This is a genomic window from Streptosporangium sp. NPDC002721 (assembly GCF_042888905.1).
GTDB lineage: Bacteria > Actinomycetota > Actinomycetes > Streptosporangiales > Streptosporangiaceae > Streptosporangium.
Window position 1 is genome coordinate 1 of sequence record NZ_JBIAQI010000044.1, and the last position, 56,332, is coordinate 56,332.

Below are 56,332 nucleotides of genomic sequence, written 5' to 3' on the forward strand. Positions count from 1 at the left end.
CGCTCCAGCCGGGGGCGGGGTCGAAGGTCCGGGGAAGGACGGGGCCCAGTTCGTCGGCGGCCACGACCGTCACTCCCGGCGGCGGGCAGGTGTAGAGGGCAACAACGCGGGTTCTTTCGGGGTGAAATCCGGGTCGTGGCTGGTGGCCCAGGAGCGGGTGCGGCGCCAGCGCACTCCCTCGGCCAGCAGGATCCGCCGCACCTGCGAGCGCGCCACCACAATGCCCAACTCGTGGACGGCCTGGGTCAGGGTGTCCAGCGTCCAAGCCCCTGGCCCGGTCCCATCAGCCGCGGCCGGCTCACCGGTCGCCTGATCGCGCACCGGCCGGCCCGGCGGCGAGGTACGGGCCAGCGCGATGATCTGCGAGCGCTCGGCTTCGCTGATCCGCCGTTTGCGGCCGACACCAGGGCGATCTCCCAGCCCGTCCAGGCCCTGATCGTTAAAGCGCGCCAGTCGGTAGCGCACCGTCTTCTCCACACACCCCAGCTCGCGGGCGATCTGCGGTACCCGCAGCCGCTCCCAGCTCAACGCGATGATCTGAGCTCTACGGATCCAGTCGGCCGGAGCGTGCCGGGCACCGGCCAGTTTGCGGATCTTGCGTTCCTCGATCGCATCCTTCGGCGCTCGCGCGAACAAGAGCTTCGGCACTGCCTCACCGCCCATCAAGACCTACTGGGCCCTGATAGTACGTCTAATCTTGCCGCCCAAAAAGGAACAAAGCGTTAGCGGGGACCGTTCGGCACCCTCGCCGATCCGGTCGCGACGGTACGGGGGACACCGGCCGCCGAGGCCGCTCTGAGGCCACTGGGATCGCAGGGGGTGCGCCCCGGGGGTCAGCCGCAGCCGTCCGTGATGCCCTTGGGAGCGGCGGGGTCCGGCGTCCGGGGGCTCGCGGTGGTCTTGGGGGTCGTCTTGGGGGTGGCCTTCGGCGTGGCACCGGGGGCCGCGGTGGCGGTGAGGGGGCGCCGGGTGAGGGACGAGGCACGCAGGGCCTTGGCGGTGACCGTGCGGATCTTGGCCCAGTCGGGGTAGCCGGTGTTGATCAGCGGTGGGACGAACTGGACGCTGGTCACCTTCGCGTTCTTGACCTTCACCGCCAGCGGGACCAGGTGCTCCAGCATCGGGCGCGGGATGTCGGTCCGCAGCAGTTCCTTGGTGGCCAGCGCGACCTGGTTGAACCGCGACAGCACGGTCGCCGGGTCCGACTGGGACAGCAGGGCGCCCAGCACGCAGCGCTGGCGTCCCATCCGGGTGTAGTCGTCGCTGTTGGTGCGCGAGCGGGCGAACCACATCGCGTCGGCGCCGCGCAGCTTGCGGGTCCCCGCCTTGACCAGGCCCTCGTTGTACTTGCCGAAGACCACGTCCTGGGGAACCGTCAGCGTCACGCCCCCGATCGCGTCGATCAGCCGGGCGAAGCCCCACATGTTGACCAGGGCGTACCAGTCGATCTTCAGGCCCAGCGTGTAGCCGACCGTGTCGATGAGCGTCTTGGTGCCCTGGTTCTTGCGGCCCCCGAAGATCTCCGGGTGCGAGTCGGCGTACTCCCAGACCGCGAAGAGCAGGTCCTCGCGCGAGCCGTCGGGGTTGGCCGGGAGCCGGAACCCGTTGGGGAAGCGTTTCGCCATGGGGGAGCCCGGGACGAAGCGGACGTTCTCCAGGTTGCGCGGCAGGCTCAGCAGCACGGTGTTGCCGGTCTTGACGTCCACGCTGGCCACGTTGATGCTGTCGGTCCGCACGCCCACCCGGTGGGTGTCGGCGTCGCCGCCGAGCAGCAGGATGTTCACCCGGGAGTGGCCCGCCCACGGGTCCTCCTCGCCGTCGCCCCCGACGGTCGCGGGCCGCGGGGTGGACGGGGCGCTGAAGATGTCGTCCACCGCCGACTGCGAGACCGCCACGTACTGCCCGACCAGGCCGAACGGCAGGAGCGAGGCCACCGCGAGCGTTCCCGCCACGCCTCCGGCGACCGCCTGCTTCACGCTGGGCAGCGTGCCGGGGTTCATCACCACGAACGAGTGCACGACCAGCGCGAACCAGGCGGCGCCGAGCGCGAGGGAGACCCCCACCGTGAGGCTGGTCAGCCCGGAGGAGGCGACCAGTTGCCCGGCGAGGCCGGCGAGGAGGCCGGAGAGGTCGGAGGAGGTGAGCACGACCCAGAGCAGGGCCAGCAGCAGCGCCGTGTACGTGCACAGGATCGCCAGCCCCGTCCTGCGCCATCCGGCGCGCAGGTGCGCGGCGCCCGGGACGATGGCGGCCAGTGCCGTCCAGCCGATGACCGCACCGACGCCGGGCGGCTTTGATCTGTCCCGCAACTGCTCCCCGTTTCCTCGCGCTTGACCGGCCGCAGGGAGATGGTAGGGGGGCGAAACCGGGTCGCGGGCGACAAGTTGGTGAACAACTCGGGAAGCTAATACGCCTATATCGCGTCATTTCTACAGCAATAGGAATCGATCATGGTTTCCACTGGGATCGAATCGCGGCGTCGTCACCGGCTCGCCTCTCGTGGGGTCGTCGCGATCCTTCCGGGGTGTGGACCCTCTGATAAGCGGACAATCCGTACGAACTACCCTGGCCGTCATGCCCGACGTTCTCGGCCCCGACTACGAGCTCACGGTCCTGCCGATGGCCGATGACGACGAGGGCCCGGTGGTGGCCTCGCTGGTACGGCGACGGGCCACCGCGCCCGCCCGCGGTGCGGTGCTCTACGTGCACGGCTTCACCGACTACTTCTTCCAGACCCACCTCGCCGACCACTTCGTGGCCAGGGGCTTCGACTTCTACGGGCTCGACCTGCGCAAGTACGGCCGCTCGCTGCTGCCGCACCAGACCCGCGGGTTCGTGCGCAGCGTCACCGAGTACTTCCCGGAGATCGACGAGGCGGTACGGGTCATCCGCGAGCGCGACGGGCACGAGCACGTCGTCCTCAACGCCCACTCCACCGGTGGCCTGATCGCCCCGCTCTGGGCCGACCGGGTCCGGGGCCGGGGGCTGGTCCAGGCGCTGGTGCTCAACAGCCCCTTCCTCGACCTCAACGTCCCCGCCCCCGTACGGGTCGCCGCCGACCTGCTGAGGCGGCCGCTGTACAGGCTGCCCGCCCGCGCCGTCCTGCCCATGGTGACCGCCACCGCGTACGGCACGAGCCTGCACCGCAGCCACCACGGCGAGTGGGACTTCGACCTGGAGTGGAAGCCGATCGGCGGGTTCGCGGTGCACGCGGCCTGGGTGGGGGCGATCCGCCGGGCACAGCGCAGGCTGCACGACGGCCTCCGGGTGGACGTGCCGGTGCTGGTGCTGTGCGCCGAGAGGGGCCTGCGGCTGCGCGCCTTCATGCCCGAGGCCCGGGAGGCGGACGTCGTGCTCGACCCCGGGCGGATCGCCCGCTGGTCGACGAGCATCGGCGCGCACGTGACGTGCGTACGGGTACCGGGCGGCATGCACGACCTGGTGTTGTCCCCCGAGCCGGTCCGCGAGCGCGTCTTCGCCGAGATGGACCGCTGGCTCGACAGCTGCCCGTGACGCTCGCACTCGCCGGGCCGCTTCGATGGCGCGGTCCGCGAAGGGCCGCCCCGGCGGTGAGCCCTACCAGGGGAACGAGAACAGGCCGTAGTAGGCCGCGGCCACCAGCAGCAGGCCGGTGCTGCCCAGCACCCCGGCGATCGCGAAGCTCTGCGGCCGGGAGGGCTCCCACCCTTCCCGCAGTCCCGACACGACGGCCGCCACGCCCGTGACCTCCTGCAGCAGCATCAGCAGCGCCAGGATCCTGATGACCAGCCATCCGGCGAGCACCGCGGGCCACGCCCCGGCCTGGTTGACCGAGAACAGCACGAGCAGCGTGATGAACGCCACCACCGACAGGAGCAGCCCGACCCCGGTCCACGCCATCCGGCGGAACCGCCGCCGGATCGGTGGCCAGACCAGGGCGCCGGCCTCCGCGGCCGTCGCCCGCCCGCGCAGCCGCGCGGCCATCTCCGCCACCGGCCCGACCACGTAGCCGACCACGGCCAGGCAGAGCGTCAGGCCGATCACCGTACCCCCGGCGTACCAGGGAGCGGCGGGGACGTCGCTCGCCTCCAGCCGCTGGACCGGCGTGGCCCCGGCGATGTGCACCGACGGCGTGGCCGTGCCCGGCAGGCCGAGCACCCAGTTGGCCAGCGTCCGCAGGTAGTCGGGGACGAGGGGGCCGCCGTGGAAGCGCATGCCGTGGTCGGCGCGGTCGAGGTAGCGGATCGTGTAGAAGTCGTTACCGCCCTCGGTGAGCGCGCCGGTCAGCGCCTTGCTGCTCTCCACGAACGGGATCGAGGGATCGCGCGTGCCGTACAGCGCCAGGACCGGCTGGCGCATCTCGCGCAGCGCGGGCAGGCCGTCGTAGCGCAGGAAGTCGGCGTCCACGGCGCCGATCGCGCGGATGAGCAGCTCGCGCACCCCGCTGGGCGCGTACAGCCGCTGCAGCTGCTCGCCCAGCGCCCACGTCACCTGCCGCATGGGGGAGACGTTGGGGGCCGACACCAGCACGGTGAACCCGACGGCGGTGCTCTCGTTCGCGGCGAGGGGCACCACCCAGCTGCCCTCGCTCACCCCCCAGAGCCCCACCCTGGCCGGGTCGACGTCGTCGCGCGAGCGCAGCTCGTTCACGACGCGCAGGGCGTCGCGGGCGAGGAGGCCGAAGTCGCGCTTGAAGAAGTCGTAGCCCACGGTCCGCTTGTCGTAGACGAGGGTGACGATCCCGGTCCTGGCCAGCCACTCGGCCTGGGTCGTGAACTCGCCCCGCACCCCGGGACCCGCCCCCTGGACGAAGACCAGCGCCGGGTGCCGCCCCGGGGCCACCGGCGCGCGGATCGTCGCCCCCAGCGGCGTGCCGTCCTCGGCCGTGACGGTGATGTTCCGCGTGGTGATCTGATTGTTCGAGGCGACGTACCGGAGCTCGGACGGCGGCTGGGGGGGAAGGGTCTGGAAGACCGGATCGGCGTGCAGAGGGGTCGGGTCGAACGGCGGCGGCAGGGTGTATCCCACCGTCGCGAGAACCACCAGGATCAGGCCGGAGGCGACACTCAGGACACCGCGGCCCACCTGGACACCGACGCGATCCCCGATGGTCACTCGCCTCCGTGGTCGTCGTTGGTCCGGTATCGTTCCCTACGATCTTCAAGCGTACTCACCGGCGGAAGCCCCGAACAGTGTGGGGGATCCGCGTGACGCGAGTGGCCACATTTGTCGCTGAGTCCTGTTAGCTTCGTGCGACATGCGGGTGCTGCACACATCGGACTGGCACCTGGGCCGCTCGTTCCACCGGGAGAGTCTCCTGGCCGCCCAGGGCGTCTTCGTCGACCACCTGATCGAGACGGTCAGGTCGGAGCGGATCGACGTGGTCGCGGTCTCCGGTGACGTCTACGACCGGGCGCTGCCCTCGGTCGACGCCGTCGACCTGTGCAACCAGGCGCTGCGCCGCCTGGTCGACGCCAGGGTGCGCACCGTGCTGATCAGCGGCAACCACGACTCGGCCCGCCGCCTCGGCTTCGGCGCCGACCTCATCGACGCGGCGGGCGTCCACCTGCGCACCGACCCCGAGCGGGTCGGCGAGCCGGTCGTCGTCGGCGACGTCGCCTTCTACGGCATCCCCTACCTGGAGCCCGAGCTGGTACGCGTCCCCTGGCAGCTGCCCGAGCGCACCCACACCGCCGCGATCGAGCACGCCATGTCCCTGGTCCGCGCGGACCTCGGGCGGCGCGGTCCCCGGTCGGTGGTCCTGGCCCACGCGTTCGTGACCGGGGGACAGGGCAGCGACAGCGAGCGCGACATCAGCGTGGGGGGCGTCGCGCACGTCCCGGTTCGCGCCTTCGACGGCGTCGACTACGTGGCGCTCGGCCACCTGCACGGCCGCCAGCGGATGAGCGAGACCGCCCGCTACTCCGGCTCCCCGATCGCCTACTCCTTCTCCGAGGCCGGCCAGACGAAGGGCTCCTGGGTGGTCGACATCGGCCCCGGCGGGTACGAACGCGCCGAGTTCGTCGAGGCCCCGGTGCCCCGGCCGGTCAGCCGCCTCACCGGCCGCATCGACGACCTGCTGGCCGCACCCGAGCACACCCGCCTGGAAGACCACTGGCTCCAGGTGACGCTCGTCGACCGGATCCGGCCCAAGGGCGCGATGGAGCGGCTCCGGTCCCGCTTCCCGCACACGCTCGCCCTGTCCTTCGAGCCCGAGGGCGGGGTCCACGAGACCGTGACCCGCGCCAGGGCGGCCGGGCGCCCCGAGATCGACGTCGCCCTCGACTTCGTCCGCGAGGTGCGCGGCGAGGCCGCCGACCCCGACGAGACCCGGCTGCTGCGGGAGGCCGTGGAGTTCTCCCGCATGAAGGAGGCGAAGGCGTAGATGCGCCCGCACCGTCTGTGGATCACCGCCTTCGGTTCCTTCCCCGGTGAGGAGCAGGTCGACTTCGACGCCCTCGCCGAGGCGGGGCTGTTCCTGATCCACGGCCCCACCGGCGCGGGCAAGACCACCGTGCTCGACGCGCTCTGCTACGCCCTGTACGGCAGGGTGCCCGGCAGGCGCGACAGCGCCAAGAGCCTGCGCTGCGACCACGCGCCCCCGGGCCGGGGGCCCAGCGTGGCGCTGGAGGTCACGGTCAGGGGCCGCCGGTTGAAGATCACCCGGTCACCGGCCTGGCAGCGCCCCAAGCTCAGGGGCACCGGCACGACCAGGGAGAACGAGAAGGCCCTGCTCCAGGAGCTCACCCCCTCCGGCGAGTGGGTGGGGCTGACGACCAGGGTCGACGAGGCAGGGGAGTTCGTCGGCACCCTGCTCGGCATGAACGCCGAGCAGTTCCTCCAGGTGGCGATGCTGCCCCAGGGAGACTTCGCCAAGTTCCTGCGCGCCGACGGCGAGGATCGCCGCAGGGTCCTGGAACGCCTGTTCTCGGTGAAGATCTACGCCGCCGCCGAGTCCTGGCTCGCCGAGCAGCGCACCGAGGCGTACCGCGAGCAGCAGACCCTCCGCAAGGAGGTCGACTTCGCCGTCAAGCGCCTGGAGGAGGCCGCGGGGCCCGCCCTCCTGACCGCGCCGGCCGATCCCCCCGGGTCGCGGACCTCCACGGATCTCCTGGGGTCGGTGGAGTCGGTGGAGTCCGTTCTGTCCCCGGAGGACGACCCGCTGGGGTGGGCTCGCGCCCTTGAGGAGCTCGCGCGCCTGGAGGCCACGCGGCTGGGCGGCCAGGGAGCCGAGGGCGAGGCCGCCGTACGACGGGCGCGCGAGAGCCTGGAACGCGGTGCCGCGCTGGCCGACCGGCGACGGCGCCACGCGGAGGCGCTGACCAGGAGCCGGGCGCTGGAGGAGACGGCCGAGGAACGGGCCGACCTGGAGGCCGTACTGGAGGAGGCGGCGGCCGCCGACCGGGTGCTGCCGCTGATCCAGGGCGCCGAGCAGCGCGCCGAGGCCGCGTCCAAGGCCCACCACCTGGCCGCCGACGCCGTCGCCCGCGCCCTCCCCCTTCTCCCCGTCCGGTGGAACGCCACCGGCGACCCCACCGGCACCGCTCGCGGCAGTGGCGGTGGCAGTGGCACTGACGGTGGCGGTACGGCGGGCGCGGCCCACGGCGGCGACGCTCGTGACCACGCGGATGACGACGCCCACGGCGACGCTCGTGACCGTGTGGGTGGCGGCGCTTACGACGATGCTCGCGATCGTGTGGGTGGTGGCGCTTACGACGATATCCGTGGCCGCGCGTCCGGTGGTGGCGCCGATGACGACGCCCGCGACCCCACGGACGCCGGCGCGGACCGTCGTCACGCCGTGCTCGGCCACCTGGTCGCGCTGGAGCGCGACCGCCGGAGCGAGATCACCCGCCTGGGCGAGCTGCGCGCGGAGGAGTCGCGCCTGGCCGGGATCGTCCGGGAGCGGGAGAGGACCGCTCGCGAGATCGTCGAGCTGGCCGCCGCGCAGGCCGAGGCCGACGCCCGCCTGGAGGTCCTGCCCGGTCTGCGCCGGGAGCTGGACGAGCGTCTCACCGCCGCCCGCCTGGACGCCGCCCGCGTCCCCGCCGCCGAGTCGGCGGTGGAGGGCGCCGCCACCCGCCTCCGGGCGGCCGAGCACCGCGACCGCCTCGCCGCCGACCTGTCCGCCGCCCGCGCCGCCCTCGCCGCCGGCCTGTCCGCCCTGCCTCCGGAGGTCCGTGAGGACCTGGCAGCCCTGTCCCCGGAGATCCGCGAGGGGCTGGACCCCGAGGAGATCCGCGAACCCCTCGACCTCGATGGGCTCCGCGAGATCCCCGGACCCGACGGGCTCCGCGAGACCCCCCGCCCCCGCCCCGAGGAGATCCGCGAGATCCTCACCGCCAGGGAGAGGGAGTGCGGGCGGGAGCTGGCCGGGCTGGAGGGGCTGCGGGTCGAGGAGGACCGGCTGGCCGAGCTCGACGGGCTGATCGCCGCGCTCGACGCCGAGCTCCCCGAGGTGGTCCGGGAGGAGGCCGAGGTCCGCGAGACCCTGGAAGGGCTGCCCGCCGCGTCGGCGGAGGCTTCCGCCCGGCTGGCCGAGGCCAGGGCCGCGGCGGCGGGCATCCCCGCCGCGCGGTCGAGTGCCGAGACCGCCACCGCGGTGCTCGCCGCGGCACGGCGCCGCGAGATACTCCGCGCCGAGCTGGAGTCCGCGCGCGCCGCGCAGACCGAGGCCGTCGACCTCGCCCAGACGCTCCGCGACCGGCACCTGGACATCCGGCGGTCCAGGATCGACGGCATGGCCGCCGAGCTCGCCGCCAAGCTCGCTCCCGGCCACCCCTGCGTGGTCTGCGGATCACCTGACCACCCCGCCCCCGCCGCACCGGCCGACCGGGCGCCCACCGCCGACGACGAGCGCGCCGCCCAGGGCGCCTACGAGACGGCCCTGGAACGACGCCAGACCGCGGGAAACACCGTCACGGCACTGCTCTCCCGCCTCGACGAGGCCCTCGCCGTCGCGGGAGAGGTGACCGGGGAGGAGGCGGGGCAGGCCCTGGCGGAGGCTGGCCGGAGACTGGAGACGCTGACCTCCGCCGCGAGCGCCGAGGACGACCTCGCCGCCGAGCTGGAGCGGATCGCCGCCGAGCTGGACGGCGCGAGGAACCGGGCCGCGGAGATCGCCCGGCGGCTCGCCGAGGGCCACGCCCGCCGTACGGGCTGGCAGGCCGAGCGCGAGCGCCTCACCGCCCGCCTGGACGCCGCCCGGGGTGCCGACCCCACGGTGCGGGCCCGCCGCGACCGCCTGGCCCGGGAGGCCGCGCACCTGTCCTCCGCGCTCGCCGCCGCGACCCGCGCCATCGAGATCGCCGCGGCCCACCGCGAGGCGAGCGACAGGACCGACCTGGCCGTACGGGACGCCGCGGGCGAGCTCAGCGGGGCCGAGCGGGCACTGGCCGCGCTCCGCGAGTCGGCGGGGGCCGAGCCGGTGCTGGCGGCCGAGGCCGGGCGGGTCGCCGCCGAGTCCGAGCGGCTCGGGGAGCGTTCGCGAGAGCTCGCCGTCGGGCTCGCCTCCCGCCGTACGGACGCGGAAAGGCTCGGCGCCGACGCAGAGCGGCTGGCCGGGCGTCTCGACGAGGCACGCGGCCAGGACCCGACGCTGGCCGCGAGGCTGGAGCGGCTGGCCGACGAGGCGGAGCTGCTGCGCGAGGCCGTCGAGGCGGTCAGGGACGAGCGGGTCACCGCCACCGAACTCGTGACGGCCCGCGACCGGGCGCTGGGCGCCGTGGCCGAGGCGGGCTTCCTCGGGCTCGACGACGCCCGCGCCGCCGTCCGCTCTCCCGCCGAACGGGAGGAGAAGTCCGCCCGGCTCCGCGAGCTCGCCCAGGAGGGCGCCGCGGTCGCCGCGATGCTCGCCGACCCCGAGCTGGTCGCCGCCGCGGCCGAGCCCGAACCCGACCTCGCGGGGCTGCGCGACGCGCGCGACGCGGCCGACGCCGCCCACGCCCGCCTGCTGTCCGAACGTGACCGGAGCGAGGCCCGCCTGGCCCGGCTGGCCGCGCTCCGCACCGAGCTCGCCACCTGCCTGCGACGCTGGGAGCCCGCCGCCGAGCGGCACCGGCTGACCGAAGGGCTCGCCGCCCTGACCGGCGGAAACTCCACCGACAACCGGTGGAAGATGCGGCTGTCGTCCTACGTGCTCGGCGAGCGTCTCAGCCAGGTGGTCGAGTCGGCCAACGAGCGGCTCGACCACATGTCGGGCGGGCGTTACCTCCTGGAGCACAACCGCGACCGCTCCGCCGGAGACCGGAGCAGGTCCGGCGGCGGGCTCGGCCTGCACATCCTGGACAGCTGGACCGGCGTGGGCCGCGACCCGGCGACCCTCTCCGGCGGCGAGAGCTTCATCACCTCGCTGGCCCTCGCCCTCGGCCTGGCCGACGTGGTCAGCGCCGAGGCCGGGGGAGTGGACATCGGCACGCTCTTCGTCGACGAGGGCTTCGGCACCCTGGACGAGGACACCCTCGACGGGGTGCTCGACATCCTCGACGGCCTGCGCGACGGCGGCCGGGCGGTCGGCATCGTCAGCCACGTCGCCGAGCTGCGCACCCGGGTGCCCGCGCAGCTGCACATCCGCAAGGAGCGCCGGGGTTCGACCGTCCGCCAGTGACCCGCCCGCCGTCGCCCGGGGCGATCCGCTGACCGGCTCCGCTTCTCCTCCGGCCGCTTCTCCTCGGGCCGGTGGCTCTTCCGGCCGGTGGCGAAGCGTCGGGCCAGGGTGACGTGGTGGCGGAACGGTGCGAAGCCGGCGCGGCCGTGCATCCGGCGCGTGACGCGTCCGGTCCTCGTGCTGCGGCCCTTCGACCTCGTCGGAATCGCCGGGCGTCCGATGAACCTCCCGTCGGACGCCGTTGACGGCTCTCATCCCCGGCGGGGACGGGGGCGGGTCGCGGTGCCGTGGCGGGCGAGGGCTTCGGCGAGGTCGTCGAGGTGCCGGGAGACCGGTCCCAGGGTGAGCAGGCCGCTGCCCGCCCCGGCCAGCTCGGCCGCCGCGGGAGCGAGCTCGCCGTGCGCGCGTTCCATCGTCTCCCGGTCGCCGACGGCGATCGCGGCCCGCCCGGCGAGGCACCACAGGGCCTCGAACAGCAGGTCGCGGGGCGGGTCGGGGACCTCGCGCAGCGCCGCGGCGGCCTCGGCGGGGCGATCCCGGGCCAGCAGGACCAGGGAACGGGCCCACGGCTCGTAGGGGCCCCAGTCGACGCGCTCGTCGGTGGGGGCGGGCAACCCGTACCGCAGGCGCAGACACAGCAGCGCGAGCGGCGGCAGGCCGTGCTCCAGTCCGGGCATGCCGGCGCCGTCCAGCCTCGCGGCGGCGTCACGGTAGGCGGCCTCGACCTCGGCCAAGGATGCCGGCCCGGCTCCGGCCTCGGGTGCCCGCCCGGCTTCGGCCAAGGGGGCCCGCCCGGTCTCGGTGAGCCGCAGTGCCCGGTACCACCGGGTGAACACGCTCGCCAGTGGCCGCTCGTGGCGTTCGGCCAGCAGGTCCGCGGCGGCCGCGTGCCGGTCGGCCTCGGTGAAGTCGGCGAGCGCGGCACGGGCCTGGAGGCGGATGAGATGCCCGAGTATCTGGAAGGCCACCAGGCCGTGCCGGGTGGACAGGGCGACCAGCTCGGCGCCGATCTCGTCCCGGCGCGGAGCCAGGCCCGCGCGGTGGAAGGTCTGCATGAACACGCCGTTGAGAGCGAACGCCAGCAGCGCGGGGTCGTCCAGGCGGCGGGCGATCTCCTCGGCCTCGCGGGCGGCCCGGGGCCCGCGCGCCGAACGGATGCCACGCGACTCCACGGCGATCGTGGCCAGCAGGCCGGCCCGCGCCGCCTCGTGCGCGCCGGGCGGGATGTCCGCCAGGGTGCGTTCGGCCGCCGCGACGACGCGCGCCGCCTGCTCGGGGTCGTCCGAACGGGTCCAGATCGCCGGGACGTCGTAGGTGCCGATCACCCGGGCCGTCAGTTCCGCGTCGCCCAGCTCCTCGGCGGCGGCGATGGCCTCCAGGCGGTGCCGGCAGGCGGCCTCCAGGCCGGCGCCCCCGGTCATCGCGAGGCTGCGCAGCAGGCCCACCGTCGACTCCAGCCGGGCCCGGGCACCGGAGGTCACGGCGCGGTCGTAGACGGCGGCGGTCTGCGCCCACACCCGGGCCGCCGCCCCGCCGGGGCCGGGGGCGAGGTCGAGATGGCCGGCCTGGTGGAGGATGTCGGCCTCCAGGCGACGGAGGGGCGGGCCCGGATCCACCCCCAGCTGCCGGACCAGCGTCGTTCGTGCCCGGCGCAGCACGGCGAGCGCGTCGCCCTGGCGGCCGGTGCGGTACAGCGCGAGCGCCAGCAGCCGCCAGGCGTCCTCGCGCCAGGGGTGCTCGGCCACGTGAGCGTCCAGGTCCGGCACCGCCTCGGCGGCCAGGCCGAGGGCGAGCCGGAGCTCGGCCCGGCGCTCGACGGCGTGCAGCCGGAGCTCGGCCAGACGGGAGCGTTCCGTACGGGCCCAGGTCTGGTCGGCGAACTCGGCGTAGGCGGGCCCGCGCCACCACCCCAGCGCCTCGGCCAGCAGGGTGAGCCCGTCCCGGGGAGGCAGCGTCGCGGCGGCCGAGACCGCCCGTTCGAAGCGCCAGGCGTCCACCTCGTCCGGCTCCGCACGCAGCGCGTACCCCGGCCCCTCGGTGACCAGCAGCCGGGGCGGGGTCCGGGGCGGGCGCCCGGGTTCCAGCGCGCGGCGCAGCGCGGCGACGAAGGTCCGTACCGCGCTCACGGCGCCGGGGGGCGGATCGTCCCACAGGTCCTCGACCAGGCCGGTGATCGGGACGACGCGGCGGCGGGCGACGATCAGCCGGGCCAGCACCTCGCGATGCCGCGGCCCCCTGAGGAAGATCGCACCTCCGGCAGCGCTCCCGGCAGCGTCCCCAGCGATGTCCCAGGCAGCGTTCCAGGCCGTCACCGGCCCCAGCACCCCGAACACGACCCGCACCCCTCGACCGTCCTTTCCCGGGGCGTCATTTTTGGCCACGGTAGCGCGCTGACCGGATGCTCATTCACGCCCGGCAGGCTGGAGACATCCAACCACCTGCGGAAAAGAGCGCGACCATGGCACCTGTCATCACCGGATTCGACTACCGGCGCGTCCCCGTCGCCGACGGCGTGTCCCTGAACGTGGCCGTCGCGGGGACCGGCAGCCCGATCGTGCTGCTGCACGGCTTCCCCCAGACCCACCTGATGTGGCGGCACGTCGCCGCCGACCTGGCGGCCGACCACACCGTGATCTGCCCCGACCTGCGCGGCTACGGCGCCAGCGACAAACCCGCCGAGACCGACGACGCCACCTACTCCAAGCGCACCATGGCCGCCGACATCGTCGCCCTGGCCCGCGCGCTGGGACACGAGCGCTTCGCGCTGGCCGGGCACGACCGCGGCGCCCTGGTCGCCATCCGGGCCGGTCTTGACCACCCCGGGACGATCACCCACCTGGCCGGCCTCGACGTGCTGCCCACGCTGGACATGTGGGAGGTGATGCACGGCACCACCGCCGCCGTCGGCTTCCACCTCTATCTGATGGCCCAGCCTCCCGGCCTGCCCGAGAAGATGATCGCCGCCAGCTCCGACGCCTTCTTCGGGTACTTCCTGGACATCTGGACCAATGATCCGCGGGCGATCCCCGCCGACGTCCGCGCCGCCTACCTGGACGCCTCCCGCGCGGCCGTCCCCTCGATCGTGGCCGACTACCGCGCGTCCGCCGGTGTCGACGTCGCCCACGACCGGGCCGACCGCGACGCCGGCAACCGGCTGCGGATGCCGGTCACCGTACTCCAGCAGGACTGGGGCGCCGCCCTCGGCTTCGACGCGGCGGCGCTGTGGAGCGCCTGGGCGCCCGACCTGCGGCACATCCCCGTCACCTTCGGCCACTTCATGGCGGAAGAGGCCCCCGCCGAGGTCGCCAAGGCCCTGCGGGACCTGCTCTCGCGCTGAAAGGACCAATTCCGGCCACTCGTCGTCCGGTACGTCGAAAGCCCCCCGCGCACCGATGAGCGCGAACGGATCCACCGGGGCACCGCCGACGTCACCTCGATCGGGATCCGGCTACGTGGCCCGGTTCAGTGATCCGCGGTGCCGGACGTTCCGGTGGGACGACGAGTGGCCACGAGCGCGGCCAGATCCGGTGCGAGCCGGAGTTCCGCCGCGTCCAGTCCGGGGTGGGCGAGCCAGTGCATCCGCGCCCGGTCGACAGCGCCGCCGAATCGCGGCGGCCAGTGCAGGGCCGGGGTCAGGTCGTCGACGACCAGCGTGCCTCCCGGCCTGAGCAGCCTGTGCGGATCGGCCGGCTCCTCGCCGCTCTTGCCCTGACCCCCTCCGTCGAGCACGAGCAGGTCGTACGGCCCGTCCCGGTGGATCTCCCGCCAGTCACCACAGATCACCGAGACCTGCGGATGATCGAGGAAGACCCGGGCCGCCAGGGAGGCTCGATGCGCGTCCTGTTCGACGCTGACCAGGCGGGTCTCCGGCCGGGCGCCCGAGGCCAGCCACGCCAGGCCCACCCCGCACCCGGTGCCGGTCTCCCCGATCACCTCGGCGCCGGCCGCCAGGGCGTACAGCAGCCGTCCCTGCTCAGGACGGCAGGAGGGGGCGAAGCCCGCCTGCCGGGCCGCCTGGAGCGCACGTCTGACCAACGGGGGTAATCCCGTGAGACCGGCGTACGCCGCCGTACCTCCGACCGACATCGCTCCAGGCTAAGGCGATCGACGGCATGGATCCACAGAGTGGCCCCCGGTCTCCGCCGGCCCGATGTGCCTTCACGGGCTCGTTGACGACAGGCCGGTCGAAAGGAGGTCCGTCACGTCGGCTCGGGCGGGGGCGGTTCGGTCACCGGCTCGGGCGGTGTCTCGATGACGGGTTCGGGCGGTGCTTCCACCTGAACCGAAGCCACCGGTTCGGGAGAGGGGGAGACGGCCGGGGTGTCGGGCAGGGCGATGAGGATGAGGGTCAGGAGACCGAGGAGCACCAGGCCGACCCCGACGCCTCCGGCCACCACGGCCTTCCTGCCGCGGGATCTTCGGTAGTGACCGGCTACCGCGATCAGTCTGCCGTCACGCAACCTGCGCACGTAAGGTCTGACCCAGTGTTCTTCGCCCACTCCCGGACGGTACACAGCCGCCGTGGCGGCGGCTAGCCCGGCCGGACCTCGTCGCCGACTCTCAGCTCGCCGAGGGTCCTGGGCACCAGACGGACGCCGAACCAGGTGTTCCCGTCCCAGCGGCGGTGTTTGGACAGGGTTCTCATGGGTTCCTTGCCGCCGTCCTGGGTGGCCGGGTCCCAGGTGGTGACGGCGCAGCGGTCGCACAACGTCGAGACGCGGAAGTCGACCTCGCCGATGCGGACCGACGTCCAGGCGTCCTCCGCGAAGGGCTCCGCGCCGTCGATGACGGCATTGGGCCGGAAGCGGGCGAGTTCGAGGGGGTCCGGGGGGTGCTCCTGGCGTTCCAGGGCACCTTCGGCGATCCAGTCGTCCAGGCGCCGGAGCGAGCTCCTGGAGACGAGCAGAAGGGGGCCGTCCCAGAGGCCGCCCTGCTTCTCGGTGACGGTCCGGCGTCCGGGGTCGTCCACCCAGACGAGGCGGGCGGGCTTGCCGAGCAGGCGGGTGAACCATTCGTGGGCGTCGGCGTGGGCGAGCACGGCTCGGTCGAGGTTGGAGAAACCCAGCGCGAGCATGTCGCCGGTGGCCGGGGGGACCTTGAGCTCGCCCATGCCCCTCGCCGACAGGCGGAGGCCGCCTTCGGGTGTCTCCGCGGCCGAGACCGAGAGGAGCCGGGGGTGTTCGCCCACCCAGATCAGGTCTCCCAGCGGGTCCACCACGGCCCAGCGGCGGTCGCCTTCCAGCCCCCAGGGGAGGACTCGGGCGGACGAGCAGGGGAGGCCTTTGACGGACTTGATGGGGTAGGTATGGATCTCCGCTAGTTCCATGGGAAGAGAATAGGAAAAAGCGCTCTTCTGGGATATGGGAGCGTGTCCACGGGAGCGTCCGGAGCGAGGTGCCGGGCCCCTCCGGGGTGTGCGTTTCGCGTGCTCCTCGACGTTTCGCGTGCTCCTCGACGAGGCGGCGGGGGCCGTTCGTCGAAAGCCATGTCGCGGTTTCCGGTGAAACACTCATCGCCGGGTTCTCGCCGGGCCCCAGGTGGCCTGGCGCCAGAGCCATTCCAGCGGGCCCTGGCGGTGGCGGCGCAGCCAGAGCGTGGACACCAGCCACTGGGGGACGAGAACGGCTCCGGCGATCAGGAGCACCGTCGCCGACGACCAGCCGTCCGGCGGGCTGCCGACGAGGCGGGCGGCCAGCAGGACGAGGAGCGTGGCCGACAGGTAGTTGGTCAGCGCCATCCGGCCCAGTGGCGCGAAGACCCCCCGCAGCACCGGCCGGAGCGGCGTTCTGAGCAGGAGCAGCAGGACGCACACGTAGACGCCCGCCATCAGCAACCCGGCGAGACCGAACCAGGTGTTGAAGTACGGCTCGCCGGCCTCCGTCCCGACCTGCAGCCACACGGCGGGCACCGCCCCCGCCGCGAAGAGCAGGCCCAGCACGGCCGGGACGCGGACGGAGTGCTCCATCCGGCCGACCACGCCGTACCGGGTCAGCGCCGAGCCCAGCAGGAACAGTCCGGGCACCAGCGGAACGCCGTTGCTGTCGAGGACGAGCGGCGTCACGACGAGGACGGCGGCGAGGACCGCGACGGCCCGGCGCGGCAGCCAGGTCGAGGGCAGCAGCACCACCAGGCCGACGACGGCGTAGATGGTGAGGATGTCCCCCCGCCACAGCAAGAACATGTGGGCCAGGCCCACCGCGAGCAGGACCAGCAGGCGGCGCAGCAGGAGCACCCGCGGCCTGGGGACGCGTCCCGTGGCGGAGTCCAGCAGCAGCGAGAACCCGACGCCGAACAGCAGGGAGAAGATCGGGAAGAAGCGCTGGTCGACGAAGAGCCCCAGCCCCAGCCAGGAGTCGTCCTGCCCCGCCACCCCCACCACGGCCTGGTCGACCTGTGCGGTGTGGAGCATGTGGGCGATCGGCTTCACGTTGGCGAGCAGGATCCCGCACAGGGCGAACCCGCGCAGCACGTCGAGCGCGGCGACCCGCGGCCGGCCGGAGGAGGTCGTCGCGAGCCGCCCGGGTCCCGTGGCTTCCGGTCCCGTGGTTTCCGGTGTCGGGGGGAGCGTTTCATGTGGCATGGGACCTCATCCTGCGGACTCCGATCCGCCCCGGCATCGGCGGAAAGCAGGGAGAGGACAGTACTTTCGGCCGGTACGGGCCGGTGGGGTGCCTCATCTAGCCTGGACGTCGTGCGTGTTCCCGATCGGTCCAGCCGGCCCGGGGCGACGGGCGGTATCGGTCTCGGCGCCGTGTTCGGGTCCGGGGCGGCGACCGGCGTCGGTCTCGGCGCCGTGTTCGCGGTGGCCGTGGCCTTCCAGGCGTACCAGGTCGCCACCAGCTGGGGCGCCGGATACTGGCCGTTCGGCGCGACGGTCGCCGTCTCGGTGTGCGCGCTCGCCCTGGCGCGCCGCCGCTCCCCGTTGTGGACCGCCGTCGCGGGCCTGGCCGTGGCCGCGCTCGCCGTCCTCGCCACCCGCCTCGCCCACCTGCCCGCCGAACCCAGCCCCGCCGCGTCCCTGGGGCTGGCGGTGCTCGCGGGTTCCGCGGTCAGGAGGCTGCCCGTCCGCAGCGCCTGCGCGGTGGCCGCCGCAGGGCCGGCCGTGGTGGCGGGCGGCTTCCTCGCCGCCCCCGGCTCGGCCGTGCCGGTGCTGAGCGGCCTGCTCTGGCTCGCCGCCCTGGCGCTCGGGGGCGGCCACCGGCTGCTCGCCGCCCGTCACCGCGCGGTCGCTGAGCGGGTACGGCGTGACGAACGCCTTGAGCTGGCCAGGGAGCTGCACGACGTCGTCGCCCACCACGTCACCAGCATCGTGCTCCAGGCCCAGGCCGCCCGGCTCGTCACCGCCAGGCACCCGGAGAGGACGGCCGGGTCCCTCGCCGACATCGAGGCCGCGGGGTCGGAGGCCCTCGCGGCCACCCGCCACGTGGTCGGCCTGCTGCGCGACACCGCTCCCGCCGCCGAGGGCCGCGAACGGCTCGACGAGCTGACCGGGGGCCGTGAACGGCTCGGTGAGCCGATCCAGGACCGCGAACGGTTCGACGAACTGGCTAAGGGCCGCGAACGGCTCGACGCACTGACCGGGGGCCGCGAACGGCTCGGTGAGCCGATCCAGGACCGTGAACGGCTCGGCGAGCTGGTCGAGGGCTTCGGGAGCCAGGGCCGCCGGGCGCACCTGCGGCTGGACGCCGAGCCGACCGGCTGGCCGCCCCAGGTGAGCAGCACCGTGTACCGGATCGTGCGGGAGGCGCTGACCAACGTCTCCCGGCACGCCCCGCACGCCCGTACGGTCACCGTCGGCATCACCCAGCACGAGAGGACCGTCACGGTCGAGGTCGAGGACGACGCCCCGCAGGTGCCTGCCCGCCGCTACCGCCGCGCCGGTTACGGTCTCGCCGGATACGGTCTCATCGGAATGCGTGAACGCGTCGAAGCCCTCGGCGGCACCCTGACCGCCGGACCCCGCCCCGGCTCCGGCTGGTCCGTCCGCGCGACCGTCCCCACCGGCGAACGTCGATGACACCGCCCGTGCCCGCCGGGAAGCGACGATGACCATCCGGGTGCTGCTGGCCGACGACCAGGCGATGATCCGGGCCAGCCTGCGGATCATCCTTGAGGACCAGCCCGACATCGTCGTGGTCGCCGAGGCGGGCGACGGCGTGGAGGCGATCGAGCAGGCCCGCAGGACGAGCCCGGACGTGTGCCTGGTGGACATCCAGATGCCCCGTCTCGACGGGATCGAGGTCGCCCGCGCCCTGGCCGGAACCCCGCCCAGGGTGGTCATGGTCACCACCTTCGACCTGGACGAGTACGTCCACGGCGCGCTGCGCTGCGGTGCGGCGGGATTCGTGCTGAAGGACGCCGGTCCCACCCTGCTGGTCGAGGCCGTGCGGGCCGCGTACACCGGGGACGCGCTCATCTCGCCGTCCATCACGCTGCGGTTGCTGCGCCACCTCGCCGACCGCGGGGCCGGGACCGGGGCCCGCGCGCCCGCCCAGCCCCTGACCGCGCGGGAGACCGAGATCGTCCAGGCGATCGGCAGGGGACGCACCAACCAGGAGATCGCCGACGAGCTGTTCATCTCGCTGAGCACGATCAAGGGGTACGTCTCGGGCATCATGGCCAAGCTCGGCGTACGCAACCGGGTCGAGATCGCGGCCTGGGCCTGGGAGAGCCGCATGATGGGCGCGGGATGACGGCGGGCGGCGCTGAGGGACGATCCGATAACCGGTAGGTGTCAGATGCGGTGATACCGGCGACATGCAGGATCAATCATCGGGTAGGCATGCCCCATGTCTTCTTCGCGGCACGACGGGTGGCTGCTGGCCGGGCGGTACCGCTTGGTGGCAGGGCTGGGCAGGGGCGGCACGGCGACGGTGTGGCGCGCCCGTGACGACCTCCTCCATCGTGAGGTGGCCGTCAAGGAGGTCGCGATCCCTGACCACCTGGCCGGGCCGGAGCGCGAGGTCCTGCTGGAGCGCACCATGCGGGAGGCGCGCCTCGCCGCGCGGCTGAACCATCCCAACATCGCCGCGGTGTACGACGTGGTGCGGGCCGACGGCCGCCTGTGGATCGTGATGCAGCTCGTACGCTCACGCGACCTCGCCGAGGTGATCGCGAAGGAGGGGCCGCTGCCCGCGCCCGCCGTCGCGCGCGTCGGGCTGGAGGTGCTGTCGGCGCTGGAGGCCGCCCACGCGGCCGGGGTCATGCACCGCGACGTGAAACCCGCCAACATCCTGCTCACCGACGACGGGCACGCGATCCTGACCGACTTCGGGCTGGCCACCGCCGTCGACGAGGACGTGTCACTCACCAGGACCGGAATGGTGGTGGGCACGCCCGCCTACATCGCCCCCGAGCGCGCCGGCGGCGTCGCCTCCAGCGCGGAGAGCGACCTGTGGTCCTTCGGGGCCACCCTGTACGCCGCCGCGGAGGGCCGCTCCGCGTTCGGGCGCGGGACCGCGCTGGCCACCCTCGCCGCCGTGCTGACGGCCGACCCCGAACCGTTCCGGCACGCCGGGCCCCTGGCGCCCGTGATCGCCGGCCTGCTCGACAAGGACCCCGCCCGCCGCACCGGCGCCGTCCGCGCCCGGAGACAGCTGGAGGAGGTGGCCACGCTGTGGGAACGGGGCGCCGACAGCACCGTGGCACCCTTCCCCGCCGCTCGCGCCGACAGCACTGTGGAGCCCTTTCCCGCCGCCCGCGTCGCGCCTTCGGCCGCCGATCGGAGTCCCACCGGTCCCGCCGGTCCCACCGGGGCCGATCGCCGTTCCACGGACCACCATCTTCATGCGGAAACCGGCCGTCATCTCATGGACCACCCTCATGCGGTCGGCGGTCGTCGCCCCACGGATCAACGCCTTCCCGAAGACGCCGACCGCCGTCCCACGGGGGAGGCCGGGCGCGCCTCGGCACGCCGGTTGATCACCGGGCGCCGGCGCCTGTCGACCGGTGTCGCGGTCCTGGCCACCGGTGTTCTCGCCCTCGCCACCGTCGTCACCGTCACCGCCGAACGGGGAGGTGGCGAGTCCGGCCGGTCGGAGCGGGGCGGTCCCTCCGCCGTCGCCCCCGTCACGACGCCGCAGCCCACCCGTACCCCCGGGACGCGACAGGTGATCGACGAGCGACGCTCCACCGCCACGCCTCACCATGATGAACGAGCCGACGCCGCCCCCAGGGCGGCGACCAGCCCCACCGGGACGAGTACGTCCGGAACCGCCGCGAAGCAGGCCAACCCCAACTCCAACAAGGACAAGACCAAGGACAAGGGCCCCAAGACGACGCAGCGCGGGAACGGAAAGGGAAACAGCAAGAATCATTGACCGCGCCCGCTCAGGCGTGCCACTTCGCGGGGACTGGGAGTGCCGATCCTGGTGGGGGTGCCCGTACTTACGGTGAGCGCGCTTGTCTGCCACTTGACGTTCCGCGAGCGCGACGAGCCCGGATGACGGCGGCCTGTTATCCGCCGACATCGTCTTCACGCGCAACGGCAACGGCCGACGGTCCGTCAGCTGAGATCTCGCGCGCGACATCGGCGAAGTGCGTGAATTCTCCCCTGTCGGCGTTCATCGGCGCTGAACCCATGGGATCACGTCAGCGAGGTGGGCGATCAGTTCACGGCCGGGTCCCACACCGGTGGGGTGGGACCCGGCCTTGACGACACGGCCTGGTCAGTCGACGGCTCGGAAGGGTCAGCCGAAGGTGCCGTTCTTGACGCCGTCGATGAAGGTGGTCCATTCGGTGGCGGTGAAGACGAGGGCGGGGCCGGTGGTGTCCTTGCTGTCGCGGACGGCGCGGCGTCCGCCGGAGAGTCCGGCGACCTCGACGCAGTTGCCGCCGTTGTTCCCCGATCGGGTGGACTTGGTCCACGTCGCCTCTGCGAGTTCCCGGTTCAGGTCCATTTTCTGGTCGTCTCCTTGATCAGCTTCAACGACTCGCGCTGGGACAGCGCCTCGGCGCGGATCGCGTCGTACCGTAATGCTAGGACGGCGACCTCGTCGGGGCGATCGGTTACCTGGCCCGCACCGGCCGACTCGATGTAGGCCGCGTTGACCACGCCCCTGCGCGCGTGCGCGACGACGAAGCCTCCGGTGAGGCCGGTCGTCGCGCGAGCGTCGAGGGGAAGGATCTGGATCACTATGTCGGGGCGCTCGCCCATCTTGGCGAGGTGGGCGAGCTGTGCCGCCATCACGTCGTCCGTGCCGACGGGACGGAGCAGAACGCCCTCGTCGAGGACCACCCAGAGCATGGGGCGGTTCGCCCGGTCGAGGATGGCCTGGCGGTCCATCCGGGCCGTCACGTATTCCTCCAGCTGCTCCGGGGTGATGCGGGGCTTGCTCCGCAGGATCGCCTCGGCGTAGTCGCGGGTCTGGAGCAGGCCGGGAACGATGAGCGGCTCCCAGCTTCGCAGGGTCTCGGCCTCGCGCTCGATCTCGATCCAGGGCCGGAACCAGTCGGGCAGCTGACTGCCCACGTGGCTGACGAGATCCCACAGGTTCGTCAGGGCGCCGTCGAGTTTCAGGACCTTGTCGATCTTCTCGGTCATCTCCCGGGGAGCCTTCCGGTGGGCGAGCTCGACCATGCTCACCAGGCTGACCGACCACCCGATGCGATCGGCCAGTTCCTTTTGAGTGAGCCCTGACTCTTTGCGACGTCTGCGGAATTCTGCGGCGAAATATTCCTTTGGGGAGACGGTGGAACCAATGCCCGGGAGGATGGTCATTTCTGTCCTTTCGCAAAGGCGCGCCCCGCTTCGATGAATACACAACCAGCTCCACATATCCGTGTAGTGACCGTGCGTTCGGAGTCACTACCGACAGTAGTGGTTGTTTGAGATTCTTGGAATACCCGATAGGTGGTTGTCGGGCCCGGATCAATGAGGCGAGAAAGCCCGGAGGGCGAAAGGGCGTTCACCATGCAAACGGCCAGAAAGCTGGGGGAGATCTTCCTGCGAAGAGAACCTGAATCAGTTTCACGTGCACGCGCGATGGTGCGCGAGCTCCTCGGTCCCGATCACCCCGCCTATGAGCAGGTGCGGCTGGCCGTCTCCGAGCTCACCACGAACGCCGTCGAGCACTCCACCCCCGGCCCGGCGGGGGACCTGGTCATGGTCGTGCTGAAGGTGACCGACGACCTCATATACGTGGAGGTCACCGACCCGGGTTCCGCGTCCGGCGGGCCGTGCCTGAGGGATGACCCACCCCTGGACGCGGAGGACGGCCGAGGTCTGTTCATCGTCGACGAACTCTCGGCGGGAAAATGGGGTGTCCGCGACTTCGGGGCCGGTGGCCGTACGGTGTGGTGCGCCATTCCGGCCGACCCCACGGTTTCTGTGGAGGAGGCCGTGATTCTCGCCGCGCGGCCGCAATAGCGGCACCGCGGCCTGCGATACGCGCTAAAAATTAGAAGAAATCCGATTCCATACTCCACAAGCACGCTGTGTACACCCTGCGCGTTTCCGCTACTCGTCCAGATAGAGGCAGAACGGGTGCCCGGCCGGGTCGAGCATGACCCGGACATTGTCCTGCGGCTGGTAGGCGGCGACCGTCGCGCCCGTCTCGACCGCGCGGGCGACCGCCTCGTGAAGGTCGCCGACCTCCAGGTCGAGGTGCATCATCATCTGCTGCGAGCCGTCGGCGTTCGGCCAGACCGGTCGTACATAGCCCTTCGACGTCTGGAAACCCAGGTAGGTGACCCCGTCGTCCGGTGCGACTATGGCCCAGCCGGGCTCGTCCGTAGTGATCTTCCAGTCGAGGAGGCGCGCGTAGAAGCGCGCGAGCTCCTGCGCGTCGGGTGCGTCGAGCACCATGCCCCAGTGATGAGATTTCGTTCGTCCGAGCATGGCTGCGTCCTGCCCGGAAAGACGCCCGGATCACGCGGGCCCGCCCTAGCCGGGGTGTGCGGGCAGGACGGCCGGCGCTGTCGTGGACACTGCGGGTATGCATGACGAGAACTCCCGGTCACGGGACCGGGCCACCCGGATGGGGTCCGGCCGTGAGGATCACCCCCGGTCAGGGACTCGCGCGGCCCGGGAGAGGTCCGGTCGCGGGGATCGCGCGGACCAGGTGGGATCCGGCTGTGAGGATCGCGCGGACCGGGTGGGATCCGGTTACGGGGATCACGCGGACCGGGTGGGATCCGGCTGTGAGGATTACGGCTTTCCCGTACCGGCACTGTCCCGCGAACGGCCGGGGGCCGCTCACCGGACGGAGTCGCTGCGGCTGCCGTTCCGGGCTCCGCTGTGCCCCGGCAACCTGTTCGGGCATCTCGCCGCGACCGCCGTGCCCGGGGTGGAGGAGTGGCGCGACGGCGCGTACCGCCGCACGATGCGCCTGCCGTACGGCCACGGCGTCGTCACCCTGTGGCCGATGCCCGACCACGTCGGCTGCCGTCTGGCACTCAGTGACCACCGTGACCTCCCGACCGCGATCGGCCGGTGCCGGAACCTGCTCGACCTCGACGCCGACCCCCTCGCCGTCGGGGACGTGCTCCGCGCGGACCCGGTGCTCGCGCCGCTGGTGGACGAGCACCCCGGCCGCCGGGTGCCCCGTACCGTCGACGGGTTCGAGCTGGCCGTACGCGCGGTGCTCGGGCAGCAGGTGTCCACCGCGGCCGCCCGCACCCACGCCGCCCGGCTGGTCGTCGCCCACGGCGAGCCGATCACGGATCCCGACGGGGGGCTCACCTATCTCTTCCCCACCCCCGGGGCGCTGGCCTCGCTGGATCCCGCGAGTCTCGCCCTTCCCCGGACGCGCCGCGCGACGCTCACCGGCCTGGTCGCCGCCCTGGCGTCCGGTGAGATCGACCTCGGCGCCGGAGGCGACCGGAGCCGGGCCCGCGCGCGGCTCTCGGCGCTTCCCGGGATCGGGCCCTGGACCGTCGAGACCATCGCGATGCGCGCCCTCGGTGACCCGGACGCCTTCCTGCCCACCGACCTCGGGATCCGCGTCGCCGCCCGCAGGCTCGGCCTCCCCGTCACCCCCGCGGCGCTCACCCGCCGTGCCGACGCCTGGCGTCCCTGGCGCGCGTACGCCGTCCAGTATCTCTGGGCCTCCGGCGACCACCCCGTCAACCGGATCCCCGAAGCCTGACACACGAGCTGGTGACCGGAGGTCCCGCGGGCGCCGGTGGAGACCGGCGCCCGCGGGACCGTGGACTCACCAGGCGACGGGGAACGCCGACAGGCCGTACACGACGTTGAACGAGCGGAACTCCGGCTCGCCCGCCTCGCGTAGTCCCGGGAAGCGTTCGAACAGGGCGGAGAACGCGATGCGCATCTCCATCCGGGCCAGCGGCGCCCCGATGCAGTGGTGCGCGCCGTAGCCGAACGCGACGTGGGGCAGGTCGCGCCGTTCGATGTCGAACCGGTCCAGGTCCTCGGCGAGCGCCGGGTCGCGGTTGGCGGCCGGGAGCGAGACCACCACGATGTCGCCCTTCGCGATCGGCACCCCGGAGATCTCCGTGTCGGCCGTGGCCACCTTGGTGGCGCCCTGGTGGACGATCGTCAGCCAGCGCAGCAGCTCCTCGACCATGCCGTCGACCTTGGCCGGGTCCTTGCGGAACAGGTCGAGCTGCTCGGGGTGGCGCAGCAACGCCAGCGTGCCCAGGCCGATCATGTTGGCCGTCGTCTCGTGCCCGGCCACCAGCAGCAACCCGCCGATGCCGACCAGCTCGTCGGTCGTCAGGTCGTCGCCGTGCTCGCGGACCAGCATGCCGATCAGGTCCTCGCCCGGCTCGACCCGTGCCCGCCCGACCAGCTCGGTCATGTAGGCGCTCAATCCCATCTGCGCCTTCCCGCGTTCCTGGGCCGGGCGGTTGAAGTCGAGGAGCGCGGCGCTGGTGGCCTGGAAGTCGTCCCGGTCCTCATAGGGCACCCCGAGCAGTTCGCAGATGACCAGCGACGGGATCGGGGTGGCGAACCGGGAGACGAGATCGGCCGGGGCGCCGGTACGTTCCATCGCGTCCAGATGGTCGGCGACGATCTCGCGGACCCGGGGTTCCAGGCGGCGGATACGGCGCATCGTGAACTCGGGGGTCAGCATGCGGCGCAACCGGGTGTGGTCGGGCGGGTCCATCATGAGCAGCGCGCCCGCGCGGAGACGCCTGGCCTGCTCCTCGCTCATGGGCGGCAGGTTGATGCCGCTGGCGTAGCTGAACAGCTCGGCGTTCCTGAGCACGTGGCGCACGTCGTCGTAGCGGGTGACCAGCCAGGCCTCCGGGCCGTAGGGCGTGGGAACGCGCTGCAGACCGGGCTGCTCGCGGACGGCGGCCAGCTCGGGATCGGGCTCGAACTCCTGGCGGCGCATATGAAGGGGCAACATGTCGTCTCCTGAGGGAATCGTTTACCCCCACAAGATCTCGTCAATGGAACGAGCGTGCAATCCCGGCCGGCCCGTCGATCCGGCCGGCCGTCCTCGTTGCGGGGGGCACGCGTGCCGTCGCCGGCCCCGGCCGTCAGGCGACGCGTGCGGAGGACGCCTTCCAGGTGTTGCAGGAACCGGGGTCCCCGCTTCTGAAGCCGCGGTCGAGCCAGTGGACGATGTTCCCGCCCTTGCCGAAGTGGCGCCTCGTCTTGGAGTTGTGGTCGCCGTTCGCCTTCACGAGTTCCAGCAGCGCGGGCCAGCCCTCGCTTCCCTCGCCCGCGGTCTCCCAGACGCTCCCCAGGAAGACTCCCCCCAGGCAGCGCGCCTGAAGTGACCAGCGTCGTTCCTTCTCGAAGCGCTCGGCCTGGTTCCTGGACGGCAACGCCTCGAAACCGCGCTCCATGCCGTTGACGTGCTGCAGATGGGTGCCGTAGATCCCGGCGACATGCTGGAAGTGGTAGATCTCACGTGTCCGCAGGTAGTACTTGTCGTTCACCAGGATCGCCGCCGTCTTCGTCGCGGGGCAGTAACGGGCGATGAGGTCCTTGCTCCAGCTCTTGCCGCAGAACCGCGCCGGCTTGGTGAGGACGACGAGCCTGGCGGGCGCGAAGGGCAGCCTCGCCCTCTTGGCGTGGGCCGACCACGAGGTGTTCAGGCAACGCCACAGCGCGGCCAGCGTGCGCTTCGCGGCCGCGGTGCTCTCGATGCTGAGCGCGCCGCCAGGGCATTTCGAGGGCTTGATCTCTCCGCCGCGGTAGAGGCCGTTGTCGGTCAGGACGGGTACGCCCCGGACAGGGTAGGTGAGAGCGTCGGCCCTGCCGGAGACGAGAAGGACGCTGAGCAGGGCCAGGGTCACCGCTATGGGGGGTTTGAACACAAAGGCACGTTAGAGCAGAACGCGACCAAGGACGAAGTCCGGGGCATCGCACCGATCGCCGCGAGCCCGGCCGACCCCGTTTCGCGCGGGCGCACTCATGGGATCAGAGGGCTTCGGAGTCCGTACGGTACCCATCCCGGAAGCTTCCGGCTTTGAATACAGGGTTTCCTGAATTCAGTAGTCGCTGTACTGTCGAGGAATGCTGACTCTCGTTCCCGACGCCGGAGCACCGGCGCGGTCCGGCAGGGCGTCGGCCGGCGTGCGCGCCGGACGACACCTGCCCGCCGCCACGACGGTCGTGATCCGTCCCAGCGCGACCGGGAAGGGACGTCGCCGATGACCTCCGTCTCCCTGGGACCCACTCCGGCGCGGCGCGACGCCCTGGCCCGGCGCGTACGGCTGCTGGTGGCCGCCACGATCACCTACAACGTCGTCGAGGCCGGGATCGCCATCACCGCCGGGACGCTGGCCTCCTCCGCCGCCCTCCTCGGCTTCGGGCTGGACTCGGTCATCGAGGTGTCCTCCGCCGCGGCGGTCGCCTGGCAGTTCTCCGCCCGCGAGCACGCCGTACGCGAGGCGCGGGAGAGGACCGCCCTGCGGATCATCGCGCTGTCCTTCTTCGCGCTGGCCGCCTTCGTCGCCTTCGAGTCGGTACGGGCTCTGGCCGGTGCGGGGGAGGCGCGTCCTTCCGTGCCGGGCATCGTCCTGGCCGCCGTGTCGCTGGCGGTCATGCCGTTCCTGTCGGCCGCCCAGCGGCGGGCGGGCCGTGAACTCGGCTCGGCGTCGGCGGTCGCCGACTCCAGGCAGACCCTGCTGTGCACCTATCTCTCCGCCGTCCTGCTGGCCGGCCTGGTCCTGAACGCCGTCGCGGGGTGGACGTGGGCCGACCCGGTCGCCGCCCTGGTCATCGCCGCCGTGGCGGTCAAGGAGGGACGGGACGCCTGGCGCGGAGACGCCTGTTGCGCGGTGCCGGTCGCGGCCGTTCCGGCACACAAGGCCCGGAACGCCGACGCGTGCGGGTGCGCTCCCGGCCGCGCCTGCCACGACTGACCCCCGAACGGGTCGGCTTTGATCGTCTTGATGACACATGGAGCCGCAACAGGCGACGGAGGTCTCGCGGGTGGGAGAGATCGTGCGGCCGGCGCCCATCGGTTCACCGGCGCGCACGATCCTCCCCGCGAGTGATCACGCCACGGGCCCGCGAGGTCATCGGCTCGCTCGGGTGATGACCTCCTCGGTCGTCAGCGGCGCCCTGGGGTGATGGGTCAGACACAGAGGTGTGCGCACCTTCTCGAACCCCGCGCCCTCGAGTGCGACGTAGAACTGACCGCTGCGAAGCGAACCGATGTCGTCGGCACTGCCGCCCTTGACGCGGGCCATCGCCTTGGCCGCCTCGATCTGCACGTCCGCGTTGAGCAGGCCGTAGAACTGGGTGGCGGCGTTGCCCGGGATCCGGTTGTGCAGGCCCTTGGGCGCCTGGGTCGCGAACACCAGCCCGAGCCCGTACTTCCTGGCCTGGGAGGCCAGCGCGAGCGTGCTCCGCGTGCACGCGGTCATGCCGCCCGAGGGGGCGAAGGTCTGCGCTTCGTCCATGACGAGGAGACCGCCGAGGGGCAGGTCACCGGCGGGGTTCTTCTTGATCCAGGCGAACAGCGCCATCTGCAGCTGGTTCACGAAGGACTGCCGCTCGGAGTCACTCTGCAGCCCTACGAAACTGATGACCGAGACCCGGGCCCGCTTCCCCTCGGCCGGGGTGAGGAGTCGCCCCGGATCGACCGGCTCACCTTCCCCGCCGAACAGCGGATCGGTCACGGCGGCGGCCCGGAGCACCTGGGCGAGCCCATCCGCGATCTTCGCCGCTCCGCTGATCTGACTGACATCCTCGGGGAAGTCCGCGAGCAGGTCGATCAGCCCGTGGAGGCCGCCACCTCTGTGTCTCCCGAAATGGACGACCGCCTCCGTGAGGACCGCCCGGGCGACCTGGGCCCTACCGGTGTTGCCTTCCGCCTTCGCCCGCGGGACGAGCGCCGCGATGGCGGCCTGGACGGCCTCGTTGAACTCGTCGACGTCGTCCCGGACGCCGGAGAAGTCGGGCAACGGCTGGAAGGCCAGTGGACGGCCCTTCTCCCGGCGCGGTGTCCAGACCACGACATCGGTGTCCGCGATGTAACGAGCCGCCAGACCCCCGTCGCCGGGGCCCCAGGCGGAAGGCTCCTCCGGCCAGGCGTCACCGAGACGGGCGAGGTCGTTGTTCGGGTCGAGCACGATCGAGGAGACGCCCTGAAGAGCGCACTCCTCGACGATTCGCCTGATCAGAACGGTCTTTCCCGAGCCGGATCCCGCGAAGATCGCAACGTGCCTGCGGAGCGTCTCCAACTCGACGGAGACCGGAAGCCCGCGGTCGTGGGAGCGCCCCACGGTCAGCGACGGTACTCCGACCGGCCCGCTTTCCGGAGAGCGGACCGGTTCCGGGGAGTGGTTCGAGGCGCCGGCCTTACGGGTCGGCAGGGGCTTCGCCCGCGCGGGCGGCCCCTCAGGGTCTTTTGGGGCTTGGGGCACCTTCGGGGCGGTCGGATCCGCCCAGTCACCCAGGGCGTCCTTGAGGAGCTTGAGGTTGGCGGTGGGTTTCCTGCCGGCGATCCACTCGTCGAAGTGCGGGAGGTTCTCCGCGAAGAGATCCCGCAGGGCGCACAGCACCCTGAGATCCTCCTCGTCGGCCGTGATCACCCGGCCGCCCCTGGCGCGGAGGGCGGCGACCGACTCCTGGGTGACCGGCCCGGAGTTCCACGGGATGTTCCGAATGATGATCAACCGGCGCTTGGGGCTCTCCTCCGCGAGACCGGCCTTGAGCACCGCCTTGCGAAGCCGGGTCAGCGCCGCGAGATGATGCGTGGCGGCGATGCCGCGGAACGCCCAGTGGATCTCGTCCTCGGTCGCCTCGTTCAGGACCTGCTTGAGACCCGCGTGAAGAGAGGTCTTCTGGCCCATCGACGGATCGACCCGGTAGCGGGCGGACGTCCCGCGTCGCTCCACGATCCAGGCCCGCAGGCCCGCCGAGATCAGGCCGGGAAGAACCGCGTCCTCCAGCTCGGCATCGAGCGCTCCGCTGACGTCGGCCGAGTCCGCCAGGAGCGCGAACTTGGTGTCGATCCCCCGAAGCACTTCTTCGAGACCGGTCTTCGCGGTGCGATCGACCACGTTCGAGGGCGCGCCGAGGCTGTCCAGCTCGGTGATCTCGCCCTGTATCAGACACGCCCTGATGTGGTCGGACAGACGTTTCAGGACCTCGCGCGGAGTGTAGAAGGGAGCCTGGGCGAAGGCCTCCGGCCTGATCGGCCACGTCGGATAGGGCCGGTCGAAACCGATGTCCTTGAAGTGCTCCGCGAGTCGCATGGTGACGAGCTCCGCCCCCACCGCGGGGGTCGGAACGCGCCGGAGGAACGCGGCCTTCTGGAAGCGGTCCTTGAAGCTCCTGACGGCCAGATTCTCCATGAGCGTCCACGTCTCCGGCAGGCAGGAGAGAACCGTCAGGGTCCGGCTGGTCATCTCACGAAGGTTGGTCAGCCCGTGGGCGAACTGGAGGACCGCCGAGGTCGCCGCGGGGTCGGGGCCGCCCTCGACGTAGAGGCTGCTCTGCGCGATGAACGTGTCGAGCTGGTCGAAGGCCACGACACTCGGGCCGGTCAGCGCCAGCAGCCGCGAGATGTCACGGACGATCTCCTGCGGAGACTTGCGGACCTGCCGGAAGCCCCAGCTCGACCGGTCGCTCTCGCCGTCCGCGATCGAGCAGATGTAGGAATCGCCGATGGCCACCAGAGCGTTGTGGCCGGCCCCCAGGAGCACCAGGGCCCGGGCGACGTCCTGTGTCTCTTTGCCGACCTTGCGATCGATGTCGTGCAGGGCCTCGATGAACAGGTCGAGATCCTCGCGGGCGACCGTCTGGTTACCGATGATCGCCTGCCGAGTTTTTCGCGGGAGTTGCATCCGGCCCGTCAGATTGCGAAGGAACCGTTTGAGCTGGGTCTCCTCGTCCGTGCCCACCCGGGCCAGCCCGTCCTGGACGGACACGACCGCGCTCTCCCAGAAGTTGCGGGCGTCGAGGACGCTCATGAGGAAGAAGTAGCCGTCGCGCTGGATGACCTGCTCACGCAGCCAGCTCATCAGGTGCGTCTTCCCGCTTCCGGCGCCGCCCTCAAGGACCACCCCGATCGGGCTGGTCGAGGGAGAGTCGGTGGCGGCGTCCAGCCCCGAGCGAAGAGCGTAGGAGGCCGCCGGGTGCATCTCGGGCACGTGGAACGGAACCGGCCGCCAGACGTCCTCACTGGCGTTGACGGTCGAGAAGGACTTCAGGCTCTCCAGTGCGTACCATTCGGTAACCATCGTCACGCTCCGACGCGGAACTGATGGTTGGGTGTGCTGCCGATGACGATCGCGGCGGCGTGGTCCTCGGGTCGCAGGTCCCCCAAGATCGCGACGGGCTCGATGTCCACCCGTCCCTCCACCATCATGGCGCGCAGGACGTCGTCCTGGAGGTCCCGGTCGATGTCCGTCAGGAGGGCTCGCAGCCTGGTCATCGCGGCCCACCGGCCGGCGCCGGGCGTGATCTTCGCGTACGCCTCGCGAATCCGGTCTTCCACCTCCTCCGGCGACACCGGCGTCACCGGCGCCCGAACGGGTTCCTCGACGGCCGGGGTCGCCGCTCCGGGCGTCGTGAGGGACCGCAGGTACAGCAGGGCCAGTGTCTTGCCCGAGCGGGAGGTCACCGGGACTCCCGCGCGTACTTCCTCGATCGCGCGCTCTTCACCTGCCGGTGTGATCGTGTACCACAGAGCTCGACGGGCCCTGGTCTCCAATTCGATCAGCTTGGCGTCGACGAGACCCGCGCGGTTCTTGGCGTCGAGGTCCAGGCCCCACTCCTCTTTCAATTCCTTGTGGGCCAACGCGGTTTTGAGCTCCCTCAGCACGAGCAGAACCGCGACCTGCCGATACGTGAGTCTTCCTTCGGACATCAGCCTGCTCCTTCGTTCATTCCGAGGCGTCGGCCCCGGAGGAATTCCTCGAGGTGGCGCAGAACCGCCCCCAGATCGTTCATCACCTGCTGGTTGGTGAATCGCAGCACCGTGAACCCGTCACGTTCCAGGTGCCGGTCGCGAATCCGGTCACGTTCCATTTGGGCGAGCGTCTCGTGTTCCGGTCCGTCGAGTTCCACGACGCACTTCTCCGGAGCCCACATCAGATCCGTGCGAATCATCACGAACAACGGGTCTGTTGACTGGTACGTCTGATTCCACGTCCGGCCATGAGCCCACGCGCATTCCGCCAGGGCCGCCTCCATCGCCCGCTCGACCACGCTCCCCGCGTGCGGGCTTCCGGCGATCGGTGGCACTCCCGCCGTCGCGGTGGGCGGTGGTGCGGTCATCTCTCCGGCCAGTCTCCTGACCGCCGCGGGCACCTCCAGGTGCAGGGTCTCGACGCGGCGCAGCTCGGGGCCGACGAGCCAGATCCCCATGCCGCTCCGGTGCGCCAGCCACTCACATCCGGCGACCAGGAGTGTCTCCCCGTGGGAGGTCAGTTGCTCCGGCACGTGGACGACCAGCGCCGCCGATTCGCGGCCGAACGTGGAGGCGATGACCCGGGCCAGACCGGCCGCCCGAGACTCCGCGGGGAACGATCGTCCTTCGGGGACGCGCTGTCCGGGAACCGGCGGGCTGTTGTGCCGGATGGCCCGGGCGGCGAGATCGGCCAGGAACGGTCCGGAATGACGGGTGCCCGATGCCAGGCGCGTCGCGAGAATCCTCGCCGCCGCCACTCCGCCGCCGCCGGGGCCGGAGAGCCTCTCCCCTCCGGGCAACCAGGCCGGGAAAAGCTCGATGGCCAGTGTTTCCAGCTCGCGGAGGACGGATTCCACCAACTCCGAGACCGAACCGTCTTCGGTCGCCGTGTAAGTGACAATGGCGGGGCCGGTCTCCGATAAGGGGTTCAGCAACAATTCCACTACATTGGCGTCAATGTTGTAATCGACTCCGGCAAGGCGGAGCACCCTTCCGACCGGGAGATCGCCCCATGACAACGCCACACCGGCTCCCTCTGGGCGCTCCTCTGGAAACGTGACTTCGCGCAGGATATAGGGCGTGCGAGTTGAGGCGTGGGGAATTTAAAGATATCTCCCGTTCTGAAGTTACAGAACCGCCCGAACGTTCATCCTGGGCGTCCTTCGCGTCGCCGTTTATGTCATGGGGCGTCGCCACGATCTCCGGCCGGGCGGCGGGTGGGGGCACAGGTCGATTCAGCCGGGCACGCCGAGAGACCCGCCGGCATCGGTGAGACGCGCGGCCGCCGGAGCCTGACCGGTGCGGGCGAGGCGCGTCCCTCCGCACCGGGCTCCCTCCAGGACGCGAAACTCACGACGCGCGGCATCGCGAACCCTCTTCCGTGACGACGGAAGGACCCGGAGGTCACCCTGGACCGGTGAGCGCCGCCCGAACGCGTTCGGCGCTCACCCGCCGATCGGCCTACCGGCTCACCGCGGAGGCCAGGGCGCGCACCCGCTCGGCGTGCAGGTCGTGGCCGATGACGACCGGCGGCTCGTTGTACGGCATGGCGTCGGAGGAGCGGCGCAGCTTGACGTACTGCCCGCAGGCGTCGACGGCGTAGGGCTCCATGTCGTCCTGGAGCGCGCCGATCACCGTGATCCCGTACGTCTCGCCGATGCGGCGGAACAGCGCCACGGCCTCCCTGCGGTGCTCCTTGCCGAGGTTGCGGCCCAGCTCGTCGAGGACGAGGCACAGGTGCCCGCCGCCCGAGGACGCGATCGCCGCCGCGCAGACCAGCTTCACCGCCTTCTCGTCCATCAGTGCGGTGTTGGCCCGCCGGTTGTACGGCACGAAGCCCTGCCCCTCGCCCCGGCGCCACTTGGGCGTCACCCGCCACGCCCAGCGCTGCTCGGGGTCGGCGGGCGCGGGCGGGACGGGGAACTCCAGCGTCGCGCCGTAACCGCCGTAGGAGGTGTCGAGCTTGTCGAACTCCTCGGCCACCCGGGTGAGCCGCGCCCTGATCGCGGCGGTCAGCGCGGCCCGGTGCACGGCGGTGGACTGGGCGGCCTCCTCCGCGCCCCTGGCGGCGGCCGTCAGGTCGCGCTGCCGGGTGACGATCTGCGTCTCGATCTGGCGGCGCCGGTGCCGCTCGTACTCCTCCTGGCCGCGCAGGTAGGACGCGAGCGCCGAGCACACGCCGGGGAACGTCGCCTGCTCGCGGGCGGTGCGCCCGGCGCCGGGCGCGGCCCGTTCCCTGACCAGGAAGCGCAACTCCTCGGGCATCTCCTCGTCCTCGCCGGGGAAGGTGTCGCGCAGAGCCTCGTCCAGGCGGCGCTCCGCGGCCCGCCACCACTCCTCGGACGTCAGCGGGCGCTCCTGCTCGTCCAGGGCGCCCAGCCACTCGCGGGCCCCGTCGACTGTGCCGCCCCAGTCGCCGGCGAGCGCGTCCAGCCCGAGCGCGTCACGGTCGGCGGTGATCCTCGCCGCCTGCTCCGAGGCCTGGTCGCGGTCGGACTCGTGCCGGGCCCTGCGGCCCTCCAGCCGCTCGATCTCCATGTTCCTCGTACGGGCCCGGAAGTCCAGGCCGCTCGCCCGGCGCTCGGCCTCGTCCACCTTCGGCCCGATCCCGGCCAGCGCCTCGGACAGCCCGGTGAGCGCGCCCCGCCGCTCGGCCAGCCGCCGCTCGATGTCGGCCAGCTGCACGGACGCCTTCGCCCCCTCAAGCCTCCTGCCCGCCTCGGCCACGGCGTCCTCGGCGGCCCGTACGACCGCCGCCGCGCTCTCCTGCGTGTCGCGTGCCCGGTGCAGGCGCTGCTCGGCCGCCTTGATGCGGGCCTCCCTGCCGGTGACCGCGACCTCGAACGATCCCACGACGGTGACACCCGCCGCGCTGACCAGCACCGATCCGGGCAGCCCGTCCAGTGCCCGCGCGGCGGCCTCCAGGTCGGCCGCGTCGACGATCACCGCGTGCTCGTGCGGCCAGCCGCGGGCTCCCAGCGGGTCGCCTCGATGCGGCGCGGCCTCGTCGTCACGCGCCTGCTCGGCGACGTCGATCGCGTCGAGCAGGCCGGTCGCCCCGACACCCGCCCCGGCGAGCGCGTCGAGCTGGGCGGCCGCCGGGCCGCCCTCGGCGTCGTCCAGCGCGGCCTTCGCCCCCTCGGCCTCCCGGTCGGCCACGCCCAGCGCCTTCAGCGCCTCGTTCAGCCGCGTCCTGGCCTCGGCCAGCTCGGCACCCGCCGTCGCCACGTCGCGCCCGTCGGCCAGGCGGCGCTGCTCCTCAAGGCCCGGGATCCAGCCGCGCAGCTCGTCGACCGAGTTCTCCGCCACCGCCCGGTCGGCGTCCAGCTTCGCCGCGCGCGCCTGCAGGGTGGTCAGCTCCCTGCGGGCCTCGGCCAGCCCGCGCTCCAGGGTGTCGTCCTTGAGCGTGGCGATCTCGGCCCTGACCTCGGCGATCGCCTCCTTGGCACGGTCGCCCGCCGCGCGGACCCGCTCCAGCTCGGCCGCGAGCGCCTCGTCCCGCTGCCCGGCGTCGGTCAGCCTGCGCGCCAGCCGCCCCCGCCAGCAGCGCAGCGCGTCGGCCAGCCGGACACGGGCCCGGTCGCGCCTGTCGAAGGTCTCCAGGAGCGTACGGGACTCGCCCTCGAACTCCCGGAGCAGCTCCATGGCCCGTGTCGCCCGCACCCGCCGGGCGTGCTCGTCGCGGCGGGCCTCCCGCTCCTGGTCGAGCTCGGCGTCCAGGCCGGTCAGCGCGGCGATCGCCTCGAAGACCCGTTCGGGGGAGATCTCGTTGAGCGGCTGGGAGAGCAGGTTGGTGGCGACCTTGCTCCGTACCGAGGTCGACAGGAACGACACGCACCTGACGCGGTCGCCGTACAGGAACCTGGTCAGGTCGCGCGCCACCACGTCGCGGCGCCCCGCCGAGCGGGGCAGCGCCGCCCACAGCTCGTCGGCCCGCGCCACCCGCTCCGCCTCCGAGGCCGCCGCCGCCAGGTGCACCCCCGGGGTCCACCGGATCTCCAGGTGCGGGGCCTCCTGGTTGACCCGCAACCACACGGTCACGGCGTCGTTCAGGGAAGTGTGGCCGAGGTCGCCGGTGTCCGGGGAGCCGGTGTCCGGAGAGCCACCGTTCACGGGGTCACCGTTCACGGGGTCACCGTTCACGGGGTCGCCGCTCGCGGGACCGGTGCGGACGGGGCCGGTGCGCACGGAGTCGGTATGTACGGAGTCGGTGTGCACGGAGGCGGCCGGTGCGAAGACGCCGACGATGTAGCCGTGGTCGGCGCTGGCCCACGTCCGGCCGCCCCCGCCCGCCGCGAGCTCGGCGTTGAACAGCAGCTCGGCGACGGATTTGGCGCCCGAGGCGAAACGCCACTGCTCGTCCCCGAGCAGCGCGGTGATCATCGCGATGAACGACGACTTGCCCGCGCCGTTGGAGTCCTTCGGGCCCGCGCCCGCGACCACGATCAGCGTGCCCGGCACGGTCGGCACCGGGTGGGTCGAGAGCCGGGAGATGTTGACCGGCTGCACGGCGACCAGCACCCGGTCGCCCACCACGTTCTCGCTCGGGGCGGTGGCGCGGATCGTCTCCACGGGGACCAGGGTCGCCTGCGTCCCGCCCGGGTTCCCGGCGGTCTCCGATGCCGTGGTGCCCCCGCTCCGGGCGCCCTTCGCCCGGACGTTCCCGGTGCGACCGGCTCCGCCGGCCTCGGCCCGAGAAGCCTTCCCGACCCCGACCCCGGCCTCAGCCCTGTCCTTTGCCCCGGCCCCGGCATCGGCCTCAGTCCTGGCCCCGGTACCGGCTTCAGCTCCGGCCATGGCCTCAGCCCCGGTCCCAGGCTTTGCCCCGGCCCCGGCATCGGCTTCAGCCCCGGCTCTGGCCCCGGCCTCGGCCATGGCCTTTGCCCCGGCCCCGGCATCGGCCTCAGTCCTGGCCCCGGTACCGGCTTCAGCTCCGGCCATGGCCTCAGCCCCGGTCTCAGCTCCAGTCCTGGCCCCGGCCTCAGCCCCGGCTCGGCTCCCGCGTGGGCTCTTCGCGGCCTGGTTCCGCTGGTCGGTCAACCCCGTCGTTCCCTTCTTCCGTCCTGCTTCCGGCGCCTGGAGCACCGGCTCTCCGGTGCCCCGTCCCGGGTCCGGCTCATCATGGGAGGCGGTCTCCTCGCGCCCGCCTGGCGTCGGGGTCGTCGAGCCCTCCGGCGCTGGGGGCGTCGAGCCCTCCGGAGCCCCGTCGTCCGACTCGTCGCGAGGGGCGGTCTTTCCGCGCCCGCTCACCGCCGGTTGGCCCGTACGGCCGCCGCCAGCGGGGTGTGCGGTCCCGCCGCGAGGATCAGCTCCTCCTGCAGGCGGCGCCTGGCCTGCGGGGTCAGCCGGTGGAACTGCGGCCCCGGCACGTAGCCCCCGGCCTCCTCACCGGCCTTCACCTGGGTGACCAGACCCGCGTGGCGCAGCACGCGCAGCGCGGCGTCCAGCTCGCCGATCGGCAGCCTGGTGTGCCGCCGGAGCTCGTCGACCTGCGCGGGGAACGGGGAGAGCCAGCTGTCGGCGGGCAGCAGGCCGTCGGCCCGCGGGATCGCCACCGAGTGGATCAGCACGAGCACCAGAACCGCCCGCTCGGACTCACCCAGGGCCGAGCCCGTTCCCAGGCCCATCCCCGGGCGCGTTCCGGGGCTCGCGGCAAGGCTCGCTCCGGAGCCGGTTCCCGAGGTCGCGGCAGGGCTCACCGCCCCCGAACTCACGCCCGAGTCCTCTTCCGGGGCCGCACCCGCACCCGGAGCCGTCTCCGCTCCCGAGGTCATGTCCGGCCCGGAAGGCGCGCCGCCGCCCGTGAGCGTCTCTGCCGCGTAGCCCGAGGTCCACGCGTCGCGGTCGTGGACGAGGACCCGGCCGCGGCGCTCCAGCATCCCGGCGAGCGCACGGCGCAGCACCGGGTCGCGCAGCGCGGGAAAGCGGGCCTCGTGCACCGGCTCGGCCGCGTGCTCCACCGCCATGAAGGCCGCCACGACCTCCGCCCTGCGCCGCTCGTCGAACGGGCCGAGCAGATCCTCGTCCACCTCCTCGGGAACCGTGACACCGGCCCCCGCCTCCGCGTCGTCGGGGGCGCCCTCGGCGACCGGGAGCACCTCAAGGCCGCCCGGGGCCTCCTCACCGGCGGGCAGGCGGCGCATCAGCTCCCGCAGCTGGGCGTGCGACGCGGCGGGCCAGGAGGCGCACCGGGGGCCGAGCCGTACGAGACCGCCGGAGACCTCCAGCCAGGCCGAGTCGTGCAGGCGGCGCAGCGCGCCGACCGCCCAGTTGCGCATGAGGTCGTCGCCGCGCCCGATCAGCGCCCGGTACGCAGACAGCACGTCGTCGACGGTGGCCGTGCCGCCCGGCCAGGGGTCGGCGGACAGGTCGGTCCAGCAGCACCGCAGCGCCGCGGCCAGCACCCGCCGGGTCTCCCCGGATCGTTCCACCGCCACCGGCGTCACCTGGTACTCCTCCAGGAGCGACGGGGTCGCCCCGTCGGGCCAGACCGGCAGCGCCAGGCCCGTCCCGTCGCCGCGCCCCAGCCGGGCCATCCCGGCGGGAGCCGCCTGCCCGGCTCCGAGCGGGAGAGGACCGCCCGCCCTGGCGCGGATGTGCGCGAGGGCCGTCATGGCCGAAACCGGCACACCCGAAGCGGGTTCGCGGATGTGGGTCGCGGCCGGTGTGTGTCGCGGGTCAGCCGGCACCGCCGGTCCTTTCGAGGTGGCCGTGGGAGAGCCAGGCGGGCTCGCCGCCGGGGTCGGCGGTGAGGCCGTCGGACCAGCGCAGGCGGTAGGGGGAGTCGGGACGCAGGTCGGCGGAGACGAGGTCGGCCAGCAGGCGGCGGGCGGAGACCCAGTCGCCGTCGGCGGTGAGCAGCTCCTCCAGCCGGGCGGTGGAGCGCCCGGCGAGCGCGGCCTCGGCCACGGCGGCCAGGTGGTCGAGGCCGTCGGTGCCGGGGTCGTGGGCGTCGGCGGGCCCGGGGTCGGGCAGGGCCGAGCGCGGGGGAGTGGGCTGGGCGGGCGCGGGGCGGGGGCTCTCGTCCACGGCCCTGACGATCGCCGCCGGGTCGTGCCAGGGGGCGGGGGCGTCGAAGACGAACCCGTCGAGCACCGAGGCCAGGCGCTCCCTGCTCGCGGTCTGCGCGAAGGTGCGCCAGGTCTCCGCGGGGAGCAGCGTCAGGTTCCTCGTCGTGCCCGCGGAGTCGGCCAGGCGTCCGGCGGCGCGGCGCGAGGCGTCGCTGTAGGAGTAGATGGCGGCGCGCAGCTCGGTGCAGGTGCGGTCGAGGTCGGGCCAGCGGGTGAGGATGGTGCCGTGCAGGCTCTGCGCCCGCCGGGCGATCTCCTCGGTGCCCCACAGCTTGGGCGCCTGCTCGCGCAGCTCCTCGATGGTGCCGCCGGTCAGGGTGATCAGCTCCAGCGCCCACAGGCGGAAGGCGCGCGACAGGTTCTGGGCACTGGCGCGGGCCTCCTCCATCGTCGTGCGGGGGTCGGCCACGTTGAGGTCCTCCAGCGCGAGCAGGCGGTGCATCTCCGACTGGCCGCCGTCGTCCATCATCCGGCGGATGAACATCAGCCCGACCACGCTGGTGAACGACGCGCGGTAGCGGAGCTGGTTGGGCTTGGGGAACACCTCGCGGATCGCGCCGAGACCGCGCAGGACCCGCAGCCGGTTCTCGAACCGGTCGAGCGGGTAGGCCCGGCAGACGTGGCGCATCTGCTCGTGGGTCAGCCACTCCTCGCCCGCCTCGGCGAACGCCGCGAACAGCGTCTCGGCGATGTCGACCAGCGCGGGGTCGTCCACCACCGCGCCGCTGTCGCGGGCGAGCGCCGCGAACATGCGGCGGTAGGTCGAGAGCACGGCCTCCTCGGTGAGGGCCGAGTCGAGCGTGATCTCGTGGTTCGTCTCTGGCACGCGCCCTACCGTAAGGCTTGCGCCCGACAGTCCTGACCCGGACCGCCGAGAAGCGCCCGCACGCCACAACTATTCGCAACATTTGAGACAGATCGCAACATCCGTCGTACGGTCGGAGGATCAACCCCCCGCGGTGACAAGGTGATGGAGATGGCGACCTCCACAGCACGCATCGACGAGGCCAAAGGCATCCTCGCCGCCAGGCTCAGGGCGCTCCGCGCCGACGCCGGGCTGACGGGGCGAGCGCTGGCGGCGAAGACCGGCCTGGACCACACCAAGATCTCCAAGATCGAGAACGCGGTCCAGATGCCCAACCAGGCGGACATCCGCACGTGGTGCGAGGCCTGCGACGCGGACGAGCAGGTGGTCGACCTCATCGCGGCCGCCCAGAACATCGACGCGATGTACACCGACTGGCGCCGCCTGGAGGAGAGCGGCCTCGGCCACGTGCAACGCTCCTTCCAGCCGCTGTACGACAAGACCCACCAGTTCCGCGTCTGGCAGCACTCGGCCGTCCCCGGCCTGCTCCAGACCGGCGACTACGCCCGGGGCCACCTGCGCGCCATCATCGACTTCCGGGGCATCCCCGACGACATCGAGGCCGCGGTCGCGGCGAGGCTGAAACAGCAGGAGGTCCTGCGCAACGGGAGCAAGCGGTTCGCGTTCGTCGTAGGAGAGCAGGCGCTGCACATGCCGCTGGTCGGCCCCGAGCAGATGGTCGCCCAGCTCGACCGGCTGGCGGAGCTGACCTCCGGCACCGCGAACGTGTCCTTCGGCATCGTCCCCGCGACGATCAGGCCGCCGCTCATGCCGCCGGAGAACTTCTGGATATACGACGCCAACCGGGTCCGCATCGACACCGTGCCCGGCCAGATCCAGCACAAGGCCCCCAGCGACGTGGTCGTGTACGAGAAGGCGTTCCAGGCGCTGAGCGGCGCCGCGGCGTACGGCAGGGAGGCCCGTGACCTGCTGCGGGCCGCGGCCGCCGGGTTCCGCGAGAGGTGACGTCCTGAGGGGGTTCCCGCGAGAGACCGGGAGGCCCGGGAGGCCCGGGAGGCCCGGGAGGCCCGGGAGGCCCGGGAGGCCCGGGAGGCCCGGGAGGCCCGGGAGGCCCGGGAGGCAAGGAGGGCGCGAGGAGGGGAGGCGGAGAGTCGCGAGGAGAGGGGCAGGGGTTCACGAGGAGGGAGGCGGAGGTTCGTGAGGAGAGGGGCAGGGTTCGCCGGGGGTGAACGCGCAACATCTCGCAACATCGTTGAGACGGGCTCCCCGACCTCCCTACCCTCGCCAGCGTGACCGTTGATCACAGAACCCCCGAAGCCCTCCCCCCAGTCGAGCTCCGGGCCCGTGAACTGGCGGCCCTGCTGGCCCAATCCCACAACATCCCGGCGGACGTCCACAGCCTGCCGTCCGGAAAGGTCGTCGTCTCCGTCTACTACGGCCTGGTCGCCCGCCTGGACGACGCGTGCCGCTTCTGGTGGGTCGTCCCCGTCTCCGCGGAACGGGACAGGCCGCTGTGGACGAGCGCCGCCACCCCGGGCGCGGCGGCGGTCCGGATAGCCGGCCACTACGAGGAACTGCGCGCCCGCCCGCTGGTCCACCTGATACGCGGCGGTTACCTGCTGACCGACGTCCTGATGGAACACCACGAGGCCGCCGCCCCGGTGTGACGCCGCGGTCCGGGGTCTCGACGACCACCGCACGGCGCCACGCCGGAGAGACGGTCGCCGCCGCGGTTCAGACCGGACCGGGCACCTGTGAAAGGCCGTCGCCGCCCTTCGAAATCGTCGAACCGCTCAAGGGACATAAACAAGAAAGAGGGCAATTCGCCGCACTCTGGCGCTCTCACCTGCGGCGATCGCACCTCAATGCCTCGTCTTTCGTGTTTAACTCGGACTTGCGGTAGTCACCCGACTTCCTTGGGTAGTGTCCCCGGGCCAGATGAGAGCGCGGTGTAGCAAGGGGGAGACGATTCATGATCAGCGTCCTGATCGCCGAGGACATGCATCTCGTCCGAGGGGCCATGGTCGCCCTGCTCTCCCTGGAGAGCGACATCAAGGTCGTCGCCGAGGTCGGTCACGGCGACGAGGTGGTCCGCTCCTGCCTGCTGCACCGGCCGGACGTCGCGCTCGTCGACATCGGCCTGCCCGGCACCGACGGCCTCACCGCGACGGCGGAACTGCACCGCAGCCTCCCCGAGTGCGGGACGGTGATCCTGACCGGGCTCGCGAACCCGGCCGCGCTGCGCCGGGCCCTGGACGCCGGGGCGCGCGGCTTCGTCGTCAAGGACGCCCCCGCGGGCCAGCTCGCGGACTGCGTACGCCGGGTGGCCGCCGGTGAGCGGGTCGTCGACCCCGAACTGGCCGTCGCCGCCCTCAACGCCAAGCGGAACCCGCTCACCGCCCGCGAGCTGGAGGTCCTGCAGGCCGCGGCCGAGGGGGCGCCGGTGGGAGAGATCGCCGACCGCCTCTGCCTGTCCGGCGGCACGGTGCGGAACTACCTGGCGCGCATCCTCACCAAGGTCGACGCCCGCACGCGCGTCGAGGCGGTCAGGATCGCCAGGGAGGCGGGCTGGCTGTGGTCCGACGACCTGACCGAGCCGATCATGAGCCGCTACCGCTCGTTCAACTGACCGCCCACCCCTCCCCGAGAACCCCCGTACCGCCCTACGCTCGGACGAGCACGACGCCCCCCGGACGAGATCCCCGGCCTCGCCGAGGCGGACCGAGGGGCGAGGACGAGGACGAGGGACAGGGCGGAGAGAGGCGGCGAGGCGAGCATGCACGCTCCCGGCGTACACCCGGTGCTCGCCGACCGGTCCCGAGGCGTCGCCGTGCTGCGGCTGCGCGGACACGACGTCGCCCGGTACGTCTGGCGGCCCGACCTTCCCCTGTCGGTGTCCCCGAGGCCCTACCTGCATCCCGTACGCACGCTGGCCGGGGTCACCGTCACCGACGCCGCCCCCGATTCGCATCCCTACCAGTTCGGGTTCGGCGTCGCCTTCCCCGAGCTCGACGGGCACAACTTCTGGGGCGGGCGCACCTTCGTCGCGGGCCACGGCCCGGCCTGGCTGGACAACCACGGCACGCAGAGCCACCGGCGCTGGCTGCGCCGCACGAGCACCGAGCTGGCCCACACCCTCTCCTGGGACGCCCGGCAGGCGACGCTGCTGCGGGAACGACGCTCGATCAGCTGCCGGTGGATCGACGAGACCGCCTGGTCGCTCGGTGTCCGGACCCGGCTCACCAACGTCGCCGGTCGGCCGCTGACGTTCCGCAGCCCGGCCGCGCTGGGCCGGGCTGGCGCCGGTTACGGCGGCATCTTCTGGCGCGGCCCCGAGGTCGCCGCCGTCGCCGGGGTCCTCAGCCCGGCCGGTACGGACCTGCGCCGCGTCCACGGCCACACCGCCGAATGGGTCGCCGTCACCGGCGTCGACCACGAAGGACGCCCCTGGACGACGCTCTTCACCCCCGCGGACGAGGCCACCGCGCGAAACAGGTGGTTCGTCCGCGCCCGCGACTACCTCGGCGTCTGCTCGTCGCTGACCTGGGAGGAGCCGTTCACGCTCGCCGCGGGCGAGAGCGTCGAGCGGCACGTCGTCACCGTGGTGGCCGACGGCACCCTGTCTCCCGCGGCCGCCGCCGGGCTCGCCGCCACCGCCCGGGCGGCGACATGACCGGGAACATCCGGCCGAGCCGGCCCCGGCAGCCGGAAAGCCCGGTCCGGCAGGAGAACCTGCGTCCCCTCAACCTCGAACTGATCTTCCGGCACATCGTCGCGACCGGGCGCCCCGTCTCCCGCACCGAGCTGGCCACGGTCACCGGCCTGGCCCGTCCCACCATCACGCGCATCGCCGAGGAGCTCCTGGCGGGCAGCCTCCTCACCGAGACGGGCCTGACCCGCAACGGGCGCGCGGGCCGTCCCCGCGTCGGCCTCACCCTGTCCGACAGGGGACCGGCCGGGCTGGGGCTCGACATCCGCGCCGACGCGCTGGCGGCCTGCGTCGTCGACCTCACTGGCACCGTCCGCCACCTGGCGTTCGCCCCCTCGACGTACGCCGGCGCGGACGCCCCCGACGTGCTGGCCCGCCTGGCCCACATGGCCCGTGCCGCGATCGAGGCCGTGACCGCGGAGGACCTCACCGTCGTCACCGCCACCCTCGCCGTCCCCGGCCCCGTCCACGCGGGCGTCGTGCGGTCCGCGCCCGAGCTCGGCTGGCGCGAGGTCGACGCCGGGGCACTGCTGCGCGCCGCCCTGGACCACCTCGGCCCCCTCGATCTGCCGCTCACCGTCGACAACCAGGCGAACCTCGCCGCGCTCGGCGAGCTCTACGCCGGCGACAACGCGCCCAGCAGCTTCGTCTACGTCTCCGGCGGGCTCGGCATCGGCGCGGGCATCGTCCTGGACGGGCGCCTCCTGCGCGGTGCCCGCGGCTGGAGCGGCGAGCTCGGGCACGTCACGGTGTACCCCGACGGCGAGCCCTGCCCGTGCGGCTCGCGCGGCTGCCTGCAGACGTACGCGAGCCTCCCGGCGATCCTCGGCGACGAGCCCGCGCCCGCCGGTACCACCCCCGACACCGCCGTCACCGGCCGCGCCGAGGAGGGCAGGCCCGCCACGCTCGCCGCGCTCGACCGCGCCGGGACCACGCTGGGCGTCGCGCTGGCCGACACGCTCAACATCCTCGACATCGACACCGTCCTGCTGGGCGGGAGTTTCTCGCTGCTGTCGTCCTGGCTCACCGCGAACATCAGGGCGGAGATCGACCGGCGCGTCCTCAGCGCCGCGTGGGCACCCGTCACGATCCGGCCCGCCCTGCTCGGCCCGGACGCCGCCGTCATCGGCGCCGCCCTGACCTCCATCGACCAGGTCAGGCAGCACCCGACCACCTGGCTCGCCCGCTCTCCCGGGTCCCGGCCCGAGGGCTTGCGGGAGCCGGACGCCGGCTAGGCGGCGGCGTCGACGAGGGCCTGGAGCAGGCGCCCGGGGTCCTCGGCCAGCCGGTTGCACACGTACAGCCACCACTCGGTGCCGAAGACGACGTACTCGCGGGTGGGATGGCCGCGTTCGGCCATCGCGGCGAGGCGGTCGGGGCCGAGGCCCAGGAGGGTCTCGAACTCCCACGGCGCGTCGGCACGGCCCGCGCCGCCGAGGTGACGGTCGACGCGGCGGATCAGGTCCCAGTCGTGGGTCGCGAACGAGCACAGGTGCCCGGAGTCGGCCAGCGACTCGGCGTGGCGCAGGTAGGCGGCGGCCAGCGCGGGGTCCTCGCGCGCGTAGGCGACGGTCTCCGGCTCCAGGAAGGCGCCCTTGACCAGGCGGATCCGGCCCGGCAGGGCGAGGAGTCCCGGCAGGTCGTCATCGGTGCGGTGCAGTCTCGCCTGGACGGTGACCCCGACGTGGTCGAATCGCTCGCACAACCTGCGGTGCACAGACAGGACCGCGTCGGTGCGGTCGGAGCCCTCCGCGGAGATGACCATCTCCCGTCCGGTGCCGGCGGTCGCCTCCGCGACGCGGACGGCGTTGCCGAGGGCGAGTTCCTCGTCGATCGCGAGGCCGATGTGCGAGAGGTCGAGGGAGACCGAGCACCGCGGCGGGAGCAGCCGGGCGGCGTCGACGAACACGGCCGTCTCCGCCAGGGCCCGCTCCGGGTCACGGCAGCTCTCTCCCATGTACTCGACGTTCGCGCGGTGGCCGCTCGCGAGGATCCCCGTCACGCGCTCCAGCGCGTCCGCGAGGGTCTCCCCGGCCACGAAGCGGCGGGCCACCCGCCGGGCGAGGGGGCCCAGCACGGGGTCCGCGGGCACCCGCCACTTGAGCTCCTCGTCGAGCGCGAGCGTACGCAGGACCTGGGCCGCCCTGATGGAGGTCTCTTCGATATCGGTGATCATCGTGTGCCTAGCTGTCGGAGGTGTCGGAGGTGAGGAGGTCGCCGGAACGGGCCCCGCCGGCCCGATGACCAGCCTCCCAGCGGCTCGCCGTCCCAGAAAGTGGCAGAAATGACTAACATGGTGAAATTCCTGCCACTCACTGCCCCGGGCACGTACCTTCACCAGGAGGTCCCCATGCTGCGCGACGTCGCCGTCCTCGCCCTCGACGGCGCGCACGCCTTCGAGCTGGGGGTGTTCTGCGAGGTCTTCGGCATCGACCGCAGCGACGACGGCCTGCCCGCCTACGACTTCGCGGTCGTCTCCGCCACGGGCGAGAGTGTCCGCACCAGGCACGGCTTCCGCATCGAGACCCCGTACGGGCTGGAGCGGCTGGAGTCGGCGGACCTCATCGGCGTCCCGGCCTCGGATCCGGACGTACGGCAGCCGGAGGAGCTGTCCGAGGCGCTGCGGGCGGCGGTGCGGCGTGGGGCCCGCGTGCTCAGCATCTGCTCCGGCGCCTTCCTGCTCGGGCAGGCCGGCCTGCTGGACGGCCGCCGCTGCACCACCCACTGGCGCCACGGTGCGGAGCTCGCCCGCCGCTACCCGCTGACCCGGGTGGAGCCGGACGTCCTCTACGTCGACGAGGACCCGGTCATCACCGGCGCGGGCACCGCCGCCGGGATCGACGCCTGCCTGCACCTGGTCCGCAAGGAGCACGGCGGCACCGTCGCAGGCGACATCGCCCGGCGCATGGTGGCGCCCCCGTACCGCGACGGCGGCCAGACCCAGTACGTCAGACGCCCGGACCCCGAGCCGGGGGCCGGGCACCTCGCGTCACTGCTGACCTGGCTGGAGGCCAACCTCCACCGGGAGCTGACCGTGGAGAGGATGGCCCGCCGGGCCAACATGTCACCGCGCACCTTCGCCCGCCGCTTCCACCGGGAGATCGGCACCACGCCGCTCCAGTGGCTCACCGGCCAGCGCGTCCTGCTGGCCCAGCGCCATCTGGAGAGCACCGACGAGCCGATCACCCTCGTCGCCGAACGAGCCGGGTTCGGGTCGGTCGCCACGCTGCGCCACCACTTCGCCCGGCACCTGGGAACCACCCCGCACGCCTACCGGCGCGCCTTCCGCGGCCCGCGCGCGGCTTCGGGCAGCGGTCATCGCGGCTGACCGGGGCCGGTCCCGTAGCCGACCGGGCCGACAGGCGATCGGAAGGCGCGAACGCTCACCCCCGGGCCGCGCTGTCGTAGCGGTCGCGGGCCTCCTCGATGTGGTCCAGATGCCGTCGGGTCCAGCCGCAGATGCCGTTGACGGTGTCGCGCAGGTCCCGGCCCGCGACGGTCAGGGTGTACTCCACGCGCGGGGGCACCGTCGGGTGGACCACCCGGTCCACGAGCCCGTCGCGTTCCAGCCCGCGCAACGTCTGGGTCAGCATCTTGTGGCTGATGCCCTCGATCTCGGCGCGCAGCTCGGTGAAGCGCAGCGTGCGCTCGCCCATCACGTTGACGATCAGCAGTGCCCACTTGTTGGCGATCCCGATGAAGATCTCGCGCGCCAGCGAGTCGGCGCGGGTCAGGTCCGCCCGGTGTGGCACGGGGCTGAGCTGCTCGGTCACCGCGAGGTGCCCCTCTCTCCGTAAAGTGCGTCCTTCCACGCCAACGCACACTCTCCTACGGTTACCGGGTAACCACAAGAGAGCATGACTGACGGGGAGAAGCGCCATGACGATCCTGAAGACCTACGGCCGCCTGTGGGCCGACGACCTCGACCTGGTCCTGCCCCTGCTGCGCGAGATGGTCGGAGCCGACCCCGACCTGCGGTTCGCCTTCGACGGCGTCGAGCTGGCCGCCATCGGCGACTTCCTCGTCGTGGCCGGACCCCCACAGGAGCGCGCGAAGTACGCCCACGCCTCCGCGACCGTCATCGTCTCCGACCTCGACGAGCAGATCCGCGCCTTGCGGGAACACGGCGCCGAGATCACCACCGATATGGGCACGAGCGCCACCGGCCGTTTCCTCTACGCCCGGCACGCCGGAGGACCGGAGGTGGAGTACGTCGAATGGGTCCCCGAACTGGTCGAACGGATCATCAGCGGCTGAGCCTGTGCCAGCCGTGCATGAGGTGACCTCGTCGAACGGCCCGACCCGCGGTACTTCGGAACACGTTCCGAAGTACCGTGTGGCATGGTTACGCCGACCGTCCCGTTCTCCGACCTGTCGAAGCACTCCAAACGAGTCGCCGAGACCCTCGATCGCGTTCACCGGGTGCAGGTGAAGCGCAGAGACGGGGAAGACCTGTTCATCTCCACCGCGCGGCACGACCGGCAGCGGGAGGAGACCGCGGACATCGCGGCCCGCATGGTCGCGGCCCTCCTCGCCAGCGACGAGGGCAGCCGCGCCGTCCTGCACGCCCTGCCCACGGTCTTCCCCTGGGTGAGACACCTTTCCCTGGACGAGAAGAAGGAGTTCGTCCAGGAGCTGGTCGACGCCACGCGCGACGCGGTCGAGCTGGACGTCCACGCCACCCTGCACCGGCTCATCGTCGAATGGCGTGCCACCGCCCGCGTCCTCGCCGACCCGTCACTGACCGCGCAGCTCACCCGCGCGCTGCCCGACGACGATCACGGCGAGGTGATCGCGTCGTGAGTCCCAAGCGCGGTGGCCCCGCCGCCGATCGGTGACGAGTGGCATCTGCGGTTCGCGACCAGTGAGGCGGCCAAGGGGTGGGCCGATCTGTGCGCCGAGGCCGCGGGCAACACCCGGCGCTGTTTCGAGGCGCTGCGTGACGCGCCGCTGTCGCAGGACGCCCCCGATCGGCAGCACCGCCTGCGAGGCCGTCTCGCCACCGGGACTCTGGGTGGTCGCGAATATCCGCAGTGGGAGTACGAGGTCATCGCGGGCGGCCGCGTGCGTCACCTCGTCGACGAGTCCCGGAGAACCGTCCATCTCGTCTACGCCTCGACCCGCCATCCCAAGGACACCGACGCCTGAGTATCACGTACCGGCCTCCAGACCGGTGTGGGCGGCGAGGAAGGCGAGCATGTCCGCCGCCAGGCCGACGGCGCGGCCCGTCGAGCGGGAGCCGTGGCCGACGTCGCCCTCGTGGCGCAGCAGGATCGGCCGCGGGCCCGACGTCGCCGCCTGCAGCGCCGCGCACATCTTGCGCGCGTGCATGGGGTCGACGCGGGAGTCGCCGCCGAAGGTGGTCAGCAGCGTGGCCGGGTAGTCGACGCCCTCGGTGACCCGGTGGTAGGGGGAGTAGCCCAGCAGCCAGCCCAGCTGCTCGGGGTCGTCGGCCGAACCGTACTCCGAACGCCACGCCGGGCCGAGCCCTGACCGCTCGTACCTCACCATGTCGAGCAGCGGCGCCGAGCAGACGGCGGCGGCGAACAGGTCGGGGCGCTGGGTCAGCGCGGCGCCCACCAGCAGCCCGCCGTTCGACTCGCCGCACGCGGCCAGCCGCTCGGGGGTGGTCCAGCCGTCCGCGACGAGCTTCTCGGCCGCCGCCGCGAAGTCGTCGAAGACGTTCTGCTTGCGCTCCAGCATGCCGTCGCGGTGCCAGGCCGCGCCCTCCTCGCCGCCGCCGCGCAGCTGGGCGAGGGCGAAGACCCCGCCCGCCTCGACCCAGGGCAGGATGTAGCTGGAGTACGACGGCGTGAGCGAGAGCCCGAACCCGCCGTAGCCGTACAGGATCGCAGGCCTGGGGCCCGAGCCGGGGCGGGCCAGCACGACCATCCGCACCGGGGTGCCGTCCGCCGAGGCGCAGACCACCTGGCGGGCCTCCAGCTCGGGCACCTCCACGGCGCCGGGCGCGGCGCTCCACGGTGAGGTCTCCCCGGTGCGCGTGTCGTAGCGGTGCACCCCCGAGGGTGTGACGCTGTCGGTATAGGTGAACCACACCTCGTGGCCGCCCTCGGGACGGGTGGCCATCCCCCCGGCCGAACCGAGTCCGGGCAGCGGCACCAGCCCGCGCAATCCGCCGGTGGCCAGGTCGTGGACGCTGATCTCGCTGACCGCGTGCCGGGTCCAGCCCACCAGGAGGGACTGCCCGGCGATCGCGAACTCGCCGATCACCGCCTCCGGATCCTCCTCGACCAGGTCGACCCAGTGCTCGGGGCCCGGCCGCGCCGGGTCGGCCACGCACAGCCGTCCCCTCGGCGCGTCCAGGGTGGTGAGCAGGTACAGGCGCCCGTCACGGCCCACGGCGGGCGCCGTCACCGCGCCCGCCGCCCGCTGGATCACCCGCAGGTCGGGGCGCTCGGGGGAGGAGGACGCCAGGTCGGCGAGCCAGAGGTCGTTGCCGCCGTCGCCCGCCATCGCCGAGACCGTCAGCCAGCGCCCGTTGTAACTGATCCCCAGCCCGTACGAGCGCTCCTCGGCCATGATCACGGTGTCGTCCTCGGCGGGGGTGCCGAGCCGGTGCAGGCGGACCTGGCGGGAGCGGACGTAGAAGAACGCCTTCCCGTCGGGCAGCCACGCCACGGGCGCGTACCGGCAGCGGTCGATCGGGCCGTCCACCACCCGGCGGGTGGCGACCTCCATCACCCGCAGCTCCGAGCGCTCGTCGCCGCTCCTGGACAGCTGGTACGCCACCAGCCTGCCGTCCAGGTCGGGCTGCCACTGGTCGAGCGTGGTCAACCCGCTCGGGTCGAGCTCCATCGGGTCGATCAGCGCCTCCTCCACCCCGCCGGGACCGGTGCGGTAGAGGACCGCGTGCTCCTGCGCCGCCGTACGGCGCAGGAAGAACCGGCTCCCGCCGCGCCACATCGGCGTGCCGACCGTCCCGGCCCCGGTCAGCGCGGCCACCCGCGAGCGCCACAGGTCGCGGCCCGGCAGCGTGCCGGCGTGCTCGCGCCAGAGCTCCTCCTGGGCCGCCGTCCAGCTCCGGGTCTCCGGGCTGTCCGGATCCTCCAGCCACCGGTACGGGTCGGGCACGGCGTGGCCGTGAAGGTGGTCGACGACCGGTCGCCGCTCGGCGGGAGGGTAGATCATCGGATTCCTCCGGTTCGGAGACCTTGGGCTCGGACTCTGGACGGGAAACGCGGTGCGGACGTCACCAAGCACCTGCAGCGTGGATGCCCCGTCCTTCAGGGCGGGGAGGAAACGCGGAACGGTCGCGGATGAGGGTCTCCGGGTTTTGTCGGTGGGCTTCGGTAGGTTGATTGACGTGTCCCGCTTTCGGCTCCAGCCAACGCGCGCCCAAGAGGCGGCACTGCTGGAGCACTGCGGACACGCCCGATACGTATGGAATTTGGCTGTTGAGCAGCACGCTCACTGGCAGCGGGGCCGTAAATCGGCGCCGGGTTTCGCCGAGCAGTGCCGCCAGTTGACGGAGGCTCGCGCTGAGTTCGCGTGGCTGCGTGGCGGGTCGATCATCGTTCAGCAACAGGCGCTCAAGGACTTCGCCCAGGCCATGGCGAACTTCTTCGGCACGACCCACCGTAAGCCGACGTGGCGTAAACGTGGGCGGGGCGAAGGGTTCCGGATCGTCGCGTTCAAACCTGGTGACGTACGCCGTGTGTCGCGCAACGTCGGCGAGGTTCGGATCCCGAAGGTTGGGTGGGTGCGGTTTCGCTGGTCGCGGCCCGTAGGTGACGACGTGAGGTCCTACCGCGTCACCCGTGACCGGGCGGGCCGCTGGCATGTGGCGTTCGCCTCGCTCCCTGAGCCGGTTCCCGCACCCGGTTCGGGTGAGGTCGTTGGCGTGGACCGTGGCGTGGCCGTGTCGGCGGCGCTGTCCACGGGCGAGTTGCTGAACGCGCCCACCCTGCGCGGCGCCGAGAAGACGCGGCTGCTGAGGTTGCAGCGGAAACTCGCGCGAGCGAAGCGGGAGTCGAACCGGCGTGGCATGGTCAAGGCCGCCATAGCGAAGCTGAAAGCCCGCGAGGCCGACCGGCGCAAAGACTGGGTCGAGAAGACCTCGACCGGCCTGGCCCGCCGTTTCGACGTGATCGCGGTCGAAGATCTGAAGATCGGCAACATGACGCGGTCGGCCAAGGGCACCGTCGAAGCACCGGGGCGGAACGTCCGTCAGAAAGCGGGCCTGAACCGTGGCATCCTCGCTGCGGGGTGGGGCCGACTGGTTGAGCGGCTGGAACAGAAAGCTCCGGGACGCGTTCAGAAGATCGACCCGCGTTACACGTCGCAGACCTGCAACGCCTGCAAGCACCTCGCTGGGGAGAGTCGCGAGAGCCAAGCTCTCTTCCTGTGCGTCGCCTGTGGGCACCGGGCGCACGCCGATGTGAACGCGGCGAAGAACGTTCGCGACACCGCCGCAGGGCATGCGGTGGCTGCGCGGGGAGGCTTCGGGTTGCCGGAGCCTGTGAACCGTGAACCTCAACGCGACCTCCTCCTTGTGGGGTAGTTGCTGTTGGAATCCCCCGCCTTCAGGCGGGGGAGGATGTCAAGGCACCAGCTCCTGCGCGCCCGACGGGTCCCACTGCCCGGCGAGGTCGGCGTAGAGCGGGGAGGTGGCGAGCATCTCCTCGTGCGTGCCCAGCCGGACGCTGGTGCCGTCCATCACGAGGATCCGCCGGGCGCGCAGGGCGGAGGTCAGCCGGTGGGCGATGACGAGGAGCGTGCCGCCCCGGCGGGCGAAGGCCTCCTCGGCGCGGGCCTCGGCCACCGGGTCCAGGTGGCACGTCGCCTCGTCGAGGATCACCAGCCGGGCCGGGGCGAGGTAGGCGCGAGCCAGGGCGACCAGCTGCCGCTCCGCGGGCGACAGCAGTCCCGGATGGATCTCGGCGGAGTAGCCGCCCAGCCGCGCCACCAGGTCCGTCAGGCCGACCGCGGCCACCGCGCCGTCCACGCTGTCCATCGACTCCCGCGAGGCGTCGGCCAGGGAGGTGTCGAACGGGGAAGCGCCGGCCGGGGAGGTGCCGGCCAGGTAGGTCAGGTTCTCCAGCAGGGAGCCGCGGAAGACGTACGCCTCCTGCGGGATCAGCACCCGGTCGGCGGGGTCGAGCCGGTCGGCGGGCACCCCGCGCACCAAAACCCGGCCCGAGTCCGGCGCGAGCACCCCGGTCAGGAGCGCGGCGAGCGTGGACTTGCCGATGCCGCTGGGCCCCACGACGGCGATGTGGTCCCCCTCGGGGACCACCAGGTCCAGGCCGTCGATCACCGGTTCCGCGTGCGGGCCGTACGCGAACGTCACGCCGCGCAGCTCGGCCGCCTCGTTCGTGTCCCGCGCCGCGAGCCGCCCGCGCGCCCGTACGGGCGGGTCGCCGTCGCGCAGCAGCCGGCCGAGCGCCACCCGCAGCCGCACCCCGTTGATGCCCAGCCCCTCCACGAGGTTGCCGAGCGCGGGCGCCAGCGACTGCGTGACGTAGGCCAGCGCGCCCAGGATCACCCCGGTGCCCGCGCCCTCGCCCACCAGCCAGGGGGTACCGGCCAGCACCAGCAGGACCGGCAGCCAGCCGCCCACCGCCAGGGACAGCGTGCGCAGCGCGGTCACCCGTGCCAGCGACCGGGCCGCGCGGGCCTGTTCCGCCACCCGCAGGCCGACGTCGTCGGCCACCCGCTCCTCGGCCCGGCAGGCGGTGATGTCGCGCAGCCCGCCCACCATGGTGGCCAGCGCCTCGGCGGTGCGCTCGTCGGCCAGGATGAAGTCCCGCTGCCGCCGGGCCAGGGCGCGCAGCGACAGCAGGAAGACGACGAGGCCCGCGACGAAGGGGGGCAGCACCAGCGCGAGCACCTCGGGCACGAGGGTCGCCAGCCCGAGCACGACGCTCACCACGGTGAACGCGAACGACCTGACCACCGTGATGACCGAGGCGAAGGCGTCGCGGGCCAGCTCGACCTGCAGGTTGGAGCGGGCCACCGCCGCCGCCCCCGATCCCCGCCCGGACGTGACCGAGTGGCGCAGCGCGTCGTCGACGACGTGCGCGAGCAACTCCTCGCGGAACGGCTCCACGATCGAGGCGACGGCCATCACCACCTGCCGAGCGCCGACCGCGGCCAGCAGCCACGCGCCGCCGAGCAGGGCGAGCCAGGCGAACCCGGTCGCCGGGCGTCCCGCGCCGAAGCCGTCGTCGATCGCCCGCGCGATGGCCAGGCCGATGACCAGCGAGGGCGCCGTCTCCGCGACGGACCAGCCCGCGAGCCTCACCAGCTGGTACGGGTCCCTCCCGAGCGCCCGCCGGAGGGGCCTGGTGACGACGTGCCCGTCCGGAGTGCTCACGAGGTACCCGCCCGGAAGGAGGCGCTTGCCCGGAAGGGCGCCTCGGCCTGAGAGGAGGCGTCGGCCCGGGAGGAGACGTCGGCCTGGAAGGGCGTGTCCGTCTGCGAGGAGGCGCCCGTTCGGAGAGGTGTGTCCGTCTGTGAGGAGGTGTCCGTTCGGAAAGGCGTGACCGTCCGAGGGGACGTTTCCGTCTGGAAGGGCGTGCCTGTCTGAAGGACGGCTCGGGAGGGCGTGCCCGTCTGGAAGACGGCCCGGTAGGCCGGGTCGGCCCAGAGCGCGCGATGGCCGCCGTACGCGCGTACCCGGCCGTCGTCCAGCCAGATCACCCGGTCGGCCGCGGCGGCGGTCGCCGCCCGGTGGGTCACGATCAGGCGCGTGCGGTCGCCCAGTTCCCTGGAGAGCGCGCGGGCGACCTGGCGCTCGGTGACGGTGTCCAGGCTGGAGGTGGCGTCGTCCAGGATGAGCAGGCGCCACCCCTGCGCGAAGGCGCGGGCCAGCCCGAGCCGCTGCCGCTCACCGCCGGACATGGGCGCCTCCTCCAGCGGCGTGTCGTACCCCAGGGGAAGCCGCCGGACGAAGGCGTCGGCGCGGGCCGCCCGCGCCGCCGCCCGCACGACCTCGCCCTTCCCGTCCGTCCGGCCGTCCCGGTCGCCGTCGTCGCGGCGGTAAGGGTGGCCGTACCCGGACCCGGTGCCGGTACGAGGCCCGTGGCGGTCGCGGCCGACGCCGGAAGCGTCGAGTCCCAGGGCGACGGCCGCGCCGACGGTGTCGCCGAGCAGCGCCGGGCGCTCGAAGGCGTACCCGACGGCATGGCGCAGCGCCTCGCGGGAGAGGTCGGGCAGCGGCACGCCGTCGAGAAGGACCGTGCCCTGCCCCGGGTCAACCAGCCGTCCGGCGACCGCGGCGAGCAGGGACTTGCCCGCGCCCGAGCGACCGACCACGGCCACCGCCTGCCCGCCGGGGATGACGAGATCGACGTCGCGCAGGCCGCCCGCGTCGACGCCGCGAAGTTCGAGAGTGCCGGGACCGGCGGGCAGCGGGCGCGTGCCGTAGGCCCGCGGGCTCTCGGCGGTGAGCTCCCCCACCCTGGCGGCGGCGGCCCGCGCCCTGGCGAGGCTGCTGACGTAGCCCAGCGCCGAGCCGAGACCGGCGCCGAGCACGACGTAGCGAGCGGCGGCGTACAGCTCTCCGGCGGTGAGGTCCCCGGCGGCCAGGCGCAGCCCGCCCACCCCGAGCACGGCCACCTCCAGCAGCGGGACCACCGCCCCCGCCTGCACGCCGGCCCGCGCGTTGGCCCGCCACATCTGCATGGCGTGCGCGCGCAGCCGGGGCAGGGCGGTCAGCACCCGCGCGCGCTCCTGGTCGGCGGTACCGGCCGCGGCGATCGTACGGGCCCCGGCGAGGGCGTCGACCAGGCGGGCGGCGATGTCGCTCTGCGCCGCCTGGTAGTCGCCCGCTATGGAGGTGCTCACGGTGAGGAAGGCCCGCAGGACGAGCGCGATGAGGACGAGCCCGGCGACCAGCGTCACGGTCAGCAGGGGGTCGATGAGGGTGAGGGCCACCACGCCACCCGCGGTGGGGATGACCAGCGCGGCCCCGGTGACGATCGACTCGGGGGCGCGCCCGATCTCCTCGGTGTTCAGGCCCATCCGGGTGACCAGGTCCCCCTCGGGGAACCGGCGGGTGATCGCCGGCCCGACACCGAGCACGTTGCGTACGACCAGGTTCCTGAGCCAGGCCGAGGATCGCGCGCCGCTCGATCCGGCGGCCCAGACGCCGAGGGTGTCGCAGACCACGGTCAGGATCACGGCGGCGGCGCAGGCGCCGAGCCAGGTCGCCGCGCCGGTGCCGCCGGGCGTGCCGGTCGCACCGGTCACGAGCTCGTCGACCGTCCTGCCCAGCACGAACGGGAGCGCGAGCTGCGCGAACGCGCCCAGGACGGAGGTGACCACGAGGACGGCCAGCCAGGGTCCGCCACGCCGTACGGTGTCGGCCACCAGCCGGTCCGCTGCCCGCACGTTGGCTCCTCCTCGAACTTCCCGAACTTCCCTGACCTCGCGCACTTCACCGACTTCGCACGCTTTTCCGGTGACTCCGGTGACTCCGGCTCGGGTGGCTTTTCCGAGGCGGGGGACGGCCTCGACGTCGTGGGCCCCCGGAACGGGGAGTGCCCGGGACGGCCGCCGTCGCTGGCCGTCCCGGGCACGGGGTCTCACTAGTGGCAGAGCACGACGCTCAGGTTGCTGGGCCGGCCGGAGTTGCAGCCGAGAACGGTCAGCGTGCTACCGCCACCGCCGCCGTGGCCGCCGCCGGGGGTCTCCAGGGACTGCAGGTCGAGAAGGACCATGGGAGGTGCTCCGTTTCTACGGGTTTCTACGGGTTCTGGAAGCTGTGGAACGGAAGGACTAGTGGCAGAGCAGGAGGCTCAGGTTGCTGGGCCGGCCGGAGTTGCAGCCGAGAACGGTCAGCGTGCTACCGCCACCGCCGCCGTGGCCGCCGCCGGGGGTCTCCAGGGACTG

Annotated in this window: 46 protein-coding genes; 20 read left to right on the top strand and 26 right to left on the bottom strand. The window is 72.8% G+C overall.

Annotated features, from left to right (window positions below):
• Positions 1 to 69: 69 nt before the first annotated feature.
• Positions 70 to 648: a helix-turn-helix domain-containing protein gene (locus tag ACFYWM_RS40760; protein WP_389925950.1), complete on the bottom strand. Its 579-nt coding sequence runs from the start codon at positions 646 to 648 to the stop codon at positions 70 to 72.
• A gap of 185 nt (positions 649 to 833) precedes the next feature.
• On the bottom strand, positions 834 to 2,309 hold the full coding sequence (locus tag ACFYWM_RS40765) for an LCP family protein (RefSeq protein ID WP_389925953.1): 1,476 nt from the start codon (positions 2,307 to 2,309) through the stop codon (positions 834 to 836).
• 265 nt (positions 2,310 to 2,574) lie between these two features.
• Between ACFYWM_RS40765 and ACFYWM_RS40770 the strand changes: the two genes are divergently transcribed.
• Positions 2,575 to 3,513: an alpha/beta hydrolase gene (locus tag ACFYWM_RS40770; RefSeq protein WP_389925956.1), complete on the top strand. Its 939-nt coding sequence runs from the start codon at positions 2,575 to 2,577 to the stop codon at positions 3,511 to 3,513.
• Between the two features lie 63 nt (positions 3,514 to 3,576).
• Here the strand turns inward: ACFYWM_RS40770 and ACFYWM_RS40775 are convergent, their stop codons facing one another.
• A complete protein-coding gene (locus ACFYWM_RS40775; RefSeq protein ID WP_389925958.1) occupies positions 3,577 to 5,094 on the bottom strand; it encodes an alpha/beta hydrolase family protein in 1,518 nt (505 codons plus the stop codon).
• Positions 5,095 to 5,236: 142 nt separating this feature from the next.
• On the opposite strand from ACFYWM_RS40775, the gene ACFYWM_RS40780 reads away from it, so the two are divergent.
• Positions 5,237 to 6,364, top strand: coding sequence for an exonuclease SbcCD subunit D (locus tag ACFYWM_RS40780; RefSeq protein ID WP_389925961.1), 1,128 nt, complete (start codon positions 5,237 to 5,239; stop codon positions 6,362 to 6,364).
• Positions 6,365 to 10,585: an AAA family ATPase gene (locus tag ACFYWM_RS40785; RefSeq protein WP_389925963.1), complete on the top strand. Its 4,221-nt coding sequence runs from the start codon at positions 6,365 to 6,367 to the stop codon at positions 10,583 to 10,585.
• Positions 10,586 to 10,836: 251 nt separating this feature from the next.
• Here ACFYWM_RS40785 and ACFYWM_RS40790 read toward each other — a convergent pair whose 3' ends face one another.
• The gene (locus ACFYWM_RS40790) at positions 10,837 to 12,927 is read right to left on the bottom strand and encodes a BTAD domain-containing putative transcriptional regulator (protein ID WP_389925965.1); all 2,091 of its coding nucleotides are present in this window, start codon (positions 12,925 to 12,927) and stop codon (positions 10,837 to 10,839) included.
• Positions 12,928 to 13,043: 116 nt separating this feature from the next.
• Here ACFYWM_RS40790 and ACFYWM_RS40795 point away from each other — a divergent pair, with 116 nt between their 5' ends.
• The gene (locus ACFYWM_RS40795; protein ID WP_389925968.1) at positions 13,044 to 13,922 is read left to right on the top strand and encodes an alpha/beta fold hydrolase; all 879 of its coding nucleotides are present in this window, start codon (positions 13,044 to 13,046) and stop codon (positions 13,920 to 13,922) included.
• Positions 13,923 to 14,047: 125 nt separating this feature from the next.
• Here the strand turns inward: ACFYWM_RS40795 and ACFYWM_RS40800 are convergent, their stop codons facing one another.
• The 4 genes from ACFYWM_RS40800 to ACFYWM_RS40815 form a co-directional block, all read right to left on the bottom strand.
• Positions 14,048 to 14,620 carry an O-methyltransferase gene (locus ACFYWM_RS40800; RefSeq protein ID WP_389925971.1) on the bottom strand — a complete coding sequence of 191 codons (573 nt, stop codon included), beginning with the start codon at positions 14,618 to 14,620 and terminating at the stop codon, positions 14,048 to 14,050.
• 164 nt (positions 14,621 to 14,784) lie between these two features.
• Positions 14,785 to 15,084 (bottom strand): hypothetical protein, encoded by a 300-nt coding sequence (locus ACFYWM_RS40805; RefSeq protein WP_389925974.1) that lies wholly within the window; start codon positions 15,082 to 15,084, stop codon positions 14,785 to 14,787.
• A 32-nt stretch (positions 15,085 to 15,116) separates the two neighbouring features.
• Positions 15,117 to 15,911: an MOSC domain-containing protein gene (locus ACFYWM_RS40810; protein WP_389925976.1), complete on the bottom strand. Its 795-nt coding sequence runs from the start codon at positions 15,909 to 15,911 to the stop codon at positions 15,117 to 15,119.
• Positions 15,912 to 16,094: 183 nt separating this feature from the next.
• On the bottom strand, positions 16,095 to 17,165 hold the full coding sequence (locus tag ACFYWM_RS40815; protein ID WP_389925979.1) for a DUF418 domain-containing protein: 1,071 nt from the start codon (positions 17,163 to 17,165) through the stop codon (positions 16,095 to 16,097).
• A 111-nt stretch (positions 17,166 to 17,276) separates the two neighbouring features.
• Here ACFYWM_RS40815 and ACFYWM_RS40820 point away from each other — a divergent pair, with 111 nt between their 5' ends.
• From ACFYWM_RS40820 to ACFYWM_RS40830, 3 genes are all read left to right on the top strand, one after another.
• Positions 17,277 to 18,602, top strand: a complete 1,326-nt coding sequence (locus ACFYWM_RS40820; RefSeq protein WP_389925982.1) for a sensor histidine kinase — start codon at positions 17,277 to 17,279, stop codon at positions 18,600 to 18,602.
• Positions 18,603 to 18,630: 28 nt separating this feature from the next.
• Entirely contained in the window at positions 18,631 to 19,278 is a 648-nt protein-coding gene (locus ACFYWM_RS40825; protein ID WP_389925985.1) for a response regulator, read from the top strand.
• Between the two features lie 96 nt (positions 19,279 to 19,374).
• Positions 19,375 to 20,904 (top strand): serine/threonine-protein kinase, encoded by a 1,530-nt coding sequence (locus ACFYWM_RS40830; protein ID WP_389925988.1) that lies wholly within the window; start codon positions 19,375 to 19,377, stop codon positions 20,902 to 20,904.
• A gap of 369 nt (positions 20,905 to 21,273) precedes the next feature.
• Here the strand turns inward: ACFYWM_RS40830 and ACFYWM_RS40835 are convergent, their stop codons facing one another.
• Positions 21,274 to 21,483: a DUF397 domain-containing protein gene (locus tag ACFYWM_RS40835; protein ID WP_389925991.1), complete on the bottom strand. Its 210-nt coding sequence runs from the start codon at positions 21,481 to 21,483 to the stop codon at positions 21,274 to 21,276.
• On the bottom strand, positions 21,474 to 22,361 hold the full coding sequence (locus ACFYWM_RS40840; protein WP_389925994.1) for a helix-turn-helix transcriptional regulator: 888 nt from the start codon (positions 22,359 to 22,361) through the stop codon (positions 21,474 to 21,476). The genes ACFYWM_RS40835 and ACFYWM_RS40840 overlap by 10 nt, the downstream gene beginning before the upstream one ends.
• A 135-nt stretch (positions 22,362 to 22,496) precedes the next feature.
• Here ACFYWM_RS40840 and ACFYWM_RS40845 point away from each other — a divergent pair, with 135 nt between their 5' ends.
• Positions 22,497 to 22,952 (top strand): ATP-binding protein, encoded by a 456-nt coding sequence (locus ACFYWM_RS40845; protein WP_389925997.1) that lies wholly within the window; start codon positions 22,497 to 22,499, stop codon positions 22,950 to 22,952.
• Positions 22,953 to 23,042: 90 nt separating this feature from the next.
• Here ACFYWM_RS40845 and ACFYWM_RS40850 read toward each other — a convergent pair whose 3' ends face one another.
• Complete coding sequence (locus ACFYWM_RS40850) at positions 23,043 to 23,390, bottom strand: VOC family protein (RefSeq protein WP_389925999.1); 348 nt, start codon at positions 23,388 to 23,390, stop codon at positions 23,043 to 23,045.
• A 322-nt stretch (positions 23,391 to 23,712) separates the two neighbouring features.
• On the opposite strand from ACFYWM_RS40850, the gene ACFYWM_RS40855 reads away from it, so the two are divergent.
• A complete protein-coding gene (locus ACFYWM_RS40855; RefSeq protein ID WP_389926002.1) occupies positions 23,713 to 24,672 on the top strand; it encodes a DNA-3-methyladenine glycosylase family protein in 960 nt (319 codons plus the stop codon).
• A 66-nt stretch (positions 24,673 to 24,738) separates the two neighbouring features.
• Here the strand turns inward: ACFYWM_RS40855 and ACFYWM_RS40860 are convergent, their stop codons facing one another.
• Positions 24,739 to 25,902 (bottom strand): cytochrome P450, encoded by a 1,164-nt coding sequence (locus tag ACFYWM_RS40860; protein WP_389926004.1) that lies wholly within the window; start codon positions 25,900 to 25,902, stop codon positions 24,739 to 24,741.
• Positions 25,903 to 26,035: 133 nt separating this feature from the next.
• Positions 26,036 to 26,821: a hypothetical protein gene (locus tag ACFYWM_RS40865; RefSeq protein WP_389926006.1), complete on the bottom strand. Its 786-nt coding sequence runs from the start codon at positions 26,819 to 26,821 to the stop codon at positions 26,036 to 26,038.
• A gap of 336 nt (positions 26,822 to 27,157) precedes the next feature.
• On the opposite strand from ACFYWM_RS40865, the gene ACFYWM_RS40870 reads away from it, so the two are divergent.
• Entirely contained in the window at positions 27,158 to 27,871 is a 714-nt protein-coding gene (locus ACFYWM_RS40870) for a cation transporter (RefSeq protein WP_389926008.1), read from the top strand.
• Positions 27,872 to 28,027: 156 nt separating this feature from the next.
• Here ACFYWM_RS40870 and ACFYWM_RS40875 read toward each other — a convergent pair whose 3' ends face one another.
• From ACFYWM_RS40875 to ACFYWM_RS40900, 6 genes are all read right to left on the bottom strand, one after another.
• Positions 28,028 to 31,201 (bottom strand): ATP-binding protein, encoded by a 3,174-nt coding sequence (locus ACFYWM_RS40875; protein WP_389926011.1) that lies wholly within the window; start codon positions 31,199 to 31,201, stop codon positions 28,028 to 28,030.
• A gap of 2 nt (positions 31,202 to 31,203) precedes the next feature.
• Positions 31,204 to 31,830 carry a hypothetical protein gene (locus ACFYWM_RS40880; RefSeq protein ID WP_389926013.1) on the bottom strand — a complete coding sequence of 209 codons (627 nt, stop codon included), beginning with the start codon at positions 31,828 to 31,830 and terminating at the stop codon, positions 31,204 to 31,206.
• On the bottom strand, positions 31,830 to 32,897 hold the full coding sequence (locus tag ACFYWM_RS40885; RefSeq protein ID WP_389926015.1) for an endonuclease domain-containing protein: 1,068 nt from the start codon (positions 32,895 to 32,897) through the stop codon (positions 31,830 to 31,832). The genes ACFYWM_RS40880 and ACFYWM_RS40885 overlap by 1 nt, the downstream gene beginning before the upstream one ends.
• Positions 32,898 to 33,333: 436 nt before the next feature.
• Positions 33,334 to 36,444, bottom strand: coding sequence for a chromosome partitioning protein ParA (locus ACFYWM_RS40890; protein ID WP_389926018.1), 3,111 nt, complete (start codon positions 36,442 to 36,444; stop codon positions 33,334 to 33,336).
• Positions 36,445 to 37,118: 674 nt separating this feature from the next.
• Complete coding sequence (locus tag ACFYWM_RS40895) at positions 37,119 to 38,486, bottom strand: hypothetical protein (protein WP_389926020.1); 1,368 nt, start codon at positions 38,484 to 38,486, stop codon at positions 37,119 to 37,121.
• Positions 38,487 to 38,550: 64 nt separating this feature from the next.
• Positions 38,551 to 39,768 (bottom strand): hypothetical protein, encoded by a 1,218-nt coding sequence (locus ACFYWM_RS40900; protein WP_389926023.1) that lies wholly within the window; start codon positions 39,766 to 39,768, stop codon positions 38,551 to 38,553.
• Positions 39,769 to 39,918: 150 nt separating this feature from the next.
• Between ACFYWM_RS40900 and ACFYWM_RS40905 the strand changes: the two genes are divergently transcribed.
• The 5 genes from ACFYWM_RS40905 to ACFYWM_RS40925 all read left to right on the top strand — a co-directional run bounded on the left by ACFYWM_RS40905 (position 39,919) and on the right by ACFYWM_RS40925 (position 44,712).
• Complete coding sequence (locus ACFYWM_RS40905; protein ID WP_389926025.1) at positions 39,919 to 40,773, top strand: helix-turn-helix domain-containing protein; 855 nt, start codon at positions 39,919 to 39,921, stop codon at positions 40,771 to 40,773.
• 284 nt (positions 40,774 to 41,057) lie between these two features.
• Positions 41,058 to 41,435: a hypothetical protein gene (locus ACFYWM_RS40910; RefSeq protein WP_389926028.1), complete on the top strand. Its 378-nt coding sequence runs from the start codon at positions 41,058 to 41,060 to the stop codon at positions 41,433 to 41,435.
• 305 nt (positions 41,436 to 41,740) lie between these two features.
• Positions 41,741 to 42,397, top strand: coding sequence for a DNA-binding response regulator (locus ACFYWM_RS40915; RefSeq protein WP_389926031.1), 657 nt, complete (start codon positions 41,741 to 41,743; stop codon positions 42,395 to 42,397).
• A gap of 147 nt (positions 42,398 to 42,544) precedes the next feature.
• Positions 42,545 to 43,441: a PmoA family protein gene (locus ACFYWM_RS40920; protein WP_389926034.1), complete on the top strand. Its 897-nt coding sequence runs from the start codon at positions 42,545 to 42,547 to the stop codon at positions 43,439 to 43,441.
• Positions 43,438 to 44,712: an ROK family protein gene (locus tag ACFYWM_RS40925; protein WP_389926037.1), complete on the top strand. Its 1,275-nt coding sequence runs from the start codon at positions 43,438 to 43,440 to the stop codon at positions 44,710 to 44,712. The genes ACFYWM_RS40920 and ACFYWM_RS40925 overlap by 4 nt, the downstream gene beginning before the upstream one ends.
• On the opposite strand, the gene ACFYWM_RS40930 is transcribed toward ACFYWM_RS40925, so the two are convergent.
• Positions 44,709 to 45,653, bottom strand: a complete 945-nt coding sequence (locus tag ACFYWM_RS40930; protein WP_389926040.1) for a proline dehydrogenase family protein — start codon at positions 45,651 to 45,653, stop codon at positions 44,709 to 44,711. The two genes, ACFYWM_RS40925 and ACFYWM_RS40930, sit on opposite strands and share 4 nt — an antisense overlap.
• A gap of 174 nt (positions 45,654 to 45,827) precedes the next feature.
• Between ACFYWM_RS40930 and ACFYWM_RS40935 the strand changes: the two genes are divergently transcribed.
• Entirely contained in the window at positions 45,828 to 46,805 is a 978-nt protein-coding gene (locus ACFYWM_RS40935; protein WP_389926043.1) for a helix-turn-helix domain-containing protein, read from the top strand.
• Positions 46,806 to 46,860: 55 nt separating this feature from the next.
• Here ACFYWM_RS40935 and ACFYWM_RS40940 read toward each other — a convergent pair whose 3' ends face one another.
• On the bottom strand, positions 46,861 to 47,250 hold the full coding sequence (locus tag ACFYWM_RS40940) for a winged helix-turn-helix transcriptional regulator (RefSeq protein ID WP_389926045.1): 390 nt from the start codon (positions 47,248 to 47,250) through the stop codon (positions 46,861 to 46,863).
• 106 nt (positions 47,251 to 47,356) lie between these two features.
• Between ACFYWM_RS40940 and ACFYWM_RS40945 the strand changes: the two genes are divergently transcribed.
• The 3 genes from ACFYWM_RS40945 to ACFYWM_RS40955 all read left to right on the top strand — a co-directional run bounded on the left by ACFYWM_RS40945 (position 47,357) and on the right by ACFYWM_RS40955 (position 48,625).
• Entirely contained in the window at positions 47,357 to 47,734 is a 378-nt protein-coding gene (locus ACFYWM_RS40945) for a hypothetical protein (RefSeq protein WP_389926047.1), read from the top strand.
• Positions 47,735 to 47,818: 84 nt separating this feature from the next.
• Positions 47,819 to 48,280: a hypothetical protein gene (locus ACFYWM_RS40950; RefSeq protein ID WP_389926049.1), complete on the top strand. Its 462-nt coding sequence runs from the start codon at positions 47,819 to 47,821 to the stop codon at positions 48,278 to 48,280.
• Between the two features lie 12 nt (positions 48,281 to 48,292).
• Complete coding sequence (locus ACFYWM_RS40955; protein WP_389926052.1) at positions 48,293 to 48,625, top strand: hypothetical protein; 333 nt, start codon at positions 48,293 to 48,295, stop codon at positions 48,623 to 48,625.
• Between the two features lie 3 nt (positions 48,626 to 48,628).
• Here ACFYWM_RS40955 and ACFYWM_RS40960 read toward each other — a convergent pair whose 3' ends face one another.
• Complete coding sequence (locus ACFYWM_RS40960) at positions 48,629 to 50,626, bottom strand: prolyl oligopeptidase family protein (protein ID WP_389926054.1); 1,998 nt, start codon at positions 50,624 to 50,626, stop codon at positions 48,629 to 48,631.
• Positions 50,627 to 50,801: 175 nt separating this feature from the next.
• On the opposite strand from ACFYWM_RS40960, the gene ACFYWM_RS40965 reads away from it, so the two are divergent.
• The gene (locus tag ACFYWM_RS40965) at positions 50,802 to 51,998 is read left to right on the top strand and encodes an RNA-guided endonuclease InsQ/TnpB family protein (protein ID WP_389926056.1); all 1,197 of its coding nucleotides are present in this window, start codon (positions 50,802 to 50,804) and stop codon (positions 51,996 to 51,998) included.
• Between the two features lie 39 nt (positions 51,999 to 52,037).
• Here the strand turns inward: ACFYWM_RS40965 and ACFYWM_RS40970 are convergent, their stop codons facing one another.
• The 4 genes from ACFYWM_RS40970 to ACFYWM_RS40985 form a co-directional block, all read right to left on the bottom strand.
• On the bottom strand, positions 52,038 to 53,813 hold the full coding sequence (locus ACFYWM_RS40970; protein WP_389926059.1) for an ATP-binding cassette domain-containing protein: 1,776 nt from the start codon (positions 53,811 to 53,813) through the stop codon (positions 52,038 to 52,040).
• Positions 53,810 to 55,831 carry an ABC transporter ATP-binding protein gene (locus tag ACFYWM_RS40975; RefSeq protein ID WP_389926061.1) on the bottom strand — a complete coding sequence of 674 codons (2,022 nt, stop codon included), beginning with the start codon at positions 55,829 to 55,831 and terminating at the stop codon, positions 53,810 to 53,812. The genes ACFYWM_RS40970 and ACFYWM_RS40975 overlap by 4 nt, the downstream gene beginning before the upstream one ends.
• Positions 55,832 to 56,028: 197 nt before the next feature.
• On the bottom strand, positions 56,029 to 56,160 hold the full coding sequence (locus ACFYWM_RS40980) for a SapB/AmfS family lanthipeptide (protein ID WP_389926064.1): 132 nt from the start codon (positions 56,158 to 56,160) through the stop codon (positions 56,029 to 56,031).
• Between the two features lie 58 nt (positions 56,161 to 56,218).
• Entirely contained in the window at positions 56,219 to 56,326 is a 108-nt protein-coding gene (locus ACFYWM_RS40985) for a SapB/AmfS family lanthipeptide (protein WP_389926086.1), read from the bottom strand.
• Positions 56,327 to 56,332 lie beyond the last annotated feature (6 nt).

Bases quoted from the DNA above. Each gene is read 5' to 3' on its own strand.
- ACFYWM_RS40860 (WP_389926004.1), bottom strand. From the start codon at position 25,902: ATGTTGCCCCTTCATATGCGCCGCCAGGAGTTCGAGCCCGATCCCGAG.
- ACFYWM_RS40980 (WP_389926064.1), bottom strand. From the start codon at position 56,160: ATGGTCCTTCTCGACCTGCAGTCCCTGGAGACCCCCGGCGGCGGCCAC.
- ACFYWM_RS40845 (WP_389925997.1), top strand. From the start codon at position 22,497: ATGCAAACGGCCAGAAAGCTGGGGGAGATCTTCCTGCGAAGAGAACCT.
- ACFYWM_RS40785 (WP_389925963.1), top strand. From the start codon at position 6,365: ATGCGCCCGCACCGTCTGTGGATCACCGCCTTCGGTTCCTTCCCCGGT.
- ACFYWM_RS40935 (WP_389926043.1), top strand. From the start codon at position 45,828: ATGCTGCGCGACGTCGCCGTCCTCGCCCTCGACGGCGCGCACGCCTTC.
- ACFYWM_RS40825 (WP_389925985.1), top strand. From the start codon at position 18,631: ATGACCATCCGGGTGCTGCTGGCCGACGACCAGGCGATGATCCGGGCC.
- ACFYWM_RS40920 (WP_389926034.1), top strand. From the start codon at position 42,545: ATGCACGCTCCCGGCGTACACCCGGTGCTCGCCGACCGGTCCCGAGGC.
- ACFYWM_RS40925 (WP_389926037.1), top strand. From the start codon at position 43,438: ATGACCGGGAACATCCGGCCGAGCCGGCCCCGGCAGCCGGAAAGCCCG.
- ACFYWM_RS40835 (WP_389925991.1), bottom strand. From the start codon at position 21,483: ATGGACCTGAACCGGGAACTCGCAGAGGCGACGTGGACCAAGTCCACC.
- ACFYWM_RS40915 (WP_389926031.1), top strand. From the start codon at position 41,741: ATGATCAGCGTCCTGATCGCCGAGGACATGCATCTCGTCCGAGGGGCC.
- ACFYWM_RS40945 (WP_389926047.1), top strand. From the start codon at position 47,357: ATGACGATCCTGAAGACCTACGGCCGCCTGTGGGCCGACGACCTCGAC.
- ACFYWM_RS40950 (WP_389926049.1), top strand. From the start codon at position 47,819: ATGGTTACGCCGACCGTCCCGTTCTCCGACCTGTCGAAGCACTCCAAA.
- ACFYWM_RS40780 (WP_389925961.1), top strand. From the start codon at position 5,237: ATGCGGGTGCTGCACACATCGGACTGGCACCTGGGCCGCTCGTTCCAC.
- ACFYWM_RS40880 (WP_389926013.1), bottom strand. From the start codon at position 31,830: ATGTCCGAAGGAAGACTCACGTATCGGCAGGTCGCGGTTCTGCTCGTG.
- ACFYWM_RS40875 (WP_389926011.1), bottom strand. From the start codon at position 31,201: ATGGTTACCGAATGGTACGCACTGGAGAGCCTGAAGTCCTTCTCGACC.
- ACFYWM_RS40830 (WP_389925988.1), top strand. From the start codon at position 19,375: ATGTCTTCTTCGCGGCACGACGGGTGGCTGCTGGCCGGGCGGTACCGC.
- ACFYWM_RS40960 (WP_389926054.1), bottom strand. From the start codon at position 50,626: ATGATCTACCCTCCCGCCGAGCGGCGACCGGTCGTCGACCACCTTCAC.
- ACFYWM_RS40930 (WP_389926040.1), bottom strand. From the start codon at position 45,653: ATGATCACCGATATCGAAGAGACCTCCATCAGGGCGGCCCAGGTCCTG.
- ACFYWM_RS40815 (WP_389925979.1), bottom strand. From the start codon at position 17,165: ATGCCACATGAAACGCTCCCCCCGACACCGGAAACCACGGGACCGGAA.
- ACFYWM_RS40905 (WP_389926025.1), top strand. From the start codon at position 39,919: ATGGCGACCTCCACAGCACGCATCGACGAGGCCAAAGGCATCCTCGCC.
- ACFYWM_RS40840 (WP_389925994.1), bottom strand. From the start codon at position 22,361: ATGTGGAGCTGGTTGTGTATTCATCGAAGCGGGGCGCGCCTTTGCGAA.
- ACFYWM_RS40795 (WP_389925968.1), top strand. From the start codon at position 13,044: ATGGCACCTGTCATCACCGGATTCGACTACCGGCGCGTCCCCGTCGCC.
- ACFYWM_RS40895 (WP_389926020.1), bottom strand. From the start codon at position 38,486: ATGACGGCCCTCGCGCACATCCGCGCCAGGGCGGGCGGTCCTCTCCCG.
- ACFYWM_RS40770 (WP_389925956.1), top strand. From the start codon at position 2,575: ATGCCCGACGTTCTCGGCCCCGACTACGAGCTCACGGTCCTGCCGATG.
- ACFYWM_RS40850 (WP_389925999.1), bottom strand. From the start codon at position 23,390: ATGGTGCTCGACGCACCCGACGCGCAGGAGCTCGCGCGCTTCTACGCG.
- ACFYWM_RS40870 (WP_389926008.1), top strand. From the start codon at position 27,158: ATGACCTCCGTCTCCCTGGGACCCACTCCGGCGCGGCGCGACGCCCTG.
- ACFYWM_RS40810 (WP_389925976.1), bottom strand. From the start codon at position 15,911: ATGGAACTAGCGGAGATCCATACCTACCCCATCAAGTCCGTCAAAGGC.